Raw genomic sequence first — 57,671 nt, 5'->3', positions numbered from 1 at the left:
TCATTGTAAACCTCTACATCTACCTTCCCGAATTTTCGTCCTACTTCTAGTACACGCGGATAAATCTCTAGCATACTCTCAATTTGTACGGGTTTAAGGAAATAAATAGTCATATTCTCGACAACTAAATCACCTTTTTTATAATTCCGCAGAACCCGATTGGCGGCTTCTGAAACGATTGTTGTAAATACCCCATAAGAGATGGTGCCAAGATGATTGGTCATCTGCGGTGTAACCTCACAGCGATACACATCTTCGCCTTTCGTCTTTCCCCTCATTAGCACAAGCTGATTGGTCACAATATCATCAATCGTTTCACCGACTTGGGGCTGACGCTGAATCATTTGGAGCGCCTTTAACACATCCTGTCTTGTAATGATTCCTTCAAGCCTATTCGAGTCATCAACAACCGGGAGAACCTCAATTCCTTCCCAAACCATCATGTGCGAAGAGGAAGCGACACTTGTTTGTTTCCCTACAGTCATTGGATTCTTCGTCATTAACTTATCAATTTGTGTATCGGGATCATGCCCCATAATATCCTTAGATGTAACCATCCCAATTACCTTTGAATTTTTATCAACTACCGGGAACCGTCCATGATTTGTTTCTTTATTAATTTGGAGCCAATCCGAAACTTTATCAGTCGGTTTGACGTATACCGTTTTTTCAAGAGGAGTTAATATATCCTCTACAAGGACTATCTCCTTCTTAATTAGCTGATCATAAATGGCCCGGTTGATCATCGTTGCTACAGTAAATGTATCATAGCTGCTTGAAATGATTGGGAGCTGCAATTTATCTGCGAGTTTTTTCACACTTTCCTCTGTGTCAAAACCGCCAGTAATAAGTACAGCCGCACCTGCCTTAAGGGCGGATTCATGTATTTGCGTTCGATTACCGACAATGAGCAAGCTGCCTGCGTCCGTGTACCTCATCACGGCTTCTAGTTTCATAGCCCCGATTACAAATTTGCTCAATGTTTTATGCAAACCATCTCTTCCGCCTAAAACCTGGCCATCAACAATATTAACGACCTCGGCAAAAGTCAGCTTTTCAATATTTTCTTTCTTCTTCCGCTCTATCCGAATCGTACCAACCCGTTCAATGGTACTGACATACCCTTTGTTCTCTGCATCCTTTATAGCCCGGTAGGCTGTTCCTTCGCTGACGCTCAGTGCCTTGGCGATTTGTCTAACTGATATTTTCTCTCCGACAGGCAATTCATCGATATATTGCAAAATTTGTTCATGTTTTGTAGCCAAGACGTTCACCCTTTTTCAATAATTCCTATTATCTATTATAAGGTTACAAACGCCTTTATTTCAATTCGATGTGACAAGTCTTTACATTTAAACTGCAGCTAGATCCGTATTCTCTATATACGAAACAATTTCTTCACCAATTGCAATAGAGGCAGTTGCTGCCGGAGATGGGGCATTGCAAACATGAATTGATCTTTTACCTTTTATTATCATAAAATCATCGATCAATTTTCCATCCATTGTGAGTGCCTGAGCGCGTACTCCAGAGTCCGCCTCCACCAAATCATCTTTTTCTAAAGAAGGAACAAGTTTTCTTAATGATTCTAAAAATTTATTTTTGTTAATAGAACGGTACATTTCTCCCATCCCATACTTCATATTTTGCTTTGCAATTTTCCAAAACGCCGGGTATGTTAAAACATCGTACATATCATACAAATTAAAGTCTGTTTTTTTATAGCCTTCTCGCTTTAAAGCTAAAACAGCATTAGGACCTGCATGTATTTCACCATTCGTCATTCTCGTTAGATGCACTCCTAAAAATGGAAACTTTGGATCTGGCACTGGATAGATCAAATTCTTTACTAAATGTGATTTAGATTCTTTCAGTTTAAAGTATTCACCTCTAAATGGAATAATTTTCATTTTTGGATTCACACCTGCTAATTTAGCAACCCTGTCACTGAAAAGTCCTGCGCAATTAATTAATTTCTTCCCATAAAATGTCCCTTTGTTCGTACCTACCGAAATCTCTTTATCATTTTCATGAATTTCTTCAACAATAGTACCTGTTTTTATGTCCCCGCCACTTGTTAAAATAAAATTAGCAAAAGCTTTTGATACTTCTTTATAATCCACAATTCCTGCCGCAGGTACCTTGATTGCTTGAATGCCATTAACATTCGGCTCTATTTCAAGCATCTGTTCTTTATTTATTTTTTCTAGCTGTAGGCCATTATCCAAGCCGCGTTTATATAATTTTTCTAATTCATCTAATTCATTAACATCAGTGGCGACAATAATCTTGCCGCAAATATCATATTCAATTTCATTTTCATTACAAAATTGAATTAATTTTTCTCCACCACTTCTTGCAAATCTAGCCTTTAAACTTCCAGGCTTATAGTAAATTCCAGAATGAATGACTCCACTATTTCTTCCTGTTTGGTGGGTTGCCCACTCATTTTCTTTTTCTAGCAGTAATAATTTCACATTAGGATATTTTTTCATAATGGAATATCCAGTTGATAAACCGACAATTCCGCCGCCAATAATAATATAATCATATTTCATTTTTTATACATCCCCTTTTTCAAATCGTAAAGTTGTAGGACATCTTTTGTAAAATTAATATCTTATTTGACAAATCTAATTTATTAAAATACCATTATTAATAGTATTTTAATCTCTTCCTAATAGAAAATGCAAGCTAATTTCTGAATTTTCTATTTCAAACTTGTATGACAACTTTCTTTGAAAGGATGAATATTTAATGAAAAGGGAAAAATACGTTTTGTCGCAGCATATCGTCCGCGATATCATTACTAAAATTCATAGCGGAGAATTCCCCTTGAATTCAAAACTCCCTTCCGAGCTAACATTGGCAAGCACATATAAAGTTGGCCGGTCAAAAATTAGAGAGGCGCTCAGTGTATTAAAATCCCTTGGAATTCTAACCTCTAAACAAGGAGGCGGGCATTATATCGGTGAAGTAGACATTCAATTTTTATTAGAAAACATTGAGGTTGATACAGATGAGTATTTAGAAATTAAGTCTCTTTTTGAATTAAGGTATATTTTAGATACGGAAGCCGCATTTTTAGCAGCGGAAAGAAGAACTGAGGAAGATATAGTAGAGTTGCGAAAGGCGCTTCTTGAATTCGAGCAATCCCTTCGCTCTCCAAATGATGCCGGCCAGGATGCAGATTACCATTTCCACCGTGCCATGATTAGCGCAACACATAATCCATTTATGATCAAAGTATTAGATGATCTATCGGAAAAGTATCATAAGGCTCTTAGTGTCACTTTGAAGCAAAATATTGGATTAAACGAAAAGAGGCATTCAGTTTATAAAGAACATGAAGATATTTTGAAGGCAATTGAAGAGGGGAAGCCTGAATTGGCGAAAGTCTATTGTAAAATACATCTCGATAATGTACAGAAAAAGCTCAATTTCTTGTACTTTTTTAATCAGTGAATAAAATCCATACAGTTTTATTCTTTCACAAAAAAAAGACTGGATCTACAGTCTCAAATAAATTGAAAAGATGAGCGTTGTATTGCCAATAATCTGCAATTATAGTTTCCACATTATCCTGTTAATTGTTCACGCAGTTTTATTTTGAGAATTTTTCCGGAACTTGTTTTTGGTAATTCTTTAACAATCTCAATTATTTGCGGAACTTTGTATGTGGCTAGGTTTTGTCGACAATATGCTCCTAACTCTTCATGAATATTTTTATAATCACCTGACTTCAAAGTGATGATTGCCTTTACAAGCTCTCCCTTATCAGCATCTGGGTATCCAATGACAGCTACTTCCAAAACTGCAGGATGCTGGTAAAAGACTTCTTCTATTTCTCTTGGATATACATTAAATCCTGAACGAATAATTATATCTTTTTTTCTGTCAATAATGTACAAATACCCCTCACTATCTCTCTTTGCAATATCCCCTGTTTTAAACCAGCCATTTACAAAGGCTAATTCATTTTCCTCAGCGCGGTTCCAATACCCCTTCATAACATTTGGGCCTTGGACGAGCAGCTCGCCTGACTCATCAATTTGAACTTCTTCTAACAGTTCATTAACTATTTTCACTCTGATATCTTGCATAGGCAGTCCAATACTTCCTGATTTTTTCCTTCCTTTTGGAGGGTTGAATGTCACGACGGGGGAAGTCTCAGATAACCCATAACCTTCAACAATCTCAAAACCAAAAGTATCACGCCATTTATTAAAGATTTCTTCAGGTAATGGGGCGGCACCAGAAAATGCTATTCTTAATTTCAAGTTATAACTCTTAATATTTGGATCATTTAACATATACGTGTACATTGTTGGAGGCCCAAAAAAGAATGTAATTTCCTCTTCCTCCATCGTACTTAAAGTCTTCGAACTTGATTCCCATCTAGGCAACAGGCAGCTGTAGCCGCCACTATATATCGTAGAGTTTAAGCAACATGTCTGTGCAGCTGTATGGAATAGAGGAGCAACAATCAGTGTTTTTTCATTTTCATCCATATCAAAAGCTTCAGCATATGTCTTAGCATTATGATATAGATTATTATGCGTCAGTACAGCACCTTTTGGTAAACCCATTGTTCCAGAGGTGTATATTATTGAGCTTTCCTCTATCCTTTTCGTTATTATTGTACTTTCTGCCATTCCATTATGAAGAATATCACTGAAGGAGTTTTTATTATTCACCATTATATACAGCGGCTTTCCTTCAATCCTTGTATTAAGCAAACTTTCTTTAACTTTTTCATCAGTAATAATTATTTTTGGCATACTATCGTTTAAAGTTATTCCGAACTCTCTAGGCGTCAGAGCTGGATTAATTGGCACAGATATTGCTCCAACACGCATACAAGCATAATAACTAATAATAAATTCCGGACAATTAGCTAGAATAATTGCAATACGATCTCCAGATTCAACCCCACTTATACAAAAATAAATGGCCAGTTTTTGTATTTCATCATTTAATTGCTTGTAAGTATAAGAGCCTGATTCCCAGCCAACTGCTAACTTACTAGGTATTGTTCTAGCATGTTTTTGTAGAATGAGATCTAAATTCATTCACCTACCGCCTTTCTTGATTTTCAATTAAAAATTAATCGTTTACATTTTCAATAATGACAGAAATACCTTGGCCTCCACCGATGCATAAACTTGCTAATCCAAATCTCTTATTTCGCCTTTGCAGCTCATAAGAAAGTGTCAGCAATAGACGTGCCCCACTTGCCCCAACAGGATGACCTAGGGCTATTGCACCGCCATTTACATTTAGCTTATCAAGATCAATCCCTAACTCCTTTTTGACAGATAGCACTTGAACCGCAAATGCTTCATTTACCTCAAATATATCAATATCTTTTATTTGCAAATTTGCTCTTCTTAATGCTTGAAGGGTGGATGGAACAGGACCAATCCCCATATACCTTGGGTCTACACCGGCAATGCCATAAGAAACAATTCTAGCCAAAGGTTTGGCACTATGCTCTTCAATAAATCGGTCATCACCAAGAACTAAGGCACATGCACCATCATTAATTCCACTTGATGTTGCCGCAGTTACACTTCCATCTTTTTTAAATGCCGGACGCATATTTCTAATTTTCTCTAATTTGATATCTGGTTTTGGATGTTCATCTTTTTCTAGTAAAAGCTCCCCATTCTCTTTGAGTACTGATACTAATTCCTTTGTAAAAACTCCCTTTTCTTGAGCAATCGCGGCTCTTTTTTGGCTTAGTAATGCGTATTCTTCTTGCTCCGTACGTGAAATATCATATTTACTCGCTAGATTTTCAGCTGTTATTCCCATGCCTAACTGACAATATTGGTCTGTTAAGGTGGATACTAGAATATCCTCAACCTGTGGGACGCCCATTTTGGTTCCGTTAAACCTAATGCCTCTAATAATATGGGGGCTCATCGACATATTTTCAGCACCGCCAGCAATCGTTCCACTAGCTTCATCTAATAAAATGGCCTGAGTTGCATTTACAACAGCCTGAAGCCCAGAACCACAAAGGCGATTTACGGTTAACGCAGGGGCAGTTTCAGGAATACCCGCTTTTAAAGAAATATGGCGAGCTAAGTAAGAGGAGTTTGCACTTGTATGAATGACATTCCCAAAAAAAGTTTGTTCAATAGAGTCTGCAGGAACATTACTTTTTTGAATAGCGCTTTTAGCAGCAATAACACCTAGGTCTGTAACTTCAACATCCTTTAATTTACCCCCAAATGCACCAAATGGAGTTCGTGCACCTTCTATCACATAAACATTCTTCATGTCATTACCTCCCTATTTTCCTATGAAGGTTGCTTTCCTTTTATCAAGAAATGCACTTACGCCCTCTTCAGCATCCCTACTTAGGAACGTTTCAGCGAATATTTCCATTTCATAGCGAATTCCTTCCGACAATGATATCTCCAATCCTCGATTTATAGTTTTCTTAATGTTTTGCAATGATCGCTTTGGTTTTTCCTTTAGTATATTTGCCCATTTCATCGCTTCTTCTTCAACTGCTCCAACAGCTGTTATCTGATTGACAAGCCCATATTTTTTCGCTTCTTCTGCATTGATTGATGTACCAAACATCATCATTTCCATCGCTTTTGACTTGCCTACTATTCTTGGAAGACGTTGTGTTCCGCCAGCGCCAGGGAATATCCCTAAATTAACCTCTGGTAATCCAAGCGTCGTGTTTTCATCACAAATTCTAAAATCACATGCAAGAGCAAGCTCTAAACCTCCTCCTAACACATGTCCCTTTAAGGCAGCAATTACGGGGATTGGAAGTAGGGTTAACAATTCAAATGCCCGGTGGAAATTACCAGATAATGAAATATCTCTGCTGCCGAGTTTAGACACAAATTGATTAATATCGGCCCCGGCAGAAAAAGCCTTTTCACCAGCTCCTTTTATAACCAATACATTTACATCTTCACGACCATATAATTCTTCTAAAAAATAGGTCATCTTTTGAATAACAGCTGGATTTAATGGGTTGTACGGCGGCCTATTAATCTCTATAATTGCTACTTTCTCATATATTTCACATAAACAAACTTCTTCCATTCCCACCACTCCTTAAACATATGAATAAAACCCTTTTCCTGTTTTTCTTCCTAAATCACCTGCCTCCACCATTTTTTTTAATAACGGACAAGGTCGATACTTCGAATCGTTAAACCCTTCATACAATGCTTCTAATGCCCATAAAGTAATGTCTAATCCAGCCATATCAATTGTTTTAAGCGGACCCATCGTATGTCCATAACCGTGAATAAAACCTTGATCGATCTCTTCTGGACTTCCTACTCCCTCCATAACAGCAAAACAAGCTTCATTTACCATAGGCAGCCATATTCTGTTCATCAAGAAGCCAGGAAAATCTTTTTCTGCAACAATCATTCTTTTACCGAGTTTTTCTCCCAATTCTTTGGCATATTCAAAGGTTTCAAGTGAAGTTTTATATCCTTTTACAATTTCTAACAGCGGCATCATCGGAACAGGGCTAAAGAAGTGCATGCCAATAACTTTTTCTGGCCGTGAAGTAACGCTTGCTATTTCTGTAACTGATAAGCAAGAGGTATTCGTAGCAAGCAGGCATTCATCCTTAGCTAAATGATCAATTTTTTTAAATACATCCTTTTTTAGCTGCATTTTTTCAGGTACAGCTTCAATAATGACATCTGCTTCAGTAATAGCATCCCATTTAGTAGTGAATGATATTTTCGATAGGATTTCATCCCGATTATTAATAATTTTTTTTCGAGCAAATCGATCAAGCGAATCAGAAATCCGCTTTTTGGCTAATTCGAGCGACTCCAGTGTTACATCTATGATTATTACGTCCATGTTTGCTTGTGCAGCAACCTGGCCTATACCTGAACCCATCAACCCTCCACCAATAATACATATGTTCATTTTGGATCATCCCCTTAAAAAATCGTTTGGCAACTATCGTTCTTTGAATGTCATGGATATCCACAATTATTTAATAATTTTGCTATATCTCAGTTAGGGAGAGAAAAAAATTCTCTCCCTAAATTAGAAAGCTAACTCTAATTATTAACCTGAGGTTCCTCAATTGAGACATCTTTTGGCCAAACAGTGAGTAGTTCCCCATTTATCCACTGATTTACGTATGGTTGCCCATTCCGGTTCTGTCCAGTTTCTTGATTGAACTCTACACCCCATCCAGTGGCAGTTGTCCCAGCTTCAACTGTATATTTTAAGGCAGCTTCTTTTAATTTATCTGGATCTACTTCTCCAACTTCTGTGAGAACATCAAGAACAACTTTAAAACCCATATAGTTGGCCAATGAGTGGCCGGATCGTGGTTCATGATCGTATTTATTTTTGTAAAGTTCTATAAATTCATCCATTCCAGGAGTAAAATCACGATTAATACTGTATTGTGGGAAATCGATATTGAATAGTCCATTTGCCATATCGCCCACAGCATCTCTGAAATCAGTCATCGTATGTCCTCCGCCATTTCCTATGAAAACAGGCACTTTAAAGCCAAGTTCCTCACTTTGTCTAGCTAACAGAATAGCATCGTTTAAATAAGCAACCGCAATTAATACATCCGGTTCAGCTTTCTTTAGGTTTAATACAACTGAACTTAGATCATTTGTTCCTGAACTATACCCTTGAGTAGTTACAATATTAATTCCTTCTGTATCAGCCAGCTTCTTTGCTTCTTCAGCAATTGTTGTTCCGTAGGATGAATCTTCATGGACAATGGCTACTTTTAAATCACCTACATTTTTTCCAAGCTTATTAGCCACAACTTCTTTGATAAAATCAATATTCACTTTTGAGAAATAGGATGCTGGAGGATTTGTCCTTAATACATATTTATAGCTTCGATCCGTAATTGAATCGGCTACAGCGCCCAGCTCCCAAAATAATACCCCATTTCTTTCAGCCACTTCACTGGCTGCGAACGAGATGCCACTAGAAAACGACCCAACAATTGTCTTGATATTCTCTTGGTTTATCAAACGATTAGCCTCAGACTGAGCTGCATCGGGATCAACAGCATCTCCTTTTACTAGCTTAATCTTCTTTCCATTAACCCCACCATTACCATTTACCTCTTCAACTGCCAATTCTACTCCTCGGAAGCTTTCTTCGCCTAAAAGCGCTAGGCTGCCTGAAAGGGGAAATAACGCTCCAATATCAAATGTTTCAGACTCAACATTGCTGCCGCCGCCATTGCTTGCTTTATTTGAATTGCAAGCTGTCAATACAACTAGAACTGCAACCATTAAAAACATCAATATTTTTTTCATATTAATCCTCCAATTTTTAATTTTTACATTTCTGCAATTAACTGATTAGCAATTATGATTCTCTGAATCTGATTTGTACCTTCATAAATTTGTGTGATTTTCGCATCCCTCATCATGCGTTCAACAGGGTAATCTCTTATAAATCCATACCCTCCTAATAATTGGACTGCATTTGTCGTTACTTCCATAGCTACATCAGATGCAAAACATTTCGCCATAGAGGAATACGCAATCACATTTGGATCGTTTTTATCTAGCATCATCGCGGCCTTCAAAACTAACAATCTTGAAGCTTCAATTTTCATCGCCATGTCAGCTAACATCGATTGGACCATTTGAAACTGATGCAGGGTTTTATTAAACTGTTTTCTTTCCTTTACATAATTCAAACAATATTCATAGGCACCACGAGCAATTCCAGTTGCTTGCGCACCTACCACTGGCCGAGTTTCATTAAAAACATTCATTAATATTTTGAATCCTTCCCCCTCTTTCCCTATCATATTTTCTATTGGAACAATTACATTCTCGAGAAAAATTTCTCTCGTAACAGAGCCTCTAATCCCCATCTTATCTTCCTTTTTTCCAAAGGTAAGCCCAGGAGTATCTTTTTCAACAATGAAAAGCGATATCCCGCGAGTACGGTGTTCGGAAGTTCTCGCTACAAACACATAAATCTCAGAGTCGCCAGCATTCGTAATAAAAATCTTGTGACCATTTAATATGTAAAAGTCACCCTCTTTAACAGCAGCCGTCCTTATACTTGAAACATCGGAGCCAGCACCAGGTTCTGTAATTCCAAATGAACCAAGAACTTGACCTAACGCGAGTTGTCTCACATATTTCTCCTTTTGTTCTTCAGTACCAGCAATGAGAAAAGGAGCTATTGTCAATGCCTGAGTTGAAAGTGCAACGGAAGTAGAGGCACAAGAAGCTGCAATTTCCTCGACAACAGATACATGACTTACCATATCTGACCCTACTCCTCCGTAATCTTCAGGTACATGAACGCCAAAGAAGCCATTTTCAGCCATAATCTTAATATTCTCCCAGGGCGTTTCTCCTTTCTCATCTACCTGTTTTGCATTCGGTTCAATTCGTTCCTTTGAAATTTTTTTTGCTACGTTTTGAATCAAATCTTGCTGCTCTGTTAGTAACACCTTATCGCCCCCTATTTATTCTGAAAGCACTTACATTTCAAACTGCAAGTGTGATGCTATTACTAGAATTAAGTTCATCTTTCTATAATGCAAATATCGTGCCAACCATAAAAAAGCCTTAAGTAAAGGACTTGTGCTTTTAAGTTTTTCAATTGGTGAATAATCGCACCAGAATGACTGCAAAAAATCACCGTTTACCCCAAAAAAACAAAAGAACGGTGAAAAACTTCACCATTCTTTCAGAATATTTCTAGTCTCTTGATTTTTCTAACAAGCGTTGAATGATCTACCTCCAAATGCTTTGCAGCTTCTCTAATAGATTTATATCGGGTTAAAGCTAAGCTTATCATCTTCCTTTCCATATCATCCCTCAGTTTTTTGAGGGGAATAATATCTTCTGTTAAATCAATGGAAAAGTCTCTAGTAACCTCTTTTGGCAATGCATCCGGCATGATCATATCATCTTCGGCCAATATAACCAAGTGCTCAATTGTATTTTCCAATTGCCTAATATTCCCCGGCCAAGTATAATTCTCCAGCAATTGGAGTGCCTTCTTTGAGATTTTCCTATTGGTAGTGTACTTGACATTAAATTTATCTAAAAAATAATGGATCAAAGGAATGATATCTGCTTTTCTTTCCCGTAAAGGTGGAATGTTGATTGGAATGACATTTAAACGATAAAATAAATCCTCTCTAAACTCACCCTTTTCAACAAGTCTTTTTAAGTCTCGATTTGTTGCAGCCAAAAATCGTACATCTAGTTTTTTGGCTTTCGTTCCTCCTACCCTAGTTATCTCTTTCGTCTGAATTACTCTTAATAGTTTGACTTGTAAATGTAATGGGATTTCACCTATTTCATCTAAAAGAACAGTTCCTCCGTTTGCAACTTCTAACAACCCTGGCTTTGCCGATATTGCACCGGTAAATGCCCCTTTTTCATATCCAAAAAGCTCGGCTTCAATTAAAGATTCTGGTATGGCGGCGCAATTTATTTGAATGTATGGAAAGTCCTTCCTATTGCTGATTTTATGAATATTTTTGGAGACAACTTCTTTTCCAACACCTGACTCCCCAAGAATTAGTACGATTGCTTCAGTTTTAGCAACTTTCCATACTTTTTCTTTAAGTGCCTTGATTTTGGAAGACGCACTTATCCAATCATCAGTCTTTAATAACTGTAATCGCAGCTCCTGAAGCTCTGTATAGTTTATATTAAGCTGTTGGTGATGCTCATTGTGCAACTCATTTAATATAGACAAATCCCGATAATTCGCTGCATAACATATGAATTCTCCCTTTTCATCGAAGACTGGTTTACTCGTTATAAACACTTCGCGGTCATTGCTTAACTTTTGCGAAATCGTTAGCGGATCCTTTTTTAATACTTTCATGGACTGGCTGACTATAATACCGTTCTGCTCCATTTCTTCAGGCGTCTTCCCAACAATATCTTTTTTTGAAAAACCAGAAATAAGCTCAACTGCCTTATTTGCATAAAAGATACGTCCTTCTTTATCGGATAATAAAAATCCATCATAGGATTGTTCAAAGGCTGGAAGAATTTTTTCAAATCCTAACTGAGATAATTCAATATAGGTCATTCAATACTCCTTTAGTAATACTATTTACTATATTATGAAATATTGTTATTTCGTTATAAAATTTCTTTTTCACTTGCCTTTTGCAAATTAAATAACTTCATTTTATTATATAAGGTTTTTCTTGTGATCCCTAGAATTTGTGATGTTTTTGTCATATTCCCGTTAAAAGTGAGTAATACCCTTTGGATGAATTGCCTCTCCATATCCTCCAATGTCGTTAATTCCATTTTCTCTGGCATAAACATCTGCTCAATTAGTTTATATGGAAAATGTTCCATTGTAAGTTTCTTGCCTTGGGAGAGCACCACTGCTCTTTCAATATAGTTTTCAAGTTCTCTTATATTTCCAGGCCAATCGTGTGATTTTAAATATTGTAATATAGCTGGGTCATATTCAGAAGACTTTACATCTAGTCTTTTGCAAACTTTATTTAGTAAGTGTTTAAATAGTTCCGGAATGTCTTCTGTTCTTTCACGTAAAGGAGGAATTTGGATCACAATAATTCCTAAACGATAATATAAATCCCTTCTAAATTTATTTTTTTCTACTAACATTTCTAGCGATTCATTAGAAGCACCTATTACTCGAACATTGATTGGTATTGGGATTGATCCACCTACACGTATTACCTCATTTTGCTGCAGAACCCTTAGAAGTTTAACTTGCATATCTTCGGACATACTGTTTATTTCGTCTAAGAATAACGTACCTCCGTTAGCTAGTTCAAACTTACCAGGCATTCCACCCTTCTTGGCTCCTGTAAAGGCACCCTCTTGATATCCAAATAACTCGCTTTCAATTAGTTGCTCGGGAATAGCACCGCAGTTTACTGCAATAAAGGGGTTTTCCCTTCTCTCACTTGCATGGTGTATAGCTTGTACAAATAATTCTTTTCCCGTGCCACTTTCACCTTCAACAAGGATTCTAGAGTTTGAATTGGAAACTACTCTTGCCATATTAATTGCGGATTGAATCCCTTCCCCACTTCCAATAATATCCTTAAATGTAAAGTAGTCATTTACTGGAAGCTGGCTGTTCTTTGCAAAGTTCAAAGTTTTTTCTTTAACAAAAAGTTCCTTCTCAATTGCTTTCGCAAGAGAGACAACCATTCCAAGCGTATGAGTATGTTTTAATGAATAATGCCCTGATAGAGTGAGTACACCGATAAACTTTCCTTTGCTGTCGTGGATCGGGGCTGCTGCACAGGACCATTGATGAAAATGTACATTATAATGCTCAGGTCCTCCAATATGTATAGGTTTTCCTGTAGAAATAGCGACACTAATAGCATTTGTTCCGGCACTCTCAGAGCGGTTTGCCCCAATTTCAAAATTACTCTTCTTAGCTTGCTCGACTACATGCTTGGCACCCTTTACATCTAAAATATTTCCTTTATGGTCTGTTAACACATATAAAAAATTAGTTTCTTTTGTGAGATCACTAATTAAATTAATAAACGGAGCTACCACGTTGATTAAGTTTTGATTTTTGCTTAATACCTCTTGAATTTCCTGCTCATTCATTAGAGGTGGTTTTTTAAAGGGATTCACATTTAACCTTTGGCAGCGCCTCCAAGATTCAGCAACCTCAGGCTTTAAATGTGAAGTATCATCGCCGCCATTAATAAATTTATCCCATTTATTATACAGTTCTTTATAAGTTAATTCTGTCGTCATAATGAAATCCTCCTGTACAATTATTAATAGGAACGTTCAATTTCAGCAAATAGAGTTTTTTAAATATTACTATCATTATATATTAACAGAATTTTTGATATTTAAAAAGGAGCTTTATCTGATAGCCACATGGGATACAGTTAATTGCCATATTATATTTGTAAAAATTTCTTTTGATCTGATTAAAATAAAAATGGCACCTATTAGCTAATTTGCTAAGGTGCCTAGGATCTAACTCTAATTTTGGTTAATTAAACTTTTCTGTCTCTCCAGCCATTTCCTTGCTACTTCCCATATTCCTTCTGTTACAGATGGGTGTGGATGAATTAAAGAAGCCAACTCATTTACAGTTCCTTCTAGAAAAATAGCTGTTGATACTTCAGAAATTATTTCGGTTACATTAGGTCCAACCATTACAGCTCCAAGAATTTCGCCATATTGATCATCCGCAATAAGTTTGATAAATCCGTTCGCCTCGTCCATTGATAATGTTTTGCCAATCGCTCTTAACTGCAGCGTCTCGGTACGATAAGAATATCCTCTTTCTTTTGCCTCTTTTTCCGATACCCCAACACTAGCTATCTCTGGAAATGTATAGATGCAGCGAGGTACTACTTTATAGTCAATTTCCTTAACTGAGCCGGACGCATTTGCAGCTGCTACTATCCCTTCTGCACTTGCAACATGAGCCAATTGCCAACCGCCAATTACATCTCCTACTGCATAAATATTTGGACAGCTTGTTTCCATATGTTTATTAACAGCAATAAATGGACCATTCATTTTTAATCCTATTCTCTCTACACCAGCTAAGTTTGGTTTACGGCCAGAGGCAAATAGAACTTCTTCTGAAGAAACTGTCACACGGTCCAAATTTTCAAACTCAACAGTTATTGCTTTTTCTGAACCAATTTCACCAGCCTCTACTACTTTTGCAGAAGTATAAATGGTAATCCCTTTTTTCTTAAGTTCTCTTGTCATTAATTTGGACGCCTCTTCATCTTCTGTGGCTATTATCCTTGACCCCATTTCAATGATAGTCACGTCCACGTTCAAACTTGAAAAAATACAAGCAAACTCCACTCCGATAATTCCACCACCAACAATTACAATCGATTTCGGTAAATAATCTAAATCGAAAATTGAATCGCTTGTATGAACCTTTATCCGCTCAACTCCTTGAATCGGTGGAATGTAAGGTTTTGAACCAGTTGCGATGATAATTTTTTTCCCATACACTTCTAGTTGAGTACTATTTTTCTCAATGATAACTTGATAGTTAGAATGAACGGTTGCCAACCCATTATAAATATCGACATTTGCACTTTGCAGAAGAAATTCTACCCCTCTTCGCAAATTTTCTACAACACTGGATTTCCGCTTCATCATTTTTTCGAAAGAAAGACTGATATTTTCAACTTCTATTCCCCATTTTTTTGCTTTCTCTATCATATCGAGGAATTCGGAATGCCTAAGGAGAGTTTTCGAAGGAATACACCCGGTATTTAAGCATGTACCGCCAAGATATTGATTTTCAATAAGGGCGACTGACATACCTTCTTTTGCTGCATGCTCTGCAGCAACATAGCCTCCAGGTCCTCCTCCAACTACTACCAAATCGTATATTTTCATATTTCTCACCTCAAACTATCAATTCGTAAGGATTTTCTAAAATTTTATTAAGTTCAGTGAGAAACTCTGCTGCTGGTGCACCATCAATTACACGATGATCAAAGGAAAGGCTCAATGTAACGAATTGCTTTGCAACTAATGATCCATTGTTAGATACAACCTTTTCATGGATACGCCCAATTCCTAGAATAGCAGATTGAGGCTGATTAATAATTGGTGTAAATGAATCGATTGCATACATTCCTAAATTACTGATGGTAAATGTCCCACCTGCTAAGTTTTCTGGAGACAGCTTATTTTCACGTGCGAGTTTGACTAATCTCTTATTTTCCCGAGTAAGAGTTGAGAGTCCCATCGCATCTGCATTTTTGATAACTGGAACGACTAAACCATTCGGTACGGATACAGCTAGACCTATATTAACTTCAGAATGAAGTTCAATCATATTGCCGTTTAGTGAGGCATTTATTATTTTGTGTGATTTTAATGCATGTGCCACTGCCTTAATAAATATTTCAGTATAGGATAAACGGAATCCTGTTACCTTATTAATTTTTTCTAGAAGCTTCTCTCTTAATTCAATCACTTCTGTCATTTCGACTTCTGATGTTAGTGTTACATGAGGGACAGTAGAAGCACTTTGAGCCATTCTTTCTCCGATTACTTTTCTAATGCCGGCATATTGAATTGATTGGCTTATAGGTGTTCTAATAAGATCAATATCTGCTGATACGATTTTTTCGTTAAATCCAGTGCCTTTAATATTCGTCAAGTCAATGTCTTTATCATTAGCAAGCTTACTAGCTAGTGGACTAACTTTTTGTTTACTATTAATAAATAATTCAACATCCTTTACATGGATGCGATTATTTGGACCAGTGCCTTTAATTTGAAGTAAGTTAATTCCATTTTCCTTTGCTAACTTATTTGCTGCAGGCGTTTTTCGTGGTTTTTGCACAGCAGTATCAGTTTGTTGCGCTATCCCAGTTGTAGAAATAATGTTTTCATTTACTAATGTTTCATCTTCTATCCGATTTTCTACAAGATTGGTTTCAATTTTTCCAATCACTTCACCTTGCTCGCCGATATAGGCGATCGGTTGCAATACGGCTACTTCCTCATCAACATCATATAATTTCTTTAATAGAATGCCTGATGTTGCAGCTTCCACTTCAAGATTGATTTTATCGGTCATAATTTCAAGAATAGGTTCACCTTTTTCAATTTGCTCCCCTTCATTCTTCAACCAATTCAAAATTGTTCCTTTTTCCATCGTTGCCCCGAGCTTTGGCATCAAAACTTGTTCAGCCATATTCTACCCTCCCATTAGGCATATGTACCAACCGTTGATTTTATAATGTTCTTAATATCTTCAACTTGTGGGACAGCTTTCTTTTCCAGTGTTGGATTATACGGAATTGGTACTGCTTTTCCGCCTAACCTAACTACAGGTGCATCAAGGTAATCAAATGCCTCGCTTTCATTAATGACACTGGCAATCTCAGCACCAAATCCCCCACGTTGGACTGCCTCATATACAACGACAGCGCGTCCGGTTTTTTTCACAGATTCAACGATTGTATCTGTATCAAGCGGCACTAACGTGCGCGGATCAATGACCTCAACATTAATTCCTTCTTTTTCTAGCTCCTCAGCTGCTTGTAATGCCCTATGAACCATAATAGAGGTTGCAATAACTGTGACATCTTTCCCTTCACGCTTAATATCAGCTTTTCCTAGCGGAATAGTATAGGGTTCTTCAGGTACATCGTCTTTCATACTATATAAAAGCTTATGTTCGTAGAAAATAACTGGATTGTCATCTTCTAATGCTGCTTTAAACAACCCTTTCGCATCATATGCTGTTGATGGCTGCACTACCTTTAAGCCCGGAACATGTGCCATCCAGGCCTCCAAGCTTTGTGAATGCTGTGCAGCAAAACCCGCTCCAGAGCCGCCAGGAGTACGGATAACCATAGGAACTTTTCCCTTCCCTCCATACATATAACGCAACTTTGCCGCCTGATTTACGATTTGATCCATAGCAACTGTTACAAAGTCAGAAAATTGCAGTTCCAAAATTGGTCTCATACCCATTAAAGCTGCACCAATCGCTACCCCAGTAATTGCTTGTTCAGAAATAGGAGTATTTAATACTTTTTCAGGTCCTAACTTTTCAATCATCCCTCTTGTTAGTCCGAAGGCACCACCATAAATCCCTATATCTTCACCCAGAATAAATACATCTTCATTCCCTTCTATTTCCTGGCACATAGCTTCATTAATTGCTTCTGCGTATGTAATTTTTCGCATTAGTTTCGTCCTTCCTTTATTTCATTATGCATATACGTCTTCTTCTAGTGAGCTTAACGAAGGCTCCGGACTGTTTTCAGCAAACTCAATTGCTTCATGTACTACTCTCTTTACTTCTACTTCCACTTCAATGATTTCTTCATTTGTAAAAATACCTTCATTCAATAACTTTTCTTTAAAAAGCTTTATTCCATCTTTATTTGTTATCCAATCTTGTTCCTCATCACGTGTTCTATATTTTCGAGCATCACTTTTGGAGTGTCCTCTCCATCTATATGTCTTAGCTTCTATTAAAGTAGGGCCTTCTCCACTTCTAGCACGGTCTACCGCTTTTTGGGTCTCTTCCAAAACCGCAATGACATCCGTGCCATCTATTGTTATTCCCGGAATCCCATACGAACTTGCCCGTTCAGATAAATTATTAATGTTCGTCATTTCCTTAATCGAACTAGACATTCCATACTGATTATTTTCACAGAAGAATATGACTGGCAACTTCCAAATAGACGCTAGATTTATAGCTTCATGGAAGGCCCCCTCGTTAGTCGCTCCATCACCAAAAAAGCAAACGACTACAAAGCCTAAATTTTTCTTCTTAGAAGTTAAAGCTGCACCGCAGCCAATTGGCAGACCACCTGCTACAATACCGTTCGCACCGATATTTCCTATTTCTAAATCTGCAATATGCATGGATCCGCCTTTTCCCTTACAATACCCAGTCTCTTTCCCCAAAAGTTCAGCCATCATGTATTTAACATCTGAACCTTTAGCAATGCAATGCCCATGACCTCGATGCGTGCTAGTAATCTTATCTTCTTTAGTTAGAACTGCACAAGCACCAACAGCAGTAGGTTCTTGCCCGATACAAAGATGCATCGTTCCATGAATTTTCCCTTGCATGAACTGATTTTCAACGGCTTCTTCAAAATCACGAATTAGAATCATTTGATACAATAAATCTTTTAGTTTTTCTTTCCCTAGCTTTTGTAAACTAGCGACTGTGCTTGTCTCCATTAGGGAGCCCCCTTTAATATTGAGTGGTTATGCTATAGAGAGTCCTGAAAAATTCTCTATTCTTCATAATCGTAGTACAGCAATACTTTTCCGCATTCTCTTGATTCAATGATATCAAATGCCCTTTCCCATTCACTTAGGGGAATAACGTCCGTTATAATAGGCTTTAAATCAATTGTATTATTCGATAAAATCTTTTTTACTTTTTCCCATGTTTTCATGGAATGTGCATAGGATCCAAATAATTGAATTTGCTTATATAAAATGGAGTCTATATCCATTTCTACATCACTGCCGATAATTCCAACCTGTATGTATTTCCCCATATTCTTTAATGCTTTTATGGAGGGATTAACTGCTGAAGGGGCGCCCGAGCATTCAACAACAACATCTACGCCAATACCTTCCGTTAACTGTTCTACAATTTCCTGTAAATCCTCTGTAAATACATCCACGGTTGTATGCGCACCTAAATCTTTAGCTATTTTCAGTCTTGTTAAATCTTGGCTTGTTCCGCTAACAATCACATTGCACCCTTTGCTTACTAATAAACTTAAGCAAATAAGCCCAATTGGTCCCGGCCCTGAAAGCAAAACCCAATCACCTGCATGAAACTCTGTTAATTCTTCAATCGCCTGTACTGCACACGCTAATGGTTCTGCAAGTGCAGCTTCTTGTAATGAAATAGTAGAAGGGACCTTATAAACCATGTCTTCATTTGCAACTACATATTCAGTAAAGCTTCCATTCACCCCACTGCCGATACTTCTGCGTTCGGAACAAAACATATAATAACCTTGTTTACAGTACATACATTGCTTACATGTCCAGGCAACTGAGGGCAGCACCATTACAATATCTCCTGGATTAATGTTTTTAACATTTTTTCCAGATTCAACGACTTCTCCCGAAAATTCGTGACCAATCACAACTGGGGGAAAGCTCTTATAGCTATCATGATAAATATGCATATCTGTTCCGCAGATACCGGAGTAACGCACTTTAATTTTTATTCCTGTTGCATCACATACTGGTTCAGGTATATCAAGTATATTCAAATTTCCAAAACCAGGCTTTGTCTTCATAAGTGCTTTCATTCAAATCCACTCGCTTATTAATTAATGATTTGTTTCAAATGTAAAAAGCAAATTCATGCTAAATCACCATTATCTATTCACGATTTCAATGTTAATTTTAAAAGGGAAAACATTCCTTATGAAAAAGTTTTATTCTTTTTCATAAGGAAAAAATCCCCAAAAACTTATAACCCTAGAGAAATAAACTTTTCTTCTAAATAATCCCTAATTCCTTGGTGGCCGCCTTCACGACCGTACCCACTATGATTCATACCACCAAACGGAGCTTGTGGAACACCAGGAACAGCATCATTTAGTCCAATTACACCAAAGTTTAATGCTTCAGAAACAGTAACTGCACGTTGAATGTTTGATGTATAAAGATACGCTGCTAAGCCGTATTCTGTGTTGTTCGCTTCCAAGATAACTTCCTCGTCATTACTAAAAGTTGTGATCGGAGCAACCGGTCCGAAAGTTTCCTCTGTCATGATCATCATATCTTTCGTAACATTACCAAGAACAGTTGGCTCGTAATAATAACCGTTAGGATCTCCAGTTGTTTTACCGCCAGTCAAAACTTCTGCACCTTTTGATTTAGCATCTTCTACATGCTCTTTTACTTTCTCTAGCCCATCTTTGCTAACTAATGGTCCAATTTGTACTGTTTGGTCTAAGCTATTTCCAAGTTTTAAAGCCTGAACTTTTTCAACAAATAGGTTTGTAAACTTATCTTTTATATTTTCATGAACATAAATTCTGTTTGCACATACACATGTTTGACCCGCATTTCTAAATTTACTAGCTAGAGCTCCTTCAGCTGCTTTTTCTAAATCTGCATCTTCGAATACGATAAATGGGGCATGTCCCCCAAGCTCTAAAGAAAGCTTTTTTAATTGAGCTGCAGACTTTTCCACCAATTTCTTCCCTACATCAGTAGATCCTGTAAAAGAAACCTTTTTCACTACTGGATTATTAAAGATTTCATCCGAAATTTCTCTTGTTGCACCCGCAACAATATTAACTACACCACTTGGAATTCCCGCTTTTTGAACAAGGCTGGCAAAAGCAAGTGCTGATAATGGCGACTGGCTTGCAGGCTTGACAATCCCCGTACAACCAGCAGCCAAGGCAGGTCCAAGTTTCCTAGTCATCATAGCTAAAGGGAAATTCCACGGGGTAATGGCCGCAATTACACCAACTGGCTGTTTTACAACAAATAATCTTTTATTTGGTGAGGATGCTGGGACTGTTTCTCCATAAATCCGACGTCCTTCTTCTGCATACCAAGTCAAGAAACTAGCAGCATATTTCACTTCCCCACAAGCTTCTGTATAGGCTTTTCCCATTTCCAAACTCATAATCGTTGCCAATTCATCCTCATGCTCCAGCATTAAATCACGCACTTTTAGAATATAATCCGCTCTTTCGTTTGCAGTAAGCTTAGCCCATTTTGGGAATGCCGCATTTGCCGCTTCAATTGCTGCTTTCGTTTCTTCCTTTGCCCCTCTAGGAACTTCTGCAACGACTTCACCTGTGTTTGGATTCTTCACTGAGAATGAAGAACCATTGCTTGCAGTTTTCCACTCACCATTTATGAATAATTTAACATTCTCTAAATCAATCAATGATATTTGCTTTGTAGCTTGTAACATTCTAATTCCTCCTCGTTATCAAGTCATGCACCAACTACCTATAAAAATGTAAACTATTAAGCTTTGCTTTTAGGAAAATACCATACCGCCGTCTATTACGACCGCTTGGCCTGTCATATAATTTGAATCCTCTGAAGCTAAAAATGAAACATAGTTCGAGACATCTGTTGGCTCTTCGATTCTTCCTAAAGGAATTCCATTAATTTTATTTTTCAAGGTTTCTCCTAATGGAACATGTGTATACTCACTCATCTTGCGGTCAATTTCTTCCCACATCCCTGTTCCGACAATACCTGGACAATAGGCATTAACCGTAATTCCATGAGGTGCAAGTTCTTTTGCAGCTGCTTGAGTCAGCCCAATGACTGAAAATTTGGTTGCACAATAGTGGCTTAGAAGTTCATGACCCCTTTTTCCAGAAGTGCTGCTTGCATTAATAATTTTTCCACCGTTTTGTTTGATCATCACTTTTGCTGCTGCTTGCATACAAAACATCGTTCCAAACACATTGACGCGAAAAATTCTTTCTAAATCTTCTTCTGTAATATCAAGAAGGGGCTTAACCTGCACAATACCAGCATTTGAGACCATGACATCAAGCCGTCCAAAATGTTCTATCACTTGGTCAACCATTGAAAAAACCTGATCTCTACTGCTTATATCCGCTGCTATTGCCAAAGACCTCCGGCCAAGCTGTTCAATTTCAGAAGCTAAACTTTTTATGGATTCCTCATTGATATCATTCACAACTAAATCGAATCCATCGCTGGCGAGCCTTAAAGCAATTGCTCTTCCTATACCTGCCGCGCTCCCAGTAACTAAGGCTATTTTATTTTTTTCCATTTGTATCCCTCGATTTAGCAAAAGGTTATTTTAAATGAAATCCTTTAGAATTCACAAAGGATTTCATATGCTCCCTTCTTGGCACGGATAGAAAATCACTCATCCCGATTGTCCAATTCATTGTTTTCTGGTTTGTTAGTCGACTTTCGTAGTAATCTTCTAATTGAGCATCATATTCGTCCAAGAGCACATCATATTTTTCTTCGTTGTATACATTTTCATGAAGAATTGCGTCAACTGGCAAACGTGGTTTAACCAATTGGGTTTCATCTGGAATTCCAACTGTCATGCCGAATAAAGGAATTGTTTTATCAGGTAACCCTACAACCTTACTAATTTCTTCAGGGTTATTTCGCACACCGCCTATGTAGCAAATCCCATAATTTTGTGATTCTGCTGCAACGACAAAGTTTTGGGCAAAAAGTGCTGTATCAATGACCGCAACAAGGAAATTTTCAAGTATTTCATTTTGAATGCTCGTACCTTGTTTCTTACATGCATATTCTAAGCGTTTTAAGTCTGCACAGAATAACAGCAATACAGGTGCAGATTCGATTTGCCTTCTATTATTTGATAGAGCAGCCAATGCGTCCTTCTTCTCTGGATCTGTAATGTGAATAACCGAATAAGCCTGAACAAAGTGTGATGATGCTGCGTGCTGGGCAGAAACGAGCATACTTTTCAGTTTATCAAGTGGAATCTCTTCCTTTTTATAATCCCTTATTGAAGTATGACTTCGTAATAATTCAAGTACTCCATCTAATTCTTTATTAAGAGTCATGCTATTCACCCCTTTTTTTATTCGCTTATTGCCAGTATTGGCTTTAGTACTTCTTGATTCAACCCATCTTCAAAGGCTTGTGTTACCTCAGTCAAAGGATAAATCGTCATAATGTCTATCAATTTTTCTGATAGTGAGTCTAATACAGAAAATGCCTCATCATAATCTTCTGGATTGGACCCATAGCTAGTATTAATGAGTATCTCACTTCTTACTAATTCCGTTAAAAACAGGGTGGTCTCATGTTCATATAACGCTACTAAAACAGCCTTTCCGCCTTTTTTCAGACTGCGGAATCCTGATTTCACTGCTATATTTGAACCAGAACATTCAAATACAATGTCCACCTTCTCATCTAAATTCCCTGACTCAACAATATGTGGAATTACTCCGAATGTCTGGCATTTTGACAATCTGCTTTTATAATCCTGTTCCAATCCCGACAGATAAACCTTGGCGCCTTTCTGAGCAAGAATTAAGCTTACAAAAAAGCCAATAATTCCTGGTCCTTGCACAAGAATCATATCAGTCTTTGAAATTTCTCCTGCTTGACGGACGGCATGTACAGCGATAGACATCGGCTCACATAAAGCTGCTAATTGGTGAGGTATTCCATTTGGAATTTCCCTAACATACAGTGCCTTTGTTTTTACAAACTGTGCCATACCGCCATCGAAGTGGAGACCAATAACTTTATTTTGAGTACAGATTGATTTGCGTCCAATCAGACAGTTTTCACATTTACCACAATAATTCATTGCTTCAACGATGACGTTTTTACCTTTTAAATGCTCTAAAGAAGCATCAAAGACATCAACAACTACGCCTGAAAATTCATGACCCATAACTATTGGTTTTGGAACAAATTCATAGCCTTTAGAATGTTTATATGCATGAAGATCGCTCCCGCAAATACCACAGTATTTTACTTTAATGAGCACTTCACCACTGGATAGCTTTGGTTGGTCAATTTCCTGAAGGATAATTTCCCCTTCATTATCTGTTTTAATAGCTGCTCTCATGCATTACACCTCTACATTCCGAGGTAAGCTTTTTTCAGATGTGGATCGTTGATTAATTCCCCTGCATTTCCGGATAATGCCAGTCTTCCATTTTCAAGTACATAGGCATCACTAGCAATAGCCAAAGACTGTTGAACATTTTGTTCAACTAGTAATATAGTAATTCCGGTATTTCTTATATTTACTAAGTCCTTTAATAACTGCTGCACTAAAATTGGTGCTAACCCAAGTGATAGTTCATCAATTATCAATAGTTTTGGGTTGGACATCAGTCCTCTTGCAATAGCAACCATTTGCTGTTGCCCGCCGCTCAGATCTCCGGCCATTTGACTTTTTCTTTCCTCTAAAATTGGGAATAAGTCATATACGAAGCGGAGGTTTTTCTTGAAATCCTTTTTTGCTCGTTTTGAATATGCCCCCAGCTCCAAATTTTCTTGAATTGGCATATAGTTAAACAACTTTCTTCCTTCTGGTACTTGAATGATTCCTTCTTCCACAATTTCATGCGGGCTCATTTTGTGAATCTCTTTGCCTAAGAAGGTGATTTCCCCGCTTGAAATTTTTTCAATTCCTGAAATAGCATTGATTGTACTTGATTTTCCAGCCGCATTTGCTCCTAATAATGCAGCGATTTGACCTTCTTGTATTTCCATTGATAAGTCCCATAGGGCTTGGATTTCGCCGTAGAATAAGTTTACATTTTGTAATTTAAGCAAAGCTCAATTCCTCCCCAAGATAAGCTTTAATTACTTCTGGATTGTTCGTAATTTCTGTCGGTGTACCTTCAGCTATTTTTTCACCATGATGCACTACAACGATGCGATCGCTAACCGACATAACCACTTCCATGATATGCTCAATAAGGATGATAGTAATTCCACTATCCCTTAAACTTCTGATCATCGGAAGAATTTCCTTTACCTCACTTGGATTCAAACCAGCCATAACTTCATCCAACAGTAGAACAGTCGGCTGTGTTGCTAATGCTTTTGCAACCTCTAGACGCTTCTTATCAGCAATAGTTAAGCTTTTTCCAACCTGATCCTTCTTATTATATAAACCAACCTTTTTTAAAATCTCTAGACTGAATTCCCTTGCCTCTTTTGTGCTCGTTGCTTTGTTAAAGGCACCAACCATAACATTTTCTAATACAGATATATTTCCAAAAGGCTTAACTATTTGGTATGTCCTTCCAATCCCTTTTTTACAAATTATATATGGCTTTTGGCTTGTAATCTCTTCGTTATTGAATATTACCTGTCCACTTGTTACTGGCAGCGAACCAGAAATTAAGTTAAACAGCGTTGTTTTACCCGCACCATTTGGGCCAATAATGCCAACGATTTCGTTTTTAGCTACATCAAAAGAAACATTATTTACTGCTTTCAATCCTCCAAAATGCTTTGAAACTTCTTTAACTTGAATAATCAATTTTTTCACCATCCTCAACCTTGATGTTTTTTTTATTCAAGCCTTTCAATTTTTCTGGAATTTTCTTAAGTATTGGAAGCAAGCCATTTGGCAGAAAAGATACGATTAAGATTAATACAATTCCATAAATTAAATAATTCATTCCATTTAATGATGGAAAAGTAGAACGTAAAAGCTCATTTAGAGGGATAATAATAAAAGCCCCTAAAACTGGCCCAAATACCGTTCCAACCCCGCCTATAATAGCTATCAACGCAATTTCCACTGAGAAATTCATGTTAAAAACTGAGATTGGTTCAAAGAACAACATAAACTGAGCGTAGAAAACACCGGCAATTCCAGTCATTCCTGCGCTGATTGCCATAGCAATCATTTTATATTTTGTTACATTAATCCCAAGGGTTTCGGCTCCATCCTCATCTTCACGAATTGCTTTCAAATAATAACCAATTTTTGTTTTATCCACCCAAGTTGCGATGATTATACTAATTACAAATAACCCTAATACAACAAAATAATAGGTACTATATTCTCTAAAAATAAGATTTGAAAAACTCGGCTCAAATCGAATATTGACTCCTATCGATCCCTTTGTTAAATCCCTGAAATATAATGTTAAGTGGCGAATTACTTCAGCAAATGCAATGGTCGTTAATGTAAAATATGTTCCTCTTAATCTAAATGCTGGCCAACCAATCAATAAACCTACAATAATAGATATTACCGCGGCAATAATAAATCCAAACCAAGGACTAACACCGAAATTTAGATACAATAATGTGGATGAATAAGCCCCTAATCCGAAAAAGATTGCATGACCCAGAGATAATTGACCACCGTATCCACCTAAGATATTCCAAGCTCCCGCAATCGTTGCATACAACAATATAAGGATAAAAATATTTAAATAGAATTTATTTTGAATAACAAATGGAACAACAAGCAGCATAATCCCAAATAGCATTAGAAGTGTTCTCTTAGACAGTAATTGCATCATTTTAAGCCTACCTCCTCTGCGCCTTTACCGAGGCTAAATATACCGGAAGGCCGTACCAGTAAAACCATAATGAATATCACGAAGTAAATGGCTTCTTTAAGACCTGGATCAAAGATTACACCTGAAAGGGCTTCCACTACTCCAATAATTAATCCACCGAAAAATGCACCAAACATACTCCCCATTCCTCCTAATACAACAACAACGAATGCAATAAGGACGAATGATGCGCCAATTGTTGGATAGACGGAGTAAATTGGCATTAACAAAGAGCCAGCAAGACCTACTAGGCCCGATCCGATACCAAAAGCTAGAAGATAGATTCTCTTTACATTAATCCCCATCAAGAATGCTGCGTGTCTTTGCATCGCCACAGCTCTAATAGCTTTTCCTGTCATTGTTTTTTGTAAAAATAGATATAAAATAGCAGCTACTGAAACTGCAGCTACGAATGCAACTAACCTCGGTATACTTACTGCAAGTTCACCAATATGAATAACAGATGTCTGGTAGCTTGTTTTAACCGAAAGATGATTTGCACTTAATGTCATTAAGGCAAAATTTTGAAGGGCTATCGATAACCCTAATGTTGCAAATATTTTCGTTGAGGCCGGTGTATCTAAAATTGGCTGTATCATAAATCTTTGAGTAATTACACCTAATAAAAATAGGCAAATAATTACTAGAACGGCAGATACATAAGGATCAAGTCCCATCATTGAATAAAATAGAAAGCTAATATACATAGCGATCATAAGATATTCACCGTGAGCAAAGTTTACAATTCTTACAACCCCAAGGATTAAATTCAAACCCATACTAATTAATGAATAAATACCACCCAACAAAAGACCTGATATAAGTGTTTGAACTATTGTCATATCTACACCTCACTATTCGTTAATACAATCCATGAAGCTCCCTCAAATCACTTGCACCCCATCAGAAAAGTCTCCTAATCTTTTCTTATTCTGAGGGGGTGCAATTTTAAAGTTCAGCTTAATCCATTTAAACCTATTTTTATTGATTCACTATTTGAGGTTCTTCAACAGCTACATTTTCAGGCCATACTGTTTTAAGCTCCCCGTTAATCCATTGATGAACATATGGTTGGCTCAACTTGTTTTGTCCACTTTCTTGATTGAACTCAACACCCCAACCAGTAACTGTTTTTCCGGCTTCAGCTGTGTATTTCAATGCTTCTTCTTTTAATTTATCAGGATCAACTTCACCCACTTTATCCAATACGTCTAGAACCACTTTCATCCCCATATAGTTAGCTAATGAGTGGCCAGAACGCGGGTCTGTACCATACTTTTCTTTATAGAGTGCCATAAATTCTTCAATTCCAGGTGTAAATTCTTTATTAATTAGGTATTGAGGGAAGTCAATGTCAAATATACCGTTTGCTTTTTCTCCCATCGCATCTTTAAAGTCAGCCATTGTATGGCCACCGCCATTACCGATAAAAACTGGAATCTTTAGTCCCAACTCTTCACTTTGTCTTGCTAAAAGAATAGCGTCATTCAAATAAGAAACAGCAATTACTACATCTGGATCCACTTTTTTAATATTTAATATGACAGAGCTTAAATCATTCGTTCCTGCGCTATACCCTTGATTAGCTACAATATTTATACCTTCTTCTTTTGCAAGCTTTGTCGCTTCATCTGCAATAGTTGTTCCATAAGAAGAATCTTCATGGGCAATTGCAACTTTAATATCTCCTAAATCTTTGCCCAATTTTTTAGTAACTACTTCCTTTATGAAATCTACATTCACCTTTGAGAAATAGGAAGCGGGTGGATTTGTTCTTAATACATATTTGTATTGTCTATCAGTGATGGAATCGGATACTGCTCCAAGCTCCCAATACAAGACACCGCTTCTTTCTGCAACTTCACTAGCTGCAAAAGAAATCGAGCTAGAATAAGATCCAAAAATAGACTTAATATTTTCTTGATTGATTAATCGATTCGCTTCTGATTGAGCAGCATCTGCATCAACAGCGTCTCCCTTAACCAATTCAATCGTCTTTCCGCCTGCTATTCCGCCATTTTTATTCGCTTCTTCGATAGCAAGCTCTGCTCCACGAAAGCTCTCTTCACCTAGAAGAGCTAATCCACCAGATAAAGGATATAAAGCACCTAATTTTAATGTCTGAGACTTTTCGCCTCCTTTGCCATCTCCACTTGCCCCACCAGAGCAGGCTGTTAAAAGTAGAAGAAAGCCTACCATCATTATGCTTAAAATCTTCTTCATGAAATTTCCCCCATATTTTTATTAATTATTTATTTTTTAGCTGTGGTTCTTGTACAGCCACTTTTTCCGGCCATACAGCAAAAAGCTTTCCTCCGATCCATTGATGCACATACGGTTCACTTAGTAAGTTTTGTCCTGTTTTTGGATCGAACTCGACACCCCATCCAGTTACGGTTTTGCCTGGTTCTACCTTATAATTCATAGCTGCTTCACGCATTTTATCAGGGTCAATCTCTTTAACTTCATCAATTACATCGAGAAGTACATTCGTTCCCATAAAATGTACCAATGAGTGTCCAGAACGAGGGGATTCACCGTACTTTTCTTTATAAAGATTCACAAAGTCATCCATTCCAGGTGTGAATTCATGGTTAATTTGGTATTGTGGAAATGCAACATTGAAAATACCATCTCCTATGTTACCAACACCTTCTATGAAGTCAGTCATATCATGACCCCCACCTGAGCCAACAACAACTGGAACTTTTAATCCTAATTCTTGACTTTGTCTGTGTAATAGAATGCCGTCATTTAAATAAGAGACTGCAATGAGGACATCTGGTTCAGCCTTTTTAAGGTTTAGTACTACAGAACTTAAATCGTTTGAGGTAGCACTATATGGCTGAATTGTCACGATGCTAATACCCTCTTTTTCTGCTAGTTTCTCTGCTTCAACAGCAATAGTTGTTCCATAAGATGAATCCTCATGAGCAATCGCTACTTTAATATCACTTAAGTTCTTCCCAAGTTTATCTGCCACATAATTTTTGATAAAATCAATGTGAGTTTTTGATAAGTAGGATGCGGGAGGATTCGTACGCAACACATAATTATATCCGCGGTCCGTAATTGAATCTGCAACGGCACCATATTCCCAAAACAAGACACCATTTCTTTCAGTCACTTCACTAGCGGCCAGTGCAATGCCAGAAGAATAAGATCCAACAATTGTCTTAATATTCTCTTTATTAATCAAACGGTTTGCTTCTGACTGTGCGGAATCAGCATCTGGAGCGTCCCCTTTAACAAGCTCAACCTTTTTACCATTTGCTACCCCGCCATTTTTGTTTCTCTGTTCAACTGCAAGCTCCACTCCACGGTAGCTTTCTTCACCAAGTAATGCTAAACCTCCAGATAACGGGAATATTGCACCAATTTTTAATGTATCGGATGCTTTGTCGTCTCCATTGGCCTTCTCTGATCCGTTGCAAGCAGACAATAGCAATATAAATCCTATCAATATTAGAGAAAAAATCTTTTTCATTTTGCCCCCCCTGTAAGGCTATTAACTGCTTAGCCATCCTCCATCAACATAAATGGTTTGACCTGTTACATAATCTGAAGCCCGTGAAGCTAAGTACACAGCTGCTCCTTGTAATTCCTCAACTTCACCTGTTCTTCCTAAAGGAATACGCGAATTCATCCATTCAACTTTTTTCTCGTCTTCAAAAAGAACTTTCGTCATATCCGTTTTGAAATAACCAGGTCCAATAGCATTGACTAAGATTCCATCATTGGCAAATTCCACAGCCATTGCCTTTGTTAATTGGGAAACTCCACCTTTACTTGCTGCATATGCTGCCATGTTAGGAAAAGCTACTTCACTTGTAAGTGAAGCAATGTTGATAATCTTCCCATATTTTTGTTTCTGCATATAAGGAATTACAGCTTGGGATGTAAAGACTGCTGTCTTTAAGTTGATCGACATGACAAAATCCCAATCCTCTTCAGTTATTTCTAAAAATGATAGGCGTCTATTTGTTCCAGCACCATTTACTAAAATATCAATTTTTCCTTCTTGATTAACTACATCTTGTACAAAGCCTTTAATATCTTCTGGATTTCGTGCATCAACAGCTGCATAATAAGCCTTTCTGGAAAATCCCCTAATAGTGTCTGCGGTATCCTTAAGCTCACTTTCAGTTCTGCTTGTTATAGCTACGTTTGCACCTGCTTCTGCTAACGCAAGCGCTATGGATCTTCCGATTCCTCGTCCACCACCTGTTACCAACGCCGTTTTCCCACTTAAATCAAACAACTTCAACTAAAACACCTCCGATTGATTTACGATATAACGCTATAACATCTTCGTATGTAGTGATTCTAGGGTTTACAGCGATGTTTCCACTTAACAGCGCATCCTTTGCCATTCTGTCAAGTTGAGAATCGTCCACATTGAACTCTGCAAATGAAGAAGGGATCCCAATATCCTTTGAAAGCTTTTTAACAGCATTTACTGCCGCTGCCGCTCTCTCCATTAATGTTAATCCTTGAAGGTTTTCTCCCATATCCTCAGCAATATCACTAAACAATTCTGGTACTGCTAAAGAATTGAATTCCATAACATGGGGAATTAAAATGGAGTTTGCAATTCCATGAGCAACACCATAAATCGCACTTACTGGATGACTCAAAGCATGGCAATTTCCTAATCTTGTATTATTAAAGGCTAATCCTGCTAGCAGGCTTCCCATAAGCATATTGTCGCGAGCTGTGATATTGTCACCACTATAAACTGCTTGTCTTAAGTTGCCGCTGATTTTTCGAATCGCTTCCCTTGCGAGCGCTTTCGAAATTGGATTTGCCATTTTTGACGTATATGATTCAATCGCATGCACTAAGGCATCAAGTCCAGTCGATGCTGTAATATGCTTTGGCAATGTTAATGTTACTAGGGGATCGACTAATGCCCATTTTGGAGCAAGCTTTATTCCGCCTACTGTCAGCTTGTATTGTCGCACTTCATCAGTTATTACAGTAAAGGTAGTTACTTCACTTGCTGTACCTGCAGTAGTTGGGATTACGATTAATGGAAGCAGATCCTTCTCGCACGTATCAATCCCTTCATATTCAACAATGGATCCGCCATTAGTTGCCAGCAGACAAACCGCTTTCGCAACATCAATTGAGCTCCCGCCACCCATTGCTATAACTGCATCTGCATCTACCTCACGAAGCATCTTTACAGCGTCATTACAGTTAGTTACAGTTGGATTTGGCTGTGTTTGATCGTAGATAGAATAATTGATATTATCCAATTGCCGTGTAATTTGGTTAATCAGTCCTGTTTTTGCAATACCCTGATCTGTAATGATTAGTACATTTTTAAAGTTTTGGTCATCAATGATTTTTCGCAGCTGATTAGTTACCCCTAATCCATACATAATCTGAGTTGGATTTTTAAAAAAGCCTATTGAATTCACTGTTTAAATCCTCCTTGCCTAAAAAGTTAAGTAATCACAATAACTTAATGCAAGTATCGTGCCAAAAGTACTTTTTTGAATATTATGAATAGAAATATACTTTTCTGCTATTTTCGAGTTTTTACTCCAAAGAATTAATGGGTAAAAATTATACACTTTCTTTATCTTTGTGTAATTTTTACTCGAAATTAAAAAGAGCCAGTAAACGGACTATGCTAATTCACAGTCGGTCACTGACTCTAATTTTATTTGTTTTGTATTTGAGGCTCTTCCACTGCTACATTTTCCGGCCAAACCGTTTTAAGCTCACCATCGATCCACTGATGCACATATCCTTTACTTAACTTGTTTTGTCCAGTTTCCTGATCAAATTCTACCCCCCAGCCTGTTGCTGTAGAACCAATTTCAGCAGTATATTTTAAAGCTTCATTTTTTAATTTATCAGGATCGTCTTCACCAACTTTGTCCATCACGTCTAATACAACCTTCATCCCCATATAGTTCATTAAAGAGTGGCCGGAACGTGGTTCTGTACCATACTTTTCTTTGTATAATATGGTAAATTCCTCCATACCAGGGGTAGCTTCGCGATTAATTAGATATTGCGGTGAATCAATATTTAAAATACCATTCACTTTATCTCCCATTGCATCTTTAAAATCAGTCATCGTATGACCACCGCCAGAACCTATGAATACTGGAACTTTCAGACCTAACTCTTCACTTTGTCTTGCAAGAAGAATTGCGTCGTTTAAGTAAGACACTGCTATCAAAACATCTGGTGCAGCTTTTTTAATGTTCAAAATTACGGAACTCAAATCATTTGATGTAGCACTGTACCCTTGTATCGTTACAACATTAATTCCTTCTTCCTTTGAAATCCTTTTAACTGCATCTGCAATCGATGTTCCATACGAAGAATCTTCATGGGCTAGAGCAACTTTTACATCTCCTAGCTCTTTACCAAGTTTTTTGGTAACCACTTCTTTTATAAAAGTTAAATGCTCCTCAGAGAAATAAGAAGCCGGTGGATTTGTGCGTAAAATATACTTGTATTTACGATCAGTAATCGAGTCAGAAACTGCTCCAAGCTCCCAGTACAACACCCCACTCCGTTCTGCTACTTCACTAGCTGCAAATGAAATCGAGCTTGAATATGATCCGACAATCGTTTTTATGTTTTCTTGGTTGATTAATCGATTCGCTTCTCCTTGAGCGGCATCTGCATCTACCGCATCTCCGGTAACAAGTTGAACCTGCTTTCCACCTGCAATACCGCCATTTTTATTGGCCTCCTCTACAGCAAGCTCTGCACCACGGAAACTTTCATCTCCAAGAAGTGCCAAATTCCCTGTTAAAGGATATAAAGCTCCAATTTTTAATGTCTCCGATTCACTCCCCCCACTCGCTCCATTAGAGCAAGCCGATAAAAGCAAAAGTAAACTAACCATCACTATACTAAAAATTTTTTTCATGAAATATCCTCCAATCATTAATTTTTCTTGTATTTTTCCAAAGTGTGTTTATAGAGTTTTTAAAATAGGTTTTAAAACTTTTTGCTGCCTAGCATCAGAAAAAGCTTGAGGGCCATCTTTTAATGAATAAATAGTAACAATATTTTGAATTTTATTTTTATACTTATCTAATATGGAGAAGGCTTTTTGATAATCACTGCTAGAACATGCATAGCTTGTTAGAATGTTAATTTCTCCTCTAACCATAATATTTACAGGAAATTTAACTTCTTGCTCGTATAAGGCTACTAAGACCAATTTTCCACCTTTTTTTAGTCTATAAATCCCCTTTTCTGCAGCGATTGATGAACCTGAACATTCAAAGATCATGTCGAAATATTTCTTTTCATTAGAATGTTCTTCGAAAATTTCGGTTTCAATCCCTAATTGCTCAGCGTATTTCAATCTACTTTCCCAGTCTTTTTTAAGACCTGAAATTGTCACTTTAGCGCCTTGATTTTTAGCTGCTAAAGCAACGAAAATACCTATTATCCCACAACCTTGAACAAGAACATTCATATTATCCGTAACTTTCCCTACTGCTTGTACCGCATGAATAGCGACTGTCAATGGTTCTGTCAATACTGCAACACCAGATGGCAGTGATTCAGGTATTCTATGAATTTTATCCATTTTAACTTTTACAAACTCAGCCATACCTCCGTCATAATGTAAACCAAGACACTTAATATTGGAACAAATATTATACTGACCATTAAGACAGTGCTCACAATTATTACAATACAAAGCAGGTTCAACCACAACACGAACATTTAATAATTCTTTTTTATTATTATCTGGATGTAATTTTACAATAGGACCTACTAATTCATGCCCTAAAATAATTGGCTTAGGAACGAATTCATAGCCGTTCGCATGACTGGCAGCATGTAAATCACTCCCGCAAATCCCACAAAAATCCACCTTAATTAGAACCTCGTCTATTTCAAGCTGGGGCAATGGCCTATGCTCAATTTGAAATTCATTCTCTGTGTTCGTTTTAACTAATGCAATCAATATAAAACACCTCCAGTATTGTCGAAAATTTTATAAAAAGAAGCACCAGCAGATTTCTAGCATTCTTATAGATGGATATTCTATAAAAAGGAAATCTGTTAGTGCCCTATTGTCCCAACTTAGCAGTCAATCTAATCTCTAATATTGTTAAGATAAAATTACTTAATAACTCCCCCAGTTACATCAATGACAGACCCTGTTACATAATCAGAAAGATTAGTTGTTAAGAATTCTAAAACATTTGCGCAATCTTCCGGTGTTCCTAGCCTTTTTAATGCCGTTTGATTTGTAAAATTTTCTATACCTTCACCTTCAAAAAACTCCATTAATCTACCAGTTCCAATAAATCCCGGTGCAATTGAATTAACAGTAATATTAAAAGGGCCTAATTCTTGCGCTAAATATTTCGTATATGAAATAATTGCTGCTTTTGAGGCCCCATAATGAGAATAGGACCCCATATCAGTTGATTTTAATCCAGCTAATGAAGACATCGTTACAATTTTTCCATAGCCCTTCTTTTTCATAGAAGGAGCTACTGCTTTAACGCTATACACTGTACCGTAGAAGTTTCTTTCTAGTACAGTTTTTAATTGTTCAGGATCAACTTCTGAAGCTTTATTTTCAGTAAGTGCTCCTAATCCTCCACCAGCATTAGCAACTAAAATATCAATTTCGCCAATATTTTCAACAATTGCCTTAATTGCATTTTCAACTTGTTCTTGGTTTGAGATGTCTGCTTCAATACCAAAAGACTTCACACCAAACTCTTTAATTTCATCAACAACAGTTTCATACTTCTCACCAATTTTTTCTTTTTCATAGTGCTTATACGATTGTAAATCGATATCAATTACACCAACATCAGCACCTAATTGTGCTAGCCTTAACGCATAAGTCCTGCCAATTCCCCGAGCGGCACCAGTTACTAATGCCACTTTTCCCGACAATTTCCCCATAACAGAAGCTCCCCTTTTTTTATTACACTAAATCATCTAAACTCCCGATTGGAGGAATATTGCTAGGATCAGCAATCAAATCAATTAATACACATTCATTCGATTTAAATGCTTCATCAAGTGCAATACCAATCTTATCAATAGATTCAACTTTAATGCCTCTCACACCACATGCCTCAGCAATCTTAGTATGATCAACAAATGAGAAATCACAAGCATCTGTTGCTCTGCCATACATAGCGGTTTCAGCTAACTTTTGATAACCTAGAATTCCATTATTTATTACAGCTAAGACAACTTGGATCCCATGTCTTTTACACGTTTCTAATTCACTCCAGACATGACCAAATCCCCCATCTCCCACAAGACAAAAAACTTTTTTATTTGGTTTTGCGATTTTAGCACCCATCGCCATCGGTAACCCCCAACCTAATCCTGCAAGTCCTCTTGGGAAGATGAATTTTCTGTTTTTAAGCGCTTTAAGATAATTTGCGTTCCAGACAGATGAAAAACTGGCATCGGCGACAATGACGTGATCATCATCTAATCTCCTTTCAACTTCATGTAAAAACCTTTCAACTTTTATGGCTCCACTTTCAGCTGAAACAATATCGTGCATATCCTTTTTATGCAGCTCTCTAGCCAAATTAATTCTATCTACTATAATCAATCTGTTTTCTTGTCTCTTTTTTAGCCCTTTTTTCAATAGACTTTCTTTTAAAACTGCTAAAGTTGATTTAGCATCACCCACAAGTCTAATTGATTCATAGTTTCTCCCTACCTCGGCGGGGTCAATGTCAATTTGAATATACTTTGCATTTTCAGGCAATAGTGTCCAACTGTCCGTTCCATTTTGGTTTGTACGGTTTCCAACTAGCAGAACAACGTCAGCTTCTTGAATCATTGATTTCAGGTGCCTGCTAACTCCTCTTTTCCCCATATAATAGCCGATTGGCCCAAGGCTTAATGGATGTTCTTCATCCACTGCCCCTTTTCCCATGGTAGTGGTAGCAACAGGAATAGAACACTCTTCTTGCAGTTCCCTAATTTCCTTAATAGCCCCGGACGATATAATTCCGCCGCCTGCATAAATAAAAGGCTGTTTAGCCTCTCTTAAAAGGTCTGCTGCTTCTTCAATTTTTGATAAATCTGCAATATTTCGATCCAGTGGAAATATTCCCAAACTTTGGCTGTTTCTTTTATTTATTAAGTATTCCTGCGTATCACCAATAATATCTTTAGGTAATAATAGAACAGTTGGACCTGGTCTTCCGCTTGCTGCTATTGTAAATGCCCTATCAATGAAATCTTCAATTCTTTCTTGGATTGGTATCCTTTTAACCCATTTGGAAACCCCTTTAAATAGCTCAATATGATCTATTTCTTGAAATGCATTCTTTTCCTCTTGCTCTCTTGAGACTTCTTCAACCAAGGCAACTACTGGATAAGAAGCCTTCATACTCTCAGCTAATCCGGGAACCAATAAAGTTGCTGCCGGACCATGCTGTGCGGTAACAACTGGGATTGTGTTTGTGCACATTGCATATGCTTGTGCCATATATGCACCTGCATTTTCTTGTCTATAACCTATTTGTTTAATTCCAATATCTGAACATGCAAGGGTAACGGTTGGGGGATTACTTTGTCCAAAAATATATTTTACTCCGTTACGTTTCAATGATAATGCGATCCTCATAGCATTCGTAGCCTGCTTTACCTCTGTCATTTCTTGAATTGCGTTATTAGTCATTATAACTATCTCCTTTACTATTCCGAATTAATGTTACCAAAATTCAGATAATTAGACTGATCATTAATCTTATAAATAAATCGTTTCACAATTAACAACAAGCTTTCTTCCTCAAAAAAAGGATGGGGAGTTTATCATATTGTAAGTATTATTAATAAACACCCCGCTTTCCGAATATCGTAATTAATTCCTATAATTAAATTATAGAATATCCATTTTTTATCGTCAATTGATTATTTTTGAAAATTCTGTCTAGTTATGGTGGTTTTTGATTTTTAATGAATCCTTAATCTTGTCATAAAAATGTACTTCACTCGAATTTAAGTATTTTTGAATATGAAAAAAAGCTATCCCAAAACGTCATTATCGACATTTTGAGATAGCCCCTACCCACTAGGATATATATTTACTCATCTTTTCCGCTCCATTTTTTAACGAAATCACATAATTCATTAATTCATTTTCATCATATCGAGACTCTGCCATAAATATACTCAAAACAGCAACTACAGTTGTCTTTTTAAAATTATATACCGGAACAGAGATACCTATTACTCCATTAAGATGCTCACTATTAGTATAGCAATATCCATCATTTAATATTTTCTTTAGCGAATATTTTAAATCCTTAATTACCACTAAACTTTTTTCAGTATATGGTTTTAACTCCAACTGTGAAATAAATTCATCTTTCTCTGAATCATTTAAATCTTTTATTATATATGCAAGATGTGTTTTCCCAGCTGTTCCTGATGGAAGAGGATGTACATTGCCAATATTTTCGGTCCATTTTAATTGAGAAGGACTATCTTCTTTTTCTATAAATGAAAAGTATTTATCATTATGTACAACGCTTAAATAAACGGATTCGTGAAATTCGCTGGCTATTTCTTTGATTATAGGTCGAGCGACTTTTCTCAAATCATATTCTACCATATTATACAATTGTAAAATATTAGGTGAATCCAAAGTGTATTCTTTTGAATGAGCAGTTTTAATAAAACCTGTTCCATGTAAAGAATCAACAAGTCTATATGCAGCTGTTAAACTAATTTCTAGAGAATTTGCTATATCTGTTACAGAAATATATTTCGTTTTTGAAAATAACATTAATGCTTTTAGTGTTCTTTCAGCTACCAAAGAACCTTTCTTTGTTTTATTCATCGAAACCACTCCTTGTTATAAATACCACTCTTTTCAGATATTATATAATTTTCTAAGTATTTTTGTAATATATTAACCACATAATTATTTAAAAGTAACTTTAAGCAACTGTACTTATTCGAAATAAAGATAATAAAATAATATCATTACAAACACATGGCCTATTTTAAAGAGTACTATCTTCCGATTTAACATCTGATTTCACCATAATGGAAAGTACTATTTAGTCTTCATTCGTGAATGGTTCAATGTATTTGAATTCAATGTCAAATAATTACGTTTGTTCAAAAATCGTCTGCAATAATTTGAAAACTACCATAAAATACAAAAACACCACAGCTTCATGAACTGTGGTAACCTTTGAGTAGTTTTTTATTTTTCCCAGATGTTACTTCTAGTAAAAATTTATTATTTTACCAATAAAACACCATATCGCTTTGAAGCTTTAAGACTTAAATTTTGGCGTTAATAAGATCTATCTCTTTTTTTCTCTGGAACCGCTTGTACTTTTGAGCTTAAGGATGATCTTTTAGGTGAGTATAGCAATGCCGTTAAATTTCCTGCAATGACAATAAGTGCGAAGGCTAGCCAGCTAATGGCAAATATTCCTTCTATGCCTTCACTGAAAATATTAAGGCGTGGAACCGCAAAATAAAGAAGAAAGCCACATACAAGCAGACATAATAAATAGCGATTTTTTTTCATTTCTTTTTCCCTCCTAATGATCCTTCTTCATTTATATGTATGCGGACATGCCTGGAAAATGTATGGATTTCTTTTGCGTTAAAAGGGGATATAAGGAAATGCTTCGGGTACGGGTACGAAAAAAAACAGTGCAGCTCAAATCAGCTGCACTGCATTTTTATAATTGAATCGAATCTCCCGCCTGAAGTACTTGAACAATACCTGGTTCAAGCATTTCAGCAAATTTTTGTGGATCCTGTCTGATTGGCGGGAACGTATTAAAGTGTATCGGTACCACTTTCTTGGCACTCAACAAGCCCGCTGCATAGGCTGCGTCCTCTGGCCCCATTGTAAAATTATCGCCAATTGGCAAAAAGGCAAGATCAATCGGGTGACGGTCACCGATTAATTTCATATCTGAGAACAGACCTGTATCGCCGGCGTGATAAATCGTTTTATCTTCAATAGTTATTAGTAAGCCAGCTGGCATGCCTAAATATATGATTTCATTGTTTTCTGTCTCTAGTCCAGTCCCGTGAAAAGCGGGTGTCAATTTTACCTTACCAAAATCAAACTGATAAGCACCACCAATACTCATTCCGTGCGTATTCACACCTTGCCAGCTTAAAAAGGTTGCAAGCTCAAAGTTGGCAATAACGAGAGCATCATGCTTTTTGGCTAATTGCACAGTATCTCCAAGGTGATCCCCATGTCCATGGGTCACAATAATAACATCAGGTTTCACTTCATCCACCTTTAAATCTGTTAATTCGTTTCCAGTAATAAATGGATCTATTAAAATTGTTTTCCCTTGTGATTCAATTTTTACAACAGAATGACCGTGATAGGATACTTTCATTTCTCTTCCCCTTCCAAAATTTTCGTTATGTAATGGATTCAACGAAAGTTTTTGTTTTCCTGCTTTCTATACACTACCCTATTTGACACATTTATAAAAGTTTACTTTTCCCCATTTAGTTGCTAATCTTTTAATATTAGCTGATAGATCTTTTAATATTAGCTGATAGCTTTAATTACAAGGAGGGTAATGATGAATAGCAGATTACAGAAATTATCCAGCTGGATGAAAGAAAATAATGTACAGGTTTGCTTTGTGACGTCACCTGAAAATGTATTTTATTTTAGCGGTTTCTTAAGCGACCCGCATGAACGCCTTCTTGGCTTAGCCGTTTTTCAAGAAGAAGAGCCTTTCCTCGTTTGCCCCGCATTGGATAAAACAGATGCAAAAAATGCAGGCTGGAGCAATGAGATTATCTCTTACAGCGATATTGAAGACCCATGGGAAATGATACATAAATCAATCTACGGCCGCTTGAAAACCGTTGATCGCATCGCTATCGAAAAAGAACATATGAATGTTGAACGCTTCGAAATTCTTACTGAAATGTTTAATGGAGCAACGTTTATTTCAGCGGAGGAAAAGCTACGAAAGCTTAGGATGGTAAAGGATGAAAAAGAGCTAAGCATTATCCGCGAAGCTTGTGCGCTGGCAGATTACGCTGTTGAAGTAGGGTGTGCCGAAATAAAAGAAGGGAAGTCAGAATTAGAGATCATTGCAGCTGTTGAATTTGCCCTGAAGAAAAAAGGCGTTACAGAAATGTCCTTCTCTACGATGGTTCTTACCGGAATAAATGCGGCATCTCCTCATGGAACACCTGGATTGACGAAAATTAAAAAGGGAGATTTCGTTCTTTTCGATCTAGGGGTAGTTGTGGATGGCTATTGCTCAGATATTACGAGAACAGTTGCCTACGGAGATATTAATGAAAAGCAAAGAGAGATTTATGATACGGTTTTGAAGGCGCAGCTGGCTGCCGTTGAAGGAAGTAAACCTGGGGTTTCATGCGCCGAAGTTGATTTGACAGCAAGAAAGATTATTGCTGATGCTGGCTACGGCGAATATTTTCCACATCGCTTAGGACATGGACTTGGGATCAGCGTGCATGAATATCCTTCCTTAACTGAGACCAATCCGCTTCTGCTAGAAGAAGGAATGGTTTATACGATTGAGCCTGGCATTTACGTTCCTGATGTAGCCGGGGTTAGAATTGAAGATGATATTTATGTAACAGCAAACGGGGTTGAAATTTTAACTAAATTCCCGAAAGAACTGCAGGTTATTAAATAGAGGCCAATTCAAATATAAGGGGCTGTCCTAAATCTCGTGAAAACGTATCTAGGACATGCTCCTTATATGTTTTTTAACAAATTTTAGAAGCACGGTAGATTCTGATGACTGTGAAGGGGTATTTTTTATCTTGGCGGGCATCAGATGGTACACCTAGTGACCAAAAAGCTCTGTTTTCTATAAGCACGGGCATCACATTTTGATTCTGGTTACCGAGGATGAGCTTTTTTCCTATTGAAGGGCATCAGATGGTGCTCCTAGTGACCAAGCAGTACTGTTTTCTCTAGGCACGGGCATCACGAACAAAAACAGAAGCATCAAATATCAATAAAATGAGAAGAACTGCTATGCCCGATACGTTTGAAGTTCCCTTTTAATATCCTTCGAATAGTTTTTCTAGAGTTGATCACTTTACACCACTCCCATATATCTTCTGTAGTAACCCTTCTTTCCGGAAACAAAAGTCTGTATTCCTCTATACTACGCAAAATTGCACTTTCAAAATCTTCTTGAAACCCACATCGATTACAAGTAATTTTTTCCTTACCCACATCCGAAATAAAAGTAAAACACATCGGACATGTTATCCCCTTAACTAGTTGTTCATAATTGTATTCTGGTAAATTCGAATATGGGGAATCTTTCATATGGAGAGATGCGACTTTTTCAGCAAGTACCAAGTGTTTTTCGTGCTGATGGGCATTCCCTGGTTTGAATTGATTTAGAAAACGATTCAGCTGTGAATAAAAAATAATTGAGGAATTTAGCGGGGCTTGATATAAAATAAAGTCGGGATTCATAAAAACGAGATGGGTTTTAATTGGCATATTATAGCCTATTTCCTTCAGCAATCGCCGCATTAATGACTCGCTTCGGTTCAATTGTAAAAATGGATTTGAAATTTCTTTTTTATTTGCAACTATAAACCACTTTTCACCATCAATCATATAATCTCCTTCAAAATTTTTTATATTTATGATATGAATCGTTCCATCATAAATAAATAATGAATCAATTTGAAAAACACTATTGCTGTTTTCCAGTAACAAATCATTTAGAATTGTACATTGTTCCGAAATATTTATCGACATTTCATCAAATTTTTTCTCATCTTCATACCCTTTTTCCATGGTTAGATAGTTTTTTACTTCCTTTTCATTTAATTTCATCCTTGTGTTCAAATGCCTCATCATTCTTAATTCTTTTGGTTCAAATCGGGGCTTATAAAACATTTATTTCACTTCCTTGTCCGTTTTAATTGGAATAAAAAAAGATGTTTTGAGGGTTTAGTAAGGGAAAATGTCGAATATAAGGTATTTCTACAGACCTGGACTAGAGTCCTCTAAATTATGAATATGAAAAGCGAAAAAGCAGCTAAGAAATGGATTCATTTCTTAGCTGCTTTATTTTTCTACAGTCAGATTTCTCCTTCAGCAACCTCATCATCTGTTAAAGTATTATTCGCATTTGACTGTTCGATGACACCGCTATTGTAAGCATCCATAATTTGCTCGCTTACTTCGTTTTGTCCTTCTTCATTGAAGAAATAATTTGCTTGTGCTTTAGGGTCACGCTTCTCCATTTTTCTAACAGCTCCTTAAAAAGGTTTTTAATGAACTGTCTTATTGTTCGATTTTTTGTTACAGATATACACATTTTGGTATTGTATAATAAAGGAAAAGGAGGAGATATTCATGGGGATGAAATATACAAACATATTAGTAGCAGTAGACGGTTCAACAGAAGCTGAATGGGCATTTAAAAAAGCAATTGAAGTTGCCAAAAGAAATGACGCCCAAATCACTTTAGCTCACATCATAGATTCTCGAACTTTCGCCACAGTCGAAGCATACGATCGGACAATTTCCGAAAAAGCCAATATGTTCGCTAAAGAGTTAATGGAAAAATATAAGAGTGAAGCACTGGAAGCTGGAGTTGCCAAAGTCGAGTATGTAATTGATTACGGTTCTCCAAAAGTCATCATTCCAAAGGATATGGCGAAAAAGCAAAATGTCGATCTCATTATTTGCGGAGCAACAGGGTTGAACGCCATGGAAAGATTCCTTATCGGCAGTGTATCTGAAAACATTGTGCGCTACGCAAAATGTGACGTTCTTGTTGTGCGGACAAGTAAGGACGAAGAATAATTGTGAAGACAAATGATGCATGGGTATAATTCCCTTGCATCATTTTTTCGCATTAAAGATTCAAGAAATTCTCGTTTAATATTTTTCAAGAACTAGCAAATACTTATAAGAAACTTTTAAAATAGGCGGGACGTTATTTGATTAAATATGTCAATCATCTTATTGAACATTATGGCTATCTGGGAATTATATTGGCATTAATCGGGGGCATTATCGGGCTGCCAATTCCTGATGAGGTGCTGCTTACATATGTAGGATTCAATGTTTTTCAAGGAAGACTTGCTTATATTCCTTCTCTTCTTAGTGCTTTTACCGGCGCAGTTGGCGGGATTTCTTTAAGCTACTTTTTAGGAATTAAGCTAGGTCTGCCTTTTTTACAAAAATACGGTCCTAAATTTCATATCAATGAGAATAAGATAAGTAAGGCAAAAAAGTTATATAATCAATTTGGTCCATTCCTTCTTTTTATTGGTTTCTTTATCCCAGGAGTCCGCCATATTACTGCTTATCTAGCGGGTATTAATTGCTATTCTTATAAAAAATTTGCATTATTCGCTTATTCGGGAGCCATCTTCTGGGGTTTTACGTTTATTACTGCAGGAAAAGTTCTTGGACATAATTGGCATCAGGTAGAACATTATCTTTCGAAATTTAGCATGATGATTATTCCTTTTATCTTGCTTTCAATAGGTGCTTACACTTATTACTACTGGAGAAAAAAAAGAAAATTAAAAGACAAAAAGGTTTATAATTAAATATACATACTATTTGCCCAAGTTGATTTCACTCAATTACAAAAAGTTGATTGGATTACAAATTACTAAACCCCACTATTTTCCAATACACAAAATCACGCAGACACCCAATCTATCTTAATAAAGTTTGATTTAAACTGATAATCTGTTCCTTAATTAAAAATTAATATAAATTCTAATTTATTAAAAAGTGGGAGGATGTTAAGTTGAATTATTTTATCGCCATAATGAAAACTATTGACCCCGCAAAGGACGAAGCCATCCGTAAAGAGCATATTGATTATCTTAATGATTTAATTGAGAAGGGAAATATTATTGCAAAGGGTCCGTTTACTGACCATTCAGGGGGGTTAATTATTTTCCGTGCTGAATCTTTGGAGGAGGCTCAGCAGCTCGCGGACAATGATCCAGCAGCGATTGAAAAGACACGTGAATTCATATTGAAAGAGTGGAGAAGCACTCTTGAAGTATAAGCAAAAGGAGTGCGGACTTGAGCCGGCACTCCTTTAATCAGCTTATTTCTTTTCCATTAATTCCTTCGCCTTGTCAATCGCAATCATAATCTGTTTAAAGCCTGTTCCGCCAGCACTATTCCGTCTCTTCACTGCTGTAACAGGATCGAGTACTTCATAAATATCATTTTCGAATAATGGATGGGCTTCTACAAATTCTTCTATTGATAAATCGGCAAGGAAACAGCCTTTATTCACACATGTTAACACTAGCTTTCCTACGATTTCATGAGCTTCTCTGAAAGGAATCCCTTTGCTTGATAAATAATCAGCGAGCTCCGTTGCATTTGAAAAATCATTTTTAGTTGCTCTCTCCATTTGATTCGCATTGACCGTCATCGTACGGATCATACCAGCAAAAATCTTAAGGGAGCCTGTTACTGTTTTAACCGTATCGAACATGCCTTCTTTATCCTCTTGCATATCCTTATTGTAAGCAAGCGGCAAGCCTTTTAAAACTGTAAGAAGCCCCATTAAATTCCCATAAACCCGGCCTGTTTTTCCGCGAATTAACTCAGCCATGTCCGGATTTTTCTTTTGCGGCATAATGCTGCTTCCCGTTGCAAAGCTATCATCAAGCTCGATAAATTTGAATTCTTGGCTGGACCAAAGAATGAATTCTTCACTTAATCTCGATAAGTGCATCATTAATATTGAACTATCTGATAAAAACTCTAGAATGAAATCACGGTCACTTACAGCATCAAGGCTATTCTCATAAATCCCTTCAAATCCAAGCAAATCTGCACTTAGATGACGATCAATTGGGAATGTTGTACCCGCAAGCGCTCCAGCACCAAGCGGGGACACATTAATTCTTTTGATACTTTCAGTGAAACGTTCTTTATCACGTTCAAGCATCCAGAAATAAGCCATTAAATGATGGGCAAATGAGATTGGCTGGGCTCTTTGAAGATGTGTATATCCAGGCATCACCGTTTCAACATTTGCCTCTGCCTGTTCCAATAATGCTTGCTGCATTTCCTCAATTAACTCAATAATCACTTGAACTTGATTACGTAAATATAAGTGCATGTCGGTAGCAACCTGATCATTACGGCTGCGTGCAGTATGAAGTTTTCCCCCAACAGGACCTACAAGCTCCGTTAAATAGCTTTCTAGATTCAAGTGGATATCTTCCAACTTAACAGAGTAAGTAAGTTCATCGTTTTCTGCTTTTACTTTTAACAGTTCAAGGCCGTCTTTAATCTTGTTTGCTTCTGCCTCAGAAATGATTCCGCATTTGGCAAGCATGGTGACATGAGCGATGCTTCCCTCAATATCTTCCATAACTAGTTCCTGGTCAAAGGAAATCGATGCGCCAAATTCGTCTACCCATTCCTCGGCTGATTTTGTAAAACGGCCGCCCCATAATTTTTTCACACTGTCACCTTCTTGTTTTGCTGGACAATCGTTTGAACCTTCGTTGGTAACCCCCAAAGCTTAATAAAGCCAACTGCTGCATTATGATCAAATTCATCATCAGACGTATAAGTAGCAAGCTTTTCATCGTATAAAGAATATGGAGATTTTCTTCCTTCAACAATTGCGTGCCCTTTAAATAACTTCACGCGAACTGTACCAGTTACAAAGGTTTGAGTTTCATCTAAGAAAGCGGCTAATGCTTTTCTTAATGGAGAGAACCATAAACCTTCATAAATAAGCTCTGCAATTTTCTTTTCAATATTTGGTTTGAAATGAGCTACTTCTTTAACAAGTGTTAAATCTTCAAGCTCTTTATGCGCTTTAATTAAGACACAAGCCCCTGGGCACTCGTACACTTCACGAGATTTAATTCCAACAAGACGGTTTTCAACGTGGTCGATACGGCCTACACCGTGCTTGCCGGCAATAGAGTTTAATTCTAAGATAAGCTCAGCTAATTTATATTCTTTTCCGTTCAAGCTGACAGGAACACCTTTTTCGAAACCAATTTCGACTACATCCGGTGTGTCAGGTGCATTTTCAAGGCTTGAAGTCAGCTCATACGCTTCTTCAGGCGGCGCAGCCCAAGGATCTTCTAAAATTCCGCACTCATTGCTTCTTCCCCAAAGGTTTTGGTCAATTGAAAATGGAGAATCTAGATTAATAGGAATTGGAATATTCTTTTGTTTTGCATACTCGATTTCTTCCTCACGAGACCATTTCCACTCACGTACAGGGGCTAATACTTCTAATTCTGGATTTAATGCATGAATAGCTACCTCGAAACGAACTTGGTCATTTCCTTTACCAGTACATCCGTGTGCTACTGCTACTGCCCCTTCTTTCTCAGCTACTTCTACTAGCTTTTTCGCGATAAGCGGACGAGAAAGTGCAGATACTAGCGGATAAACACCTTCATATAATGCATGTGCTTGAAGAGCCATTAATGCATATTCATTCGCAAACTCTCCTTTTGCGTCAATCACATATGATTCAACAGCACCAACTGTTAATGCTTTTTGCTGGATGAAGTTTAAATCCTTTCCTTCACCTACATCTAAACAGCAAGCAACTACTGAATAACCTTGGTCTCCTAACCATTTAATTGCTACTGAAGTATCTAAACCGCCTGAATAGGCAAGAACGACTTTTGGATTTGACATGTTAAAATTCCTCCTGATAGGTATGGATATTTATACATAACTTGTAATGTTTATTCATTAATACTGTATTATAATATCATAATCTCGACTAAAATCAATACTTTTTTCAAAAAAATGTATAAAAATAGATTCATGTTTTATATAAAATAAGAAGAAGCAGAGTCTCTAGTGAACTCTGCTTCTTCCATCTATTTAATCATTGCTTCATAAACAGCCGTAACGATACTTCCATATTGACTGATATCAAATGTGTCCCCATAAAATTTGTTTGAATCGACTTTTGGATCAATGACAGGAGAATGCTTTTTATTTGTTAATAACGCAATAGCTAAATTATTTTCTCTGTCAATCACTGTTATCGTCCCAGTCCACCCAGTATGGCCAATTACATTATTATTGGCATACTCGCTGAACATCCATTTCATGCTATCATTCGCATTAATTCTCCATCCTAAACCATATGTAGGATTCATCTCAGATGGTTTTACAAATAGATCAATCGTTTCTTTATCAAAGAGTTTTACTTTCCCGTACCCACCATCATTCAGCATGACTTGAAGCAATACAGCTAAATCTCCGGTTGTGGAAAATAAGCCCGCGTGTCCAGAAACACCGCCCATAGAATAGAAAGACTTCTCATCATGAACCTCACCTTGCAATGTATAAGTTCTTATATTAGGAAACGAAATAACCCCATCACGTGTATTTCCCAATAACTCAGTGGCAGCAAAATCCTTTTCTTTAAAACCTTTATTAAGGGGGTTGAACATGGTTGATTTTAGCCCTAAAGGTTTATAAATATGCGTTTCAACGTATTGATCTAATGGCAAGCCTGTTACTTTTTCGATAATAAATCCAAGTAGCATATAATCTATATCACTATATATCACAGTGGTGCCAGGCTCATTTTGAAGGGGAGTTTTTAAGATCATTTCCAAAGTAGTAGAACGATCCTGGGAGTATAATTCCCCCGCTCTTACTGGATTATGGTAATGTACACTTGATGGAAAACCGGCCGTATGATGGAGGAGATCGATAATACGAAGATGATCTTTCCCTTTAATTTTGTCTGATGGATGATCTTTGAAGGATGGGAAGTAGTGCTGAATAGTCTCGTTTAAATCGATTTTCCCTTCACTTACTAAATGTTGCAGGGCATAATTGACAGAATACATTTTTGTATTGGAAGCCAAATCAAACACCGTATTCACTTTCATTTTTTGAGGATGCTTTAATAAGTCATGCCCTTCATATTTCTTCGCATAGCCGTAGGCTGTGTTTTTAACTATTTTTCCGTCTTTAATAACTACTAGCGCAGCTCCAGGGAATCCGTTATTTATCTCCTGTTCAATTAACTGATCCACTTGTCGAAGTTTTTGAGAAGAAAATCCTGCCTCCTCTGGTTTCCCGGCGTTCTTTAAGGTTGGATACTTAACTTTCTCCTCCCTAGTAGGATTGCTTTGATTGGATAAGGCTAATTCTGCTTCACTTGTTGCTGTGGCATGGCCAATTGAGCTCCATGGCATTATGATGCCTAAAGCCAAAATAATGATTATGAATCTGTTCAAATAGTTTTTCATTTAATCCCTCCTAAATAACAGAATATTCTAAACAACTTTAATCTTATACAGCATAAATAGGCTTGTAAATGCCTTTGTTAATAAATGGGTCCTTTTCCCCTCAGCAGGAGTTTAATTTAGTTCTTTCGTTACTGTTAAAATATTTCCCAATTAAAGGTTATCTTATAAAATGCTTCAAAAGGAAATAATCCGTGGAACGCAAGAACTGAATATAGTAGAATGTAAGCATTACAGACTTGGAGGATTTATAAATGGTGGAGTATTTTTCACACAATGAACGGCTTGGAATCTCCATTCCTTCCTTCGATCAGGAATGGGATCTTTACTCAGATGAAATAAAGCAGCATATATTATATCGTTGGGAGATTATCAGGGGAAGAATTCCTGATCGAATCGCGGAACTTGAGGTATTCATTAATATAAAGCAGGCACAGCTTAATGATGAGGAAAATTTCATTAAATCTTGCGAGCTGAACAGCGAGATTTCTGAGCTCGCCTCCGTCATTAACGATCTATGGCTTTGGTATCGGACTCACCAGGACATTTCCGAAAAAGCTCATTTATAATAAGCAAGAAAAAACACCTAAACATTCCAGTCTAGGTGTTCATTTTCTTACAAATCCTTTTTCAATTCCCTAACGACATGGCCAAGTTCAGGTAAAATCAGTTTATTCATCGCTAAGCGTACAGCGCCTGAGGAGCCTGGTGTTGAAAAAACAGCCTTATTTTTTACAACACCTGCAACGGCACGTGATAGAATAGCTGCAGATCCAATATCTTCTTGGTAGCTGAGCATTCTAAATAGCTCCCCAAAGCCGATGATTTCTTTCTCAAACAATTCCTTGACGGTTTCAATCGTTATGTCACGGAGAGCGATGCCAGTCCCGCCATTCGTCAGCACGACATCAATTTTTGGATCCTCACAACCCTTTAAGACTTCCGTTCGAAGCTCAGCTGCATCATCTGTCACAATTACATAGTCCTTTACAATATGGCCTTCCTCTTGTAATCGTTCAATCATGAGCTTCCCGCTTTTATCTGTTTCCTTATTACGTGTATCACTAACGGTAATCACTTTACAGGTGACCTGCTTTGGAGCCTCCATTTTATGTTCCACTGTACTCAAGAGGTTTCTTCCCCTTTCTTATACAAATATCGATATTGGTAATACTTGTGGGCAAACTCGGTTACTTTTCGTGTCAGCTGGTAATTGACCCCGGCACCAATAGCCATGCTAATTAGCGGAAGTCCTTGGATAAATTTATTTCGAAACATGTATATCGCTACACCTTTTAATAACTGTTTCACAGGCTGTTCCATCCAGGAGACATCGGCAATTTCCTCTTTCCCCTCATAAAAATAAAAATCCTGTTCATTTTGCAATTCACTGATTAGCTCTTCCCAAGCTCTCATTTGCATGCGTGAAGGAAGGGTGGCAGCATGAAAAACTTTAAGAGAACTCATCATTTCATAGGGGGAATTTACCTCTATTCCATATGTCATCGCAATAAGCTGAACAACTCTTAAATTGATGACAGCCATGGCGGGAATATCTGCACCAAGCAAAAGTGAACTTCCTGTTCCTGCTAGGCCGCCTTGTGCAAAGGAATAAAGCCGGTGACGGGCAATTTGCTGCTCGGCTATGTATTGAAGCTGATCAATTGTTAATAATTTCAAGTCTGCTATACCTTCAATTTCAATATTAAATACTCTGCCTGCCTGCATGATCCTTTCTTTAGCATCTATTTGAAGCTGTGACCCTTGAATGAAGGCGTGTAGATGAAACATCCAATTATCCAATGCAGTAAAAACTTGCTGCTGAATATTTTCCGGAAGTAAATGAAAGGATTTCTCCATGTATTTTTCATAAGTTAATTCAAAATCATTTGATTCGTAGCTGTAAAGCTTGTTTTCCCACTCTTGAATTTCGGACCAGACCTTTTGTTCCCGTTCGGTCAATGCCATGCTGTTTTCCTCCATTCAATATACTATTTTTTATTTAGTATAGCATAACTTAAGTGGAAAATTCTTCTACTTAAATATGAGCAAGTCTTACAACATCCCTTGCAATCATCACTTCCTCGTTCGTTGGAATGACTAGCACCTTAACTGGTGAATGGGGAAAGTTGATAAACGCTTCTTCACCGCGCACTTTATTAAGCAAGGGATCCCAATAAACTCCCATAAACTCTAAACCGTGAAGAATGCGTTCACGAATGACATCGCTGTTTTCACCAATGCCAGCTGTAAAGATAATCGCATCAAAACCAGACATACGCGCTGCATAAGAACCAATGTATTTATGAATTCTATTTGCAAACACTTCCAATGCTAATTTTGCCCTGTCATTTCCCTCAGCCGCTTCCATTTCAATATCACGAATATCACTTGAGAAACCGGATAATGCTAACATTCCGCTCTTTTTGTTTAACACATCTAACACTTCGTCCGCTGTTTTATGAGTTTTTTCCATGATGAACGGGATCAATGCAGGATCGATATTTCCAGAACGGGTTCCCATTGTTACCCCAGCTAACGGAGTGAACCCCATAGACGTATCAATTGATTTTCCGCCTTGAATAGCCGCTATACTAGCTCCATTCCCAAGATGGCATGAAATTAAACGCAGCTGGTTTAGAGGGCGTCCAAGCATACTTGCGGCTCTCTGTGAAACATACTTATGGGAGGTGCCATGGAAGCCATATTTTCTAATTCTATATTTTTTATAATATTCATAGGGAAGACTGTACAGGAAAGAGTTCTCTGGCATTGTCTGGTGAAAAGCTGTATCAAACACTGCCACTGCCGGCACCTCTGGCAGCACTTGCTTAAAAGCATTGATCCCTGCAATATTAGCTGGATTATGGAGGGGGGCAAGCTCTGAATATTCTTCAATTCTCGCCTGTACCTCATCCGTTATAATCGCAGAATCTGAGAACTCTTCCCCTCCATGCGCGACTCGGTGGCCAATGCCCTCAATTTCATTTAATGAATGGATAATTTTTAATGATGTTAATTTATTAAGCAGAAGAGCAACAGCTGCATCATGATCAGGAATGATAGCCGTTTCTTTGATTTTTTTGCCATTTGCAAATATATTAAATACCCCTGCACTCTGTCCAATTCTCTCTATTAAACCTTTTGTGATAACTTCTTCACTCGGCATATCAAACAACTGAAATTTCAATGAGGAACTTCCTGCATTTATCGCTATAATTTTCGCCATCTTTCAACCGCTCCTTTATATTGGCTCTTATAGGTCTCCCTTATTTTGCACTGTAGATGCTATTAATATCTCTTATTTTTCCATTTGACTCTGTTTAACTTAATTGTTGATTTCCGTTCCAGGCACTTCGCTTTCCGCGGGGCAAACGGTAAGCCTCCTCGTCGCTATCGCTCCTGCGGGGTCTTACCTGTTCACTTCTCCCGCAGGAGTCTTCGTGCCTTCCACTGCAATCAATAGTGGTCAAAAATCAAAATTATTCTTTAACTCAGACTCCCATTTAAAACAACATGAAGAAAGAAGCTGGGGAAATCAGCTTCTTTTCTATTTATTTTCTTTATACCATCCATCAATTTTTAGCAGTATTTTCTCGATCTCATTCGTCTTAGACAAGCTAGGGAGATTAGCAAGCAGCACTTGCTTTGGCGGCTTCACACCTTCTCCTTTTTTCTGAAGAATAAAGATGCTTTTGGCTGCTTTTTCATTTTTGAAGAGCGAAAGGGGCAACTGCAAAAGCCCTTGGATATTTGCATGCTTCTTTATAAATGAGTGAAGCTTGGGTGCCTGCTCGCTTTCAAATAGTCCATTTGGAACGATGAAAAATAAATAGCCGCCTTCTTTCACATGGTGAATGCTCTGCTCAATGAACAGGTGGTGGGCATATGTATGGCCTTTATCGGCTTTTATTTCATAGTCTGCTGCTCTTACATCATTCGGATAATATCCAACAGGCAAATCACTGACAACAGCATCTGCCTCTTCAATAAACAATGGCTCCAAGCTATCTTGATTAAAAAGACGAAGTGGGTGCTGTTGTAAATTGGCGTTCACATAACTAAGTCTAATTAAAATATCATCGATTTCAATTCCAGTCGCATGGACAGTTTTGTTTGGCTGCTGATTGATCACTGTTGTTAAAAGGTTTCCAGTTCCAACTGCAGGATCCAATAACCGGTACTCATCTTTTTGTACAAACTTATTAGCGAGATAGCCTATTAAAAGTCCAACAGCATCGGGTGTCATCTGGTGATTAGGCTGAATCATTTCGTTCATCCCTTTAAGGATTACGAGCTGAAAGGACTTCCGGATCTCTTCCTTCGTAAAGTTGTCCATTTGAATTGATTCATAGCTTTTTTTTAACCTTTTTGCCGTTAATTCACTTAGCTCTTCCTGTATGATACTTCCATGAAACATATTCTCCCCTGTTTCTGCTAATGCTTCTAAATATGTACAAGACAGCTCTTCTTTAATTATCATTGCTGTTTCATTAAATACAGTAAACAATTCCTCAACCGGAGTCGTTTTATTCATTATAAATCCTCCCGATTCTTTCTCTGTCCTATTTTACAGGCCTTTTTGCAGATTAACAAGATTCAAGCAAAATATAACAGAAAGCGCCTCAGATTTATCCAAGGCGCTTTCTGTTATACTTTTTCAAATGTCTGCTTATCTTGCTGCCTTTGCAGCTTCTACTGCAGCTTCATAATTTGGATGGTCAGTTGCCTCGCTCACATATTCAGCGTAAGTAACTGTATCATTTGAATCTACTACAAATACAGCGCGTGCTAATAGACGTAGTTCTTGAATAGCAACACCGTATGCTTCCCCAAATGAAAGGTCGCGATGATCTGAAAGAGTTTGAACATTTTCAATTCCAGCTGCCGCACACCAGCGTTTTTGAGCGAAAGGAAGATCTACGCTTACAGTTAAAATTTTCACATTGTCTAATTTCGAAGCTTCTTCATTAAAACGGCGAGTTTGTGCGTCACAAACTCCTGTATCAATAGAAGGAACCACGCTGATTAAACGAACTTGGCCTTTAGAATCTGCTAAAGTTACTGCTGATAGATCATTGGCAAGAACATTAAATTCAGGAGCTTTATCTCCTACTTTCACTTCATTTCCTAAAAGCGTTACTGCATTTCCTTTAAACGTAATATTTGCCATCCTCTTCATCTCCTTAAACAATATATGTACATTGTAAATATATCCTCTTAACTAAAAATTTGCAATTTTATTGACTATATTTCTTACTGATATCAATCATTCATACAGCCAAGAAAAAAGTTAACCTTCCAGAGTTTTGGAAAGTTAACTTTTTAAATTAAATATTTAAATCATGTTTTGGACCGTCATATTCATTTGTAGTGGTGTGATTGCTGCTTCCCTGGTTATTCTTGTTATTAAACATCTGCTGAATTTTGTCTACTGCTTGAGGAGCAAGATCAAGTATTCTCTCGTATAAATGAGTGCTTTCATCAAGGTGAACCATTTTCACTCCGCTTGAATTTACGATGAGAAAAGCAATTGGTGTGATGGAAACTCCACCGCCGCTTCCTCCCCCGAATGGATGACCGCCAGATGGTCCCTGACCGCCGCCATTTGATTGCCCTTCGAGTTTAAATTCGCTCCCACCAGCCGCGAAACCGAAACCAACCTTTGAAACCGTTAAGATTACACTGCCATCTGGTGTTTCTACAGGGTCACCGATTATTGTATTGACATCAATCATTTCCTTCAGATTTTCCATGGCAGTTGTCATTAGACCTTGAATTGGATGCTCAGACATATACTGCGTCCCCCTTTTCTATATTGATTTAATTTTATTATTAGACAAGGCAGATAAGGGCTTTGATCGAAAATTAGGTCTTCCGCCTTTCCAATATTTAAGCAATTTAATTCCTGCTAACATAGCATGTCCGATTCGAAAATAAATAATACATGAAATGGATGTCTTGGATAATGCAAATTGAAATTGAGGAGTAATGCTTAAGTTTGGCATAGCCTTAAGCTTCATAAAGTGACTAATTATGCCGATAATTCCCCCTTTAATGCCCCAAAAAGCACCGGTAAGCATTCCTGTATAAGCAGCATCTCCAATCCCAATCACTGTGTGCCACTCCATCTTTTGGATGGTCACTTTTCGTAAAAATTTCTTAATAATTTTATTAAGGGATACCACTTTCCTAAGAACCTCTTTCATATCATAAAAACTATTTAACAGATCATTCGCATCAAATTGCTTCGTATCTTTCTTAATAGATTGATCTTTCGTACCCTTCTTTTGTTTAACTACAATTGTTGGTGAATTATCATCAATTTTAATAAGCGGGAGCTCTATTTTATATTTAATTAAGCCGAACCACGCCCTGATTTCTATTTTTAGATGATCATCATCATTATGATGGTCATAATGAAAATAAACCTTTAATTTCGATATAAGAATGATAATAAAAATAATGACTAATATGGCTAAGGCAAATAGAATCCATTTCAATTCAAGTCACAACCTTTCAGCCTATTATTATTGCCCCCAAAAGGAAAAATAAACCTGCAGGCTCTAAACAGCCATGCAGGTTTATTTAAGAATTAATCAATATTATTTTTCATGTATGACAGTCGTATCAGCAAAAAGATCATGCAGTCCTTGCTTTTTTGGTAAAAATGCAACAATTACATACCCAATCATAATGGTTGCTGAAATAAAACGGCCTATCCATTCTCTAAAAATAATCGTTCCCCATGTTAGCTTCTGTCCTTTTATATTAACCACTTTTAACCCAAAGGCCATCTTCCCTAGAGTTTGATTGAAGAAACGTGTCATCAGAACAAAATAGGCATAGAACGTAATAGCGGTTGCAATTGTAATTGGCGCAAAGATATTAATTTCTGTTAACGGAATGTCTAATGCTCGAAAGATAGGGTTAATCAGGATCCGATCTATACTTCCAATAACAATCAGGTCAAGTAAATAAGCCCAGAATCTCATCCAGAAACCCGCAAATCGAATAGGCGCTGACAGGAGATCTCGGTCATTTTGACCAAGATTACTTTCAGTTTCTGAATTCGCCGTTGCCAATAATTCTTCACTTTTTTCAATACTTACATTTACTGCCTCATCTGATTGATTCATCTTTGCACCTCCTATTCTGCATATAAATACATGAGCCGTGGTGAGTTAGGCTGTGACAACAGCTTCATCAGCCCCGCCATTTCGATATCTTTACCCATTAGCTTCTGTGCTCCCATGCTAAACATAGAGCCAAAACCAAGATTTTCAGTATATCTTACTACTTGAGCACCCTTTAGCTTATGATCCTGTTTAAGGGTGTCAATGACACCATCCAAGTAGCCAAAACCATCAATTAAGTTTAATTTCTCTGCCTGTCTGCCGTCATAAATTCTTCCATCTGCAATTTCCTTTACTTGAGCAACAGGTATATTTCTTCCTTCAGAAATGACCTTTACAAACCCTTCATAGGAATTATCAATCATCGATTGAAGGATTTCTCTTTCATCAGCTGTCATTTCTCTTGATGGACTCATAATGTCCTTATACGGGCCGCTCTTGATGGTAACAAAATCGACTCCATATTTCTCGGCAAGACCAGAATAATTCACACCTTGCATAATGACTCCCAAAGAGCCTGTTAACGTTTCAGGGCTTGCGAAGATTTTGTCGGCTGGTGCAGAGATATAATACCCGCCTGAAGCCGCCATAGATCCCATTGAAATATAAACTGGCTTTTTCGTTTCTGATTGAATTTCCTTGATTTTATCATGTATTTCTGCACTTTCAACGACTCCTCCTCCAGGAGTGTTGACCCTTATGACTATAGCCTTTACCATTGAATCATCCTTGACCTGATCAAGCTTCTTCATAAACCCTTTATGGTTGTAGCCTCCGCTAGAAAACAGTGAAGTTGCATCACCAGTATCTTGAATAACTCCATCCACATCTAAGACAACAATTTTCTTCATTTGATTGCCTTCATCCATTATTTCTTCGACAAAACCGACATTGCTTGAAGCAAATAAATCAGTAAAGGACGTTTCAAAGTCTTTAAATGCCAGTCCCGTAAGGAAATTCGTCACAATAGAAAAAACAAATAATACACCCGCAATCCCTAATGCGGCCCATCGTTTACCAGTCATTTGTAATCCCCCTTAATAATAAAAGACAAACTGCATAACTTATCTTGATACAATCCAGTCTTTCATACGTATTAAACTTTAAAAATGTTTCAAAAAAGTGTAAACTGAGTCGAGAAACATTACCTAGCATACCAAATTTTTCAACTTTGTTGTTTGAATATGCACTTAATAATCTCTATTTTTTGGAGGAATTCATATGACTACTCGTCGAAATCTCTATTTTCATTATAATAATAATTCTGAAATGAGGGAAAAGGTTGAACCCCTTTATGAGCTTGCACAGGCTCACCAATTCAATATAGTTACTGATTACAAAAAAGCAAACATCATTGCAAGCATTGGCGGTGATGGTGCGTTTTTGCAGGCTGTTCGGAAAACAGGATTTAGAGATGATTGTTTATACATCGGAATTTCTACTTTAGACCGTCCGAGCCTTTATTGCGACTTCCATATTGATCATCCTGAACAAATGAGTGAGGCGATGACAAATGAAAAGGTTGAAGTCCGTCGATATCCAACCATAGAAGTTTCTGTTGATGACCAAGCCTCCTTTTATTGTTTAAATGAATTTAGTATACGCTCAGCCATTATTAAAACATTTGTTTTAGATGTATTTATTGATGATTTTCATTTCGAAACGTTCCGTGGAGATGGAATGGTTGTGGCAACACCCACTGGAAGTACTGCGTATAATAAATCTTTGAGAGGTTCAGTTGTAGATCC

Annotated in this window: 55 protein-coding genes (2 of these 55 only partly in view); 7 read left to right on the top strand and 48 right to left on the bottom strand. The window is 37.3% G+C overall.

The genetic code is table 11. The features are described 5' to 3' along the window. Together AR328_RS07165 and lhgO are read right to left on the bottom strand one after the other, a co-directional pair. Positions 1-1,265: the 5' portion of a CBS domain-containing protein gene (locus AR328_RS07165; RefSeq protein WP_066292473.1), read on the bottom strand. 52 nt of this gene lie to the left of the window's left edge; the window shows 1,265 of its 1,317 coding nt (coding positions 1-1,265); the start codon lies at positions 1,263-1,265; its stop codon lies beyond the left edge, outside the window. A gap of 87 nt (positions 1,266-1,352) precedes the next feature. Continuing rightward, the gene (gene lhgO, locus AR328_RS07160; protein WP_066292470.1) at positions 1,353-2,558 is read right to left on the bottom strand and encodes an L-2-hydroxyglutarate oxidase; all 1,206 of its coding nucleotides are present in this window, start codon (positions 2,556-2,558) and stop codon (positions 1,353-1,355) included. 199 nt (positions 2,559-2,757) lie between these two features. Here lhgO and AR328_RS07155 point away from each other — a divergent pair, with 199 nt between their 5' ends. Beyond that, the gene (locus tag AR328_RS07155) at positions 2,758-3,465 is read left to right on the top strand and encodes a FadR/GntR family transcriptional regulator (protein ID WP_066292468.1); all 708 of its coding nucleotides are present in this window, start codon (positions 2,758-2,760) and stop codon (positions 3,463-3,465) included. 113 nt (positions 3,466-3,578) lie between these two features. Here AR328_RS07155 and AR328_RS07150 read toward each other — a convergent pair whose 3' ends face one another. The 32 genes from AR328_RS07150 to AR328_RS06995 form a co-directional block, all read right to left on the bottom strand. Next, positions 3,579-5,072, bottom strand: a complete 1,494-nt coding sequence (locus AR328_RS07150) for an AMP-binding protein (RefSeq protein WP_066292459.1) — start codon at positions 5,070-5,072, stop codon at positions 3,579-3,581. 34 nt (positions 5,073-5,106) lie between these two features. Then, entirely contained in the window at positions 5,107-6,288 is a 1,182-nt protein-coding gene (locus AR328_RS07145) for a thiolase family protein (RefSeq protein WP_066292456.1), read from the bottom strand. Positions 6,289-6,300: 12 nt separating this feature from the next. Then, a complete protein-coding gene (locus AR328_RS07140) occupies positions 6,301-7,077 on the bottom strand; it encodes an enoyl-CoA hydratase/isomerase family protein (protein WP_066292453.1) in 777 nt (258 codons plus the stop codon). 12 nt (positions 7,078-7,089) lie between these two features. Next, entirely contained in the window at positions 7,090-7,929 is an 840-nt protein-coding gene (locus AR328_RS07135; RefSeq protein WP_066292447.1) for a 3-hydroxyacyl-CoA dehydrogenase family protein, read from the bottom strand. A 137-nt stretch (positions 7,930-8,066) separates the two neighbouring features. Beyond that, a complete protein-coding gene (locus tag AR328_RS07130) occupies positions 8,067-9,305 on the bottom strand; it encodes an ABC transporter substrate-binding protein (protein WP_066292444.1) in 1,239 nt (412 codons plus the stop codon). 23 nt (positions 9,306-9,328) lie between these two features. After that, positions 9,329-10,465 carry an acyl-CoA dehydrogenase family protein gene (locus AR328_RS07125; RefSeq protein WP_066292442.1) on the bottom strand — a complete coding sequence of 379 codons (1,137 nt, stop codon included), beginning with the start codon at positions 10,463-10,465 and terminating at the stop codon, positions 9,329-9,331. A 239-nt stretch (positions 10,466-10,704) separates the two neighbouring features. Beyond that, complete coding sequence (locus tag AR328_RS07120) at positions 10,705-12,069, bottom strand: sigma-54 interaction domain-containing protein (RefSeq protein ID WP_066292439.1); 1,365 nt, start codon at positions 12,067-12,069, stop codon at positions 10,705-10,707. 53 nt (positions 12,070-12,122) lie between these two features. Continuing rightward, positions 12,123-13,745 carry a sigma-54-dependent Fis family transcriptional regulator gene (locus AR328_RS07115; RefSeq protein WP_066292436.1) on the bottom strand — a complete coding sequence of 541 codons (1,623 nt, stop codon included), beginning with the start codon at positions 13,743-13,745 and terminating at the stop codon, positions 12,123-12,125. A 237-nt stretch (positions 13,746-13,982) separates the two neighbouring features. Continuing rightward, positions 13,983-15,377: a dihydrolipoyl dehydrogenase gene (gene lpdA / locus AR328_RS07110; RefSeq protein ID WP_066292433.1), complete on the bottom strand. Its 1,395-nt coding sequence runs from the start codon at positions 15,375-15,377 to the stop codon at positions 13,983-13,985. A 10-nt stretch (positions 15,378-15,387) separates the two neighbouring features. After that, on the bottom strand, positions 15,388-16,689 hold the full coding sequence (locus tag AR328_RS07105) for a dihydrolipoamide acetyltransferase family protein (protein ID WP_066292431.1): 1,302 nt from the start codon (positions 16,687-16,689) through the stop codon (positions 15,388-15,390). A 14-nt stretch (positions 16,690-16,703) separates the two neighbouring features. After that, positions 16,704-17,690, bottom strand: a complete 987-nt coding sequence (locus AR328_RS07100; protein WP_066292428.1) for an alpha-ketoacid dehydrogenase subunit beta — start codon at positions 17,688-17,690, stop codon at positions 16,704-16,706. Positions 17,691-17,714: 24 nt separating this feature from the next. Further along, on the bottom strand, positions 17,715-18,704 hold the full coding sequence (locus tag AR328_RS07095) for a thiamine pyrophosphate-dependent dehydrogenase E1 component subunit alpha (RefSeq protein ID WP_066292423.1): 990 nt from the start codon (positions 18,702-18,704) through the stop codon (positions 17,715-17,717). Between the two features lie 56 nt (positions 18,705-18,760). Beyond that, complete coding sequence (locus AR328_RS07090; protein WP_066292421.1) at positions 18,761-19,801, bottom strand: zinc-dependent alcohol dehydrogenase; 1,041 nt, start codon at positions 19,799-19,801, stop codon at positions 18,761-18,763. A gap of 164 nt (positions 19,802-19,965) precedes the next feature. Further along, positions 19,966-21,432: an NAD-dependent succinate-semialdehyde dehydrogenase gene (locus AR328_RS07085; protein ID WP_066292418.1), complete on the bottom strand. Its 1,467-nt coding sequence runs from the start codon at positions 21,430-21,432 to the stop codon at positions 19,966-19,968. 69 nt (positions 21,433-21,501) lie between these two features. After that, positions 21,502-22,275 (bottom strand): acetoin reductase, encoded by a 774-nt coding sequence (locus AR328_RS07080; protein WP_066292417.1) that lies wholly within the window; start codon positions 22,273-22,275, stop codon positions 21,502-21,504. A 25-nt stretch (positions 22,276-22,300) separates the two neighbouring features. After that, positions 22,301-23,056: an NADPH-dependent oxidoreductase gene (locus tag AR328_RS07075; protein WP_066292413.1), complete on the bottom strand. Its 756-nt coding sequence runs from the start codon at positions 23,054-23,056 to the stop codon at positions 22,301-22,303. Between the two features lie 17 nt (positions 23,057-23,073). Beyond that, positions 23,074-24,078, bottom strand: coding sequence for a zinc-dependent alcohol dehydrogenase (locus tag AR328_RS07070; protein WP_066292410.1), 1,005 nt, complete (start codon positions 24,076-24,078; stop codon positions 23,074-23,076). A gap of 11 nt (positions 24,079-24,089) precedes the next feature. Continuing rightward, on the bottom strand, positions 24,090-24,794 hold the full coding sequence (locus AR328_RS07065) for an ABC transporter ATP-binding protein (protein ID WP_066292407.1): 705 nt from the start codon (positions 24,792-24,794) through the stop codon (positions 24,090-24,092). Then, positions 24,787-25,518 carry an ABC transporter ATP-binding protein gene (locus tag AR328_RS07060; protein ID WP_231734778.1) on the bottom strand — a complete coding sequence of 244 codons (732 nt, stop codon included), beginning with the start codon at positions 25,516-25,518 and terminating at the stop codon, positions 24,787-24,789. The genes AR328_RS07065 and AR328_RS07060 overlap by 8 nt, the downstream gene beginning before the upstream one ends. Further along, positions 25,493-26,506 (bottom strand): branched-chain amino acid ABC transporter permease, encoded by a 1,014-nt coding sequence (locus AR328_RS07055; RefSeq protein ID WP_066292399.1) that lies wholly within the window; start codon positions 26,504-26,506, stop codon positions 25,493-25,495. Before AR328_RS07055 ends, AR328_RS07060 begins: the two co-directional genes overlap by 26 nt. Continuing rightward, positions 26,503-27,387 carry a branched-chain amino acid ABC transporter permease gene (locus AR328_RS07050; RefSeq protein ID WP_066292396.1) on the bottom strand — a complete coding sequence of 295 codons (885 nt, stop codon included), beginning with the start codon at positions 27,385-27,387 and terminating at the stop codon, positions 26,503-26,505. The genes AR328_RS07055 and AR328_RS07050 overlap by 4 nt, the downstream gene beginning before the upstream one ends. Before the next feature lie 139 nt (positions 27,388-27,526). Further along, positions 27,527-28,768, bottom strand: coding sequence for an ABC transporter substrate-binding protein (locus AR328_RS07045; protein ID WP_066292393.1), 1,242 nt, complete (start codon positions 28,766-28,768; stop codon positions 27,527-27,529). A gap of 25 nt (positions 28,769-28,793) precedes the next feature. Beyond that, positions 28,794-30,032: an ABC transporter substrate-binding protein gene (locus tag AR328_RS07040; protein WP_066292388.1), complete on the bottom strand. Its 1,239-nt coding sequence runs from the start codon at positions 30,030-30,032 to the stop codon at positions 28,794-28,796. A 21-nt stretch (positions 30,033-30,053) separates the two neighbouring features. Next, positions 30,054-30,812: a glucose 1-dehydrogenase gene (locus AR328_RS07035; protein ID WP_066292385.1), complete on the bottom strand. Its 759-nt coding sequence runs from the start codon at positions 30,810-30,812 to the stop codon at positions 30,054-30,056. Next, positions 30,799-31,971 carry an iron-containing alcohol dehydrogenase gene (locus AR328_RS07030; RefSeq protein WP_066292383.1) on the bottom strand — a complete coding sequence of 391 codons (1,173 nt, stop codon included), beginning with the start codon at positions 31,969-31,971 and terminating at the stop codon, positions 30,799-30,801. The genes AR328_RS07035 and AR328_RS07030 overlap by 14 nt, the downstream gene beginning before the upstream one ends. A gap of 245 nt (positions 31,972-32,216) precedes the next feature. Further along, the gene (locus AR328_RS07025; protein WP_066292381.1) at positions 32,217-33,446 is read right to left on the bottom strand and encodes an ABC transporter substrate-binding protein; all 1,230 of its coding nucleotides are present in this window, start codon (positions 33,444-33,446) and stop codon (positions 32,217-32,219) included. Positions 33,447-33,494: 48 nt separating this feature from the next. Beyond that, positions 33,495-34,502, bottom strand: coding sequence for a zinc-dependent alcohol dehydrogenase (locus AR328_RS07020; protein ID WP_066292379.1), 1,008 nt, complete (start codon positions 34,500-34,502; stop codon positions 33,495-33,497). A 158-nt stretch (positions 34,503-34,660) separates the two neighbouring features. After that, positions 34,661-35,461: an SDR family NAD(P)-dependent oxidoreductase gene (locus AR328_RS07015; RefSeq protein WP_066292378.1), complete on the bottom strand. Its 801-nt coding sequence runs from the start codon at positions 35,459-35,461 to the stop codon at positions 34,661-34,663. A gap of 22 nt (positions 35,462-35,483) precedes the next feature. Then, a complete protein-coding gene (locus AR328_RS07010; protein WP_197414427.1) occupies positions 35,484-37,211 on the bottom strand; it encodes an acetolactate synthase catalytic subunit in 1,728 nt (575 codons plus the stop codon). Positions 37,212-37,604: 393 nt separating this feature from the next. Beyond that, complete coding sequence (locus AR328_RS07005) at positions 37,605-38,375, bottom strand: IclR family transcriptional regulator (protein WP_066292377.1); 771 nt, start codon at positions 38,373-38,375, stop codon at positions 37,605-37,607. Positions 38,376-38,840: 465 nt separating this feature from the next. Next, positions 38,841-39,080: a hypothetical protein gene (locus tag AR328_RS07000; protein WP_066292375.1), complete on the bottom strand. Its 240-nt coding sequence runs from the start codon at positions 39,078-39,080 to the stop codon at positions 38,841-38,843. 157 nt (positions 39,081-39,237) lie between these two features. Continuing rightward, positions 39,238-39,918, bottom strand: a complete 681-nt coding sequence (locus AR328_RS06995; protein WP_066292372.1) for a metal-dependent hydrolase — start codon at positions 39,916-39,918, stop codon at positions 39,238-39,240. Between the two features lie 192 nt (positions 39,919-40,110). Between AR328_RS06995 and AR328_RS06990 the strand changes: the two genes are divergently transcribed. After that, positions 40,111-41,208, top strand: coding sequence for a M24 family metallopeptidase (locus AR328_RS06990; protein WP_066292370.1), 1,098 nt, complete (start codon positions 40,111-40,113; stop codon positions 41,206-41,208). Positions 41,209-41,525: 317 nt separating this feature from the next. On the opposite strand, the gene AR328_RS06985 is transcribed toward AR328_RS06990, so the two are convergent. Then, positions 41,526-42,377: a nuclease-related domain-containing protein gene (locus AR328_RS06985; RefSeq protein ID WP_197414426.1), complete on the bottom strand. Its 852-nt coding sequence runs from the start codon at positions 42,375-42,377 to the stop codon at positions 41,526-41,528. Positions 42,378-42,625: 248 nt separating this feature from the next. Beyond that, complete coding sequence (locus tag AR328_RS22775) at positions 42,626-42,790, bottom strand: hypothetical protein (protein WP_191969179.1); 165 nt, start codon at positions 42,788-42,790, stop codon at positions 42,626-42,628. A gap of 112 nt (positions 42,791-42,902) precedes the next feature. Here AR328_RS22775 and AR328_RS06980 point away from each other — a divergent pair, with 112 nt between their 5' ends. The 3 genes from AR328_RS06980 (at position 42,903) to AR328_RS06970 (ending at position 44,583) form a co-directional block, all read left to right on the top strand. After that, complete coding sequence (locus AR328_RS06980) at positions 42,903-43,355, top strand: universal stress protein (RefSeq protein WP_066292361.1); 453 nt, start codon at positions 42,903-42,905, stop codon at positions 43,353-43,355. Positions 43,356-43,492: 137 nt separating this feature from the next. Then, the gene (locus AR328_RS06975) at positions 43,493-44,110 is read left to right on the top strand and encodes a DedA family protein (protein WP_066292359.1); all 618 of its coding nucleotides are present in this window, start codon (positions 43,493-43,495) and stop codon (positions 44,108-44,110) included. Between the two features lie 206 nt (positions 44,111-44,316). Beyond that, positions 44,317-44,583: a YciI family protein gene (locus AR328_RS06970; protein WP_066292357.1), complete on the top strand. Its 267-nt coding sequence runs from the start codon at positions 44,317-44,319 to the stop codon at positions 44,581-44,583. Positions 44,584-44,625: 42 nt separating this feature from the next. On the opposite strand, the gene argH is transcribed toward AR328_RS06970, so the two are convergent. The 3 genes from argH to pbp4b all read right to left on the bottom strand — a co-directional run bounded on the left by argH (position 44,626) and on the right by pbp4b (position 48,778). Continuing rightward, positions 44,626-46,005, bottom strand: coding sequence for an argininosuccinate lyase (gene argH / locus AR328_RS06965; protein WP_066292352.1), 1,380 nt, complete (start codon positions 46,003-46,005; stop codon positions 44,626-44,628). Continuing rightward, positions 46,002-47,210, bottom strand: coding sequence for an argininosuccinate synthase (locus tag AR328_RS06960; protein WP_066292350.1), 1,209 nt, complete (start codon positions 47,208-47,210; stop codon positions 46,002-46,004). The genes argH and AR328_RS06960 overlap by 4 nt, the downstream gene beginning before the upstream one ends. A 188-nt stretch (positions 47,211-47,398) precedes the next feature. Beyond that, positions 47,399-48,778, bottom strand: coding sequence for a penicillin binding protein PBP4B (gene pbp4b / locus AR328_RS06955; protein ID WP_442854442.1), 1,380 nt, complete (start codon positions 48,776-48,778; stop codon positions 47,399-47,401). A 263-nt stretch (positions 48,779-49,041) separates the two neighbouring features. On the opposite strand from pbp4b, the gene AR328_RS06950 reads away from it, so the two are divergent. Further along, entirely contained in the window at positions 49,042-49,356 is a 315-nt protein-coding gene (locus tag AR328_RS06950; protein ID WP_066292343.1) for a hypothetical protein, read from the top strand. A gap of 47 nt (positions 49,357-49,403) precedes the next feature. On the opposite strand, the gene AR328_RS06945 is transcribed toward AR328_RS06950, so the two are convergent. The 9 genes from AR328_RS06945 to sppA all read right to left on the bottom strand — a co-directional run bounded on the left by AR328_RS06945 (position 49,404) and on the right by sppA (position 56,948). Continuing rightward, positions 49,404-49,916 (bottom strand): MogA/MoaB family molybdenum cofactor biosynthesis protein, encoded by a 513-nt coding sequence (locus tag AR328_RS06945; RefSeq protein ID WP_066292338.1) that lies wholly within the window; start codon positions 49,914-49,916, stop codon positions 49,404-49,406. Continuing rightward, complete coding sequence (locus tag AR328_RS06940) at positions 49,913-50,755, bottom strand: EcsC family protein (protein WP_066292335.1); 843 nt, start codon at positions 50,753-50,755, stop codon at positions 49,913-49,915. Before AR328_RS06940 ends, AR328_RS06945 begins: the two co-directional genes overlap by 4 nt. A 70-nt stretch (positions 50,756-50,825) precedes the next feature. Beyond that, complete coding sequence (locus AR328_RS06935; protein WP_066292333.1) at positions 50,826-52,016, bottom strand: acetate kinase; 1,191 nt, start codon at positions 52,014-52,016, stop codon at positions 50,826-50,828. Between the two features lie 321 nt (positions 52,017-52,337). Further along, positions 52,338-53,324, bottom strand: a complete 987-nt coding sequence (locus AR328_RS06930) for a class I SAM-dependent methyltransferase (protein WP_066292331.1) — start codon at positions 53,322-53,324, stop codon at positions 52,338-52,340. A gap of 135 nt (positions 53,325-53,459) precedes the next feature. Next, positions 53,460-53,960, bottom strand: coding sequence for a thiol peroxidase (gene tpx / locus AR328_RS06925; RefSeq protein WP_066292325.1), 501 nt, complete (start codon positions 53,958-53,960; stop codon positions 53,460-53,462). A gap of 157 nt (positions 53,961-54,117) precedes the next feature. Beyond that, positions 54,118-54,582: a GerW family sporulation protein gene (ytfJ, locus tag AR328_RS06920; RefSeq protein ID WP_066292323.1), complete on the bottom strand. Its 465-nt coding sequence runs from the start codon at positions 54,580-54,582 to the stop codon at positions 54,118-54,120. A gap of 18 nt (positions 54,583-54,600) precedes the next feature. Next, positions 54,601-55,290, bottom strand: coding sequence for a DUF2953 domain-containing protein (locus tag AR328_RS06915; protein WP_066292321.1), 690 nt, complete (start codon positions 55,288-55,290; stop codon positions 54,601-54,603). A 102-nt stretch (positions 55,291-55,392) separates the two neighbouring features. Next, positions 55,393-55,782 carry an RDD family protein gene (locus AR328_RS06910; RefSeq protein ID WP_442854441.1) on the bottom strand — a complete coding sequence of 130 codons (390 nt, stop codon included), beginning with the start codon at positions 55,780-55,782 and terminating at the stop codon, positions 55,393-55,395. A 155-nt stretch (positions 55,783-55,937) separates the two neighbouring features. Then, complete coding sequence (sppA, locus tag AR328_RS06905; protein WP_066292315.1) at positions 55,938-56,948, bottom strand: signal peptide peptidase SppA; 1,011 nt, start codon at positions 56,946-56,948, stop codon at positions 55,938-55,940. Positions 56,949-57,144: 196 nt separating this feature from the next. Between sppA and AR328_RS06900 the strand changes: the two genes are divergently transcribed. After that, positions 57,145-57,671, top strand: the 5' portion of a protein-coding gene (locus AR328_RS06900) for an NAD kinase (RefSeq protein WP_066292312.1). It continues 274 nt past the right edge of the window; only the first 527 of its 801 coding nucleotides appear in the window; its start codon is at positions 57,145-57,147; the stop codon falls past the right edge of the window.

This window comes from Bacillus sp. FJAT-29937 (genome assembly GCF_001509555.1).
Classification (GTDB): domain Bacteria; phylum Bacillota; class Bacilli; order Bacillales; family Cytobacillaceae; genus Cytobacillus.
The sequence above is the reverse complement of the archived record's forward strand: the minus strand, read 5'-3'. Positions and strand labels throughout refer to the sequence as shown.

Coding starts and splice junctions, on each gene's coding strand:
- lhgO (WP_066292470.1), bottom strand. CDS start 2,558: ATGAAATATGATTATATTATTATTGGCGGCGGAATTGTCGGTTTATCA.
- AR328_RS07155 (WP_066292468.1), top strand. CDS start 2,758: ATGAAAAGGGAAAAATACGTTTTGTCGCAGCATATCGTCCGCGATATC.
- AR328_RS07150 (WP_066292459.1), bottom strand. CDS start 5,072: ATGAATTTAGATCTCATTCTACAAAAACATGCTAGAACAATACCTAGT.
- AR328_RS07145 (WP_066292456.1), bottom strand. CDS start 6,288: ATGAAGAATGTTTATGTGATAGAAGGTGCACGAACTCCATTTGGTGCA.
- AR328_RS07140 (WP_066292453.1), bottom strand. CDS start 7,077: ATGGAAGAAGTTTGTTTATGTGAAATATATGAGAAAGTAGCAATTATA.
- AR328_RS07135 (WP_066292447.1), bottom strand. CDS start 7,929: ATGAACATATGTATTATTGGTGGAGGGTTGATGGGTTCAGGTATAGGC.
- AR328_RS07130 (WP_066292444.1), bottom strand. CDS start 9,305: ATGAAAAAAATATTGATGTTTTTAATGGTTGCAGTTCTAGTTGTATTG.
- AR328_RS07120 (WP_066292439.1), bottom strand. CDS start 12,069: ATGACCTATATTGAATTATCTCAGTTAGGATTTGAAAAAATTCTTCCA.
- AR328_RS07115 (WP_066292436.1), bottom strand. CDS start 13,745: ATGACGACAGAATTAACTTATAAAGAACTGTATAATAAATGGGATAAA.
- lpdA (WP_066292433.1), bottom strand. CDS start 15,377: ATGAAAATATACGATTTGGTAGTAGTTGGAGGAGGACCTGGAGGCTAT.
- AR328_RS07105 (WP_066292431.1), bottom strand. CDS start 16,689: ATGGCTGAACAAGTTTTGATGCCAAAGCTCGGGGCAACGATGGAAAAA.
- AR328_RS07100 (WP_066292428.1), bottom strand. CDS start 17,690: ATGCGAAAAATTACATACGCAGAAGCAATTAATGAAGCTATGTGCCAG.
- AR328_RS07095 (WP_066292423.1), bottom strand. CDS start 18,704: ATGGAGACAAGCACAGTCGCTAGTTTACAAAAGCTAGGGAAAGAAAAA.
- AR328_RS07090 (WP_066292421.1), bottom strand. CDS start 19,801: ATGAAAGCACTTATGAAGACAAAGCCTGGTTTTGGAAATTTGAATATA.
- AR328_RS07085 (WP_066292418.1), bottom strand. CDS start 21,432: ATGTTACAAGCTACAAAGCAAATATCATTGATTGATTTAGAGAATGTT.
- AR328_RS07080 (WP_066292417.1), bottom strand. CDS start 22,275: ATGGAAAAAAATAAAATAGCCTTAGTTACTGGGAGCGCGGCAGGTATA.
- AR328_RS07075 (WP_066292413.1), bottom strand. CDS start 23,056: ATGACTCTTAATAAAGAATTAGATGGAGTACTTGAATTATTACGAAGT.
- AR328_RS07070 (WP_066292410.1), bottom strand. CDS start 24,078: ATGAGAGCAGCTATTAAAACAGATAATGAAGGGGAAATTATCCTTCAG.
- AR328_RS07055 (WP_066292399.1), bottom strand. CDS start 26,506: ATGATGCAATTACTGTCTAAGAGAACACTTCTAATGCTATTTGGGATT.
- AR328_RS07050 (WP_066292396.1), bottom strand. CDS start 27,387: ATGACAATAGTTCAAACACTTATATCAGGTCTTTTGTTGGGTGGTATT.
- AR328_RS07045 (WP_066292393.1), bottom strand. CDS start 28,768: ATGAAGAAGATTTTAAGCATAATGATGGTAGGCTTTCTTCTACTTTTA.
- AR328_RS07040 (WP_066292388.1), bottom strand. CDS start 30,032: ATGAAAAAGATTTTTTCTCTAATATTGATAGGATTTATATTGCTATTG.
- AR328_RS07025 (WP_066292381.1), bottom strand. CDS start 33,446: ATGAAAAAAATTTTTAGTATAGTGATGGTTAGTTTACTTTTGCTTTTA.
- AR328_RS07015 (WP_066292378.1), bottom strand. CDS start 35,461: ATGGGGAAATTGTCGGGAAAAGTGGCATTAGTAACTGGTGCCGCTCGG.
- AR328_RS07010 (WP_197414427.1), bottom strand. CDS start 37,211: ATGACTAATAACGCAATTCAAGAAATGACAGAGGTAAAGCAGGCTACG.
- AR328_RS07005 (WP_066292377.1), bottom strand. CDS start 38,375: ATGAATAAAACAAAGAAAGGTTCTTTGGTAGCTGAAAGAACACTAAAA.
- AR328_RS07000 (WP_066292375.1), bottom strand. CDS start 39,080: ATGAAAAAAAATCGCTATTTATTATGTCTGCTTGTATGTGGCTTTCTT.
- AR328_RS06995 (WP_066292372.1), bottom strand. CDS start 39,918: ATGAAAGTATCCTATCACGGTCATTCTGTTGTAAAAATTGAATCACAA.
- AR328_RS06990 (WP_066292370.1), top strand. CDS start 40,111: ATGAATAGCAGATTACAGAAATTATCCAGCTGGATGAAAGAAAATAAT.
- AR328_RS06985 (WP_197414426.1), bottom strand. CDS start 42,377: ATGAAATTAAATGAAAAGGAAGTAAAAAACTATCTAACCATGGAAAAA.
- AR328_RS22775 (WP_191969179.1), bottom strand. CDS start 42,790: ATGGAGAAGCGTGACCCTAAAGCACAAGCAAATTATTTCTTCAATGAA.
- AR328_RS06980 (WP_066292361.1), top strand. CDS start 42,903: ATGGGGATGAAATATACAAACATATTAGTAGCAGTAGACGGTTCAACA.
- AR328_RS06960 (WP_066292350.1), bottom strand. CDS start 47,210: ATGTCAAATCCAAAAGTCGTTCTTGCCTATTCAGGCGGTTTAGATACT.
- AR328_RS06950 (WP_066292343.1), top strand. CDS start 49,042: ATGGTGGAGTATTTTTCACACAATGAACGGCTTGGAATCTCCATTCCT.
- AR328_RS06940 (WP_066292335.1), bottom strand. CDS start 50,755: ATGGCATTGACCGAACGGGAACAAAAGGTCTGGTCCGAAATTCAAGAG.
- AR328_RS06935 (WP_066292333.1), bottom strand. CDS start 52,016: ATGGCGAAAATTATAGCGATAAATGCAGGAAGTTCCTCATTGAAATTT.
- AR328_RS06930 (WP_066292331.1), bottom strand. CDS start 53,324: ATGAATAAAACGACTCCGGTTGAGGAATTGTTTACTGTATTTAATGAA.
- tpx (WP_066292325.1), bottom strand. CDS start 53,960: ATGGCAAATATTACGTTTAAAGGAAATGCAGTAACGCTTTTAGGAAAT.
- ytfJ (WP_066292323.1), bottom strand. CDS start 54,582: ATGTCTGAGCATCCAATTCAAGGTCTAATGACAACTGCCATGGAAAAT.
- AR328_RS06910 (WP_442854441.1), bottom strand. CDS start 55,782: ATGAGATTCTGGGCTTATTTACTTGACCTGATTGTTATTGGAAGTATA.
- sppA (WP_066292315.1), bottom strand. CDS start 56,948: ATGACTGGTAAACGATGGGCCGCATTAGGGATTGCGGGTGTATTATTT.